The 56,762-nt window shown below is 64.1% G+C and carries 54 protein-coding genes, 1 tRNA gene and 2 pseudogenes (2 of these 57 cut by a window edge); 32 read left to right on the top strand and 25 right to left on the bottom strand.

From position 1 onward, the window contains the following. Positions 1–1,476, bottom strand: partial view of a YjbH domain-containing protein gene (locus SJY40_RS10640; RefSeq protein ID WP_378946074.1) — the 5' portion only. 732 nt of this gene lie to the left of the window's left edge; 1,476 of the gene's 2,208 nt are visible here — the first part of the coding sequence; it begins with the start codon at positions 1,474–1,476; its stop codon lies off the left edge, out of view. Between the two features lie 138 nt (positions 1,477–1,614). After that, on the bottom strand, positions 1,615–2,193 hold the full coding sequence (locus SJY40_RS10635; protein ID WP_378946072.1) for a COG3650 family protein: 579 nt from the start codon (positions 2,191–2,193) through the stop codon (positions 1,615–1,617). A gap of 298 nt (positions 2,194–2,491) precedes the next feature. On the opposite strand from SJY40_RS10635, the gene SJY40_RS10630 reads away from it, so the two are divergent. Continuing rightward, positions 2,492–3,577: a sensor histidine kinase gene (locus SJY40_RS10630; RefSeq protein WP_378946069.1), complete on the top strand. Its 1,086-nt coding sequence runs from the start codon at positions 2,492–2,494 to the stop codon at positions 3,575–3,577. On the opposite strand, the pseudogene SJY40_RS10625 reads toward SJY40_RS10630, so the two are convergent. Then, a pseudogene (locus tag SJY40_RS10625) lies at positions 3,574–4,956 on the bottom strand (L-serine ammonia-lyase). The gene SJY40_RS10630 and the pseudogene SJY40_RS10625 overlap by 4 nt on opposite strands. A 242-nt stretch (positions 4,957–5,198) precedes the next feature. Between SJY40_RS10625 and dusB the strand changes: the two are divergent. The 9 genes from dusB to hflX all read left to right on the top strand — a co-directional run bounded on the left by dusB (position 5,199) and on the right by hflX (position 17,364). Then, positions 5,199–6,215: a tRNA dihydrouridine synthase DusB gene (gene dusB / locus SJY40_RS10620; RefSeq protein ID WP_378946066.1), complete on the top strand. Its 1,017-nt coding sequence runs from the start codon at positions 5,199–5,201 to the stop codon at positions 6,213–6,215. Further along, positions 6,212–7,324 (top strand): nitrogen regulation protein NR(II), encoded by a 1,113-nt coding sequence (locus tag SJY40_RS10615; protein ID WP_378946063.1) that lies wholly within the window; start codon positions 6,212–6,214, stop codon positions 7,322–7,324. The genes dusB and SJY40_RS10615 overlap by 4 nt, the downstream gene beginning before the upstream one ends. An 11-nt stretch (positions 7,325–7,335) precedes the next feature. Further along, positions 7,336–8,784 (top strand): response regulator, encoded by a 1,449-nt coding sequence (locus tag SJY40_RS10610; protein ID WP_378946061.1) that lies wholly within the window; start codon positions 7,336–7,338, stop codon positions 8,782–8,784. A 74-nt stretch (positions 8,785–8,858) separates the two neighbouring features. Further along, complete coding sequence (locus SJY40_RS10605) at positions 8,859–11,117, top strand: ATP-binding protein (RefSeq protein WP_378946058.1); 2,259 nt, start codon at positions 8,859–8,861, stop codon at positions 11,115–11,117. Then, the gene (locus SJY40_RS10600; RefSeq protein WP_378946055.1) at positions 11,114–12,505 is read left to right on the top strand and encodes a sigma-54-dependent transcriptional regulator; all 1,392 of its coding nucleotides are present in this window, start codon (positions 11,114–11,116) and stop codon (positions 12,503–12,505) included. Before SJY40_RS10605 ends, SJY40_RS10600 begins: the two co-directional genes overlap by 4 nt. Before the next feature lie 88 nt (positions 12,506–12,593). Then, on the top strand, positions 12,594–13,970 hold the full coding sequence (gene trkA / locus SJY40_RS10595; RefSeq protein ID WP_378946052.1) for a Trk system potassium transporter TrkA: 1,377 nt from the start codon (positions 12,594–12,596) through the stop codon (positions 13,968–13,970). A 9-nt stretch (positions 13,971–13,979) separates the two neighbouring features. After that, positions 13,980–15,611, top strand: a complete 1,632-nt coding sequence (locus SJY40_RS10590) for a TrkH family potassium uptake protein (RefSeq protein WP_378946049.1) — start codon at positions 13,980–13,982, stop codon at positions 15,609–15,611. A 118-nt stretch (positions 15,612–15,729) separates the two neighbouring features. Beyond that, positions 15,730–15,963 carry an RNA chaperone Hfq gene (hfq, locus tag SJY40_RS10585; RefSeq protein WP_020949330.1) on the top strand — a complete coding sequence of 78 codons (234 nt, stop codon included), beginning with the start codon at positions 15,730–15,732 and terminating at the stop codon, positions 15,961–15,963. Then, on the top strand, positions 15,964–17,364 hold the full coding sequence (gene hflX, locus SJY40_RS10580; protein WP_378946046.1) for a GTPase HflX: 1,401 nt from the start codon (positions 15,964–15,966) through the stop codon (positions 17,362–17,364). A gap of 89 nt (positions 17,365–17,453) precedes the next feature. Here hflX and SJY40_RS10575 read toward each other — a convergent pair whose 3' ends face one another. The 12 genes and pseudogenes from SJY40_RS10575 to SJY40_RS10520 form a co-directional block, all read right to left on the bottom strand. Continuing rightward, a complete protein-coding gene (locus SJY40_RS10575) occupies positions 17,454–18,365 on the bottom strand; it encodes a carbohydrate kinase (RefSeq protein ID WP_378946043.1) in 912 nt (303 codons plus the stop codon). Positions 18,366–18,377: 12 nt separating this feature from the next. Beyond that, on the bottom strand, positions 18,378–19,550 hold the full coding sequence (locus SJY40_RS10570; RefSeq protein ID WP_378946040.1) for a zinc ribbon domain-containing protein: 1,173 nt from the start codon (positions 19,548–19,550) through the stop codon (positions 18,378–18,380). A gap of 4 nt (positions 19,551–19,554) precedes the next feature. After that, on the bottom strand, positions 19,555–20,670 hold the full coding sequence (locus SJY40_RS10565; RefSeq protein ID WP_378946037.1) for an SPFH domain-containing protein: 1,116 nt from the start codon (positions 20,668–20,670) through the stop codon (positions 19,555–19,557). A 33-nt stretch (positions 20,671–20,703) separates the two neighbouring features. Further along, the gene (locus SJY40_RS10560; RefSeq protein ID WP_378948383.1) at positions 20,704–21,198 is read right to left on the bottom strand and encodes a DUF2927 domain-containing protein; all 495 of its coding nucleotides are present in this window, start codon (positions 21,196–21,198) and stop codon (positions 20,704–20,706) included. Further along, positions 21,119–21,742, bottom strand: a complete 624-nt coding sequence (locus tag SJY40_RS10555) for a DUF2927 domain-containing protein (RefSeq protein WP_378946034.1) — start codon at positions 21,740–21,742, stop codon at positions 21,119–21,121. The genes SJY40_RS10560 and SJY40_RS10555 overlap by 80 nt, the downstream gene beginning before the upstream one ends. Next, on the bottom strand, positions 21,739–22,923 hold the full coding sequence (locus SJY40_RS10550) for a toxic anion resistance protein (protein ID WP_378946031.1): 1,185 nt from the start codon (positions 22,921–22,923) through the stop codon (positions 21,739–21,741). Before SJY40_RS10550 ends, SJY40_RS10555 begins: the two co-directional genes overlap by 4 nt. A 166-nt stretch (positions 22,924–23,089) precedes the next feature. Then, a pseudogene (locus SJY40_RS10545) lies at positions 23,090–25,277 on the bottom strand (3-hydroxyacyl-CoA dehydrogenase NAD-binding domain-containing protein). A 10-nt stretch (positions 25,278–25,287) separates the two neighbouring features. Beyond that, positions 25,288–26,499: an acetyl-CoA C-acetyltransferase gene (locus tag SJY40_RS10540; protein ID WP_378946029.1), complete on the bottom strand. Its 1,212-nt coding sequence runs from the start codon at positions 26,497–26,499 to the stop codon at positions 25,288–25,290. Beyond that, on the bottom strand, positions 26,496–27,137 hold the full coding sequence (locus SJY40_RS10535; protein ID WP_378946027.1) for a glutathione S-transferase family protein: 642 nt from the start codon (positions 27,135–27,137) through the stop codon (positions 26,496–26,498). The genes SJY40_RS10540 and SJY40_RS10535 overlap by 4 nt, the downstream gene beginning before the upstream one ends. A 276-nt stretch (positions 27,138–27,413) precedes the next feature. Continuing rightward, on the bottom strand, positions 27,414–29,192 hold the full coding sequence (locus SJY40_RS10530; RefSeq protein WP_378946024.1) for an acyl-CoA dehydrogenase C-terminal domain-containing protein: 1,779 nt from the start codon (positions 29,190–29,192) through the stop codon (positions 27,414–27,416). 4 nt (positions 29,193–29,196) lie between these two features. Beyond that, positions 29,197–29,595: a MerR family DNA-binding transcriptional regulator gene (locus tag SJY40_RS10525; RefSeq protein WP_378946021.1), complete on the bottom strand. Its 399-nt coding sequence runs from the start codon at positions 29,593–29,595 to the stop codon at positions 29,197–29,199. A gap of 113 nt (positions 29,596–29,708) precedes the next feature. Continuing rightward, positions 29,709–30,086: a MerR family DNA-binding transcriptional regulator gene (locus SJY40_RS10520; RefSeq protein ID WP_378946019.1), complete on the bottom strand. Its 378-nt coding sequence runs from the start codon at positions 30,084–30,086 to the stop codon at positions 29,709–29,711. Positions 30,087–30,228: 142 nt separating this feature from the next. Here SJY40_RS10520 and SJY40_RS10515 point away from each other — a divergent pair, with 142 nt between their 5' ends. Genes SJY40_RS10515 through SJY40_RS10505 form a run of 3 tightly spaced genes read left to right on the top strand, consistent with a single transcriptional unit; the run spans position 30,229 to position 32,517 of the window. After that, complete coding sequence (locus SJY40_RS10515; protein ID WP_378946016.1) at positions 30,229–30,669, top strand: PaaI family thioesterase; 441 nt, start codon at positions 30,229–30,231, stop codon at positions 30,667–30,669. 2 nt (positions 30,670–30,671) lie between these two features. Beyond that, positions 30,672–31,172, top strand: a complete 501-nt coding sequence (locus tag SJY40_RS10510; protein WP_378946013.1) for a PaaI family thioesterase — start codon at positions 30,672–30,674, stop codon at positions 31,170–31,172. A 1-nt stretch (position 31,173) separates the two neighbouring features. Beyond that, complete coding sequence (locus SJY40_RS10505; RefSeq protein ID WP_378946010.1) at positions 31,174–32,517, top strand: MATE family efflux transporter; 1,344 nt, start codon at positions 31,174–31,176, stop codon at positions 32,515–32,517. Here the strand turns inward: SJY40_RS10505 and SJY40_RS10500 are convergent, their stop codons facing one another. After that, entirely contained in the window at positions 32,518–32,832 is a 315-nt protein-coding gene (locus tag SJY40_RS10500; protein WP_378946007.1) for a DUF1476 domain-containing protein, read from the bottom strand. Positions 32,833–32,965: 133 nt separating this feature from the next. On the opposite strand from SJY40_RS10500, the gene purC reads away from it, so the two are divergent. The 7 genes from purC (at position 32,966) to SJY40_RS10465 (ending at position 38,725) form a co-directional block, all read left to right on the top strand. Then, positions 32,966–33,727 carry a phosphoribosylaminoimidazolesuccinocarboxamide synthase gene (purC, locus tag SJY40_RS10495; protein WP_378946005.1) on the top strand — a complete coding sequence of 254 codons (762 nt, stop codon included), beginning with the start codon at positions 32,966–32,968 and terminating at the stop codon, positions 33,725–33,727. 14 nt (positions 33,728–33,741) lie between these two features. Then, positions 33,742–33,981, top strand: coding sequence for a phosphoribosylformylglycinamidine synthase subunit PurS (purS, locus tag SJY40_RS10490; protein ID WP_378946002.1), 240 nt, complete (start codon positions 33,742–33,744; stop codon positions 33,979–33,981). Between the two features lie 97 nt (positions 33,982–34,078). Beyond that, positions 34,079–34,876, top strand: coding sequence for an ABC transporter ATP-binding protein (locus tag SJY40_RS10485; RefSeq protein WP_378946000.1), 798 nt, complete (start codon positions 34,079–34,081; stop codon positions 34,874–34,876). Between the two features lie 36 nt (positions 34,877–34,912). Then, the gene (locus tag SJY40_RS10480) at positions 34,913–35,647 is read left to right on the top strand and encodes a transporter substrate-binding domain-containing protein (protein ID WP_378945997.1); all 735 of its coding nucleotides are present in this window, start codon (positions 34,913–34,915) and stop codon (positions 35,645–35,647) included. A gap of 50 nt (positions 35,648–35,697) precedes the next feature. After that, a complete protein-coding gene (locus tag SJY40_RS10475; protein ID WP_378945994.1) occupies positions 35,698–36,564 on the top strand; it encodes an ABC transporter permease in 867 nt (288 codons plus the stop codon). Further along, positions 36,561–37,385 (top strand): ABC transporter permease, encoded by an 825-nt coding sequence (locus SJY40_RS10470; protein WP_378945991.1) that lies wholly within the window; start codon positions 36,561–36,563, stop codon positions 37,383–37,385. The genes SJY40_RS10475 and SJY40_RS10470 overlap by 4 nt, the downstream gene beginning before the upstream one ends. A gap of 5 nt (positions 37,386–37,390) precedes the next feature. Then, positions 37,391–38,725: a glutamine synthetase family protein gene (locus SJY40_RS10465; protein ID WP_378948380.1), complete on the top strand. Its 1,335-nt coding sequence runs from the start codon at positions 37,391–37,393 to the stop codon at positions 38,723–38,725. Between the two features lie 632 nt (positions 38,726–39,357). On the opposite strand, the gene SJY40_RS10460 is transcribed toward SJY40_RS10465, so the two are convergent. The 3 genes from SJY40_RS10460 to SJY40_RS10450 are packed head-to-tail and all read right to left on the bottom strand — an operon-like array spanning position 39,358 to position 41,049. Continuing rightward, on the bottom strand, positions 39,358–40,038 hold the full coding sequence (locus tag SJY40_RS10460; RefSeq protein WP_378945988.1) for a hypothetical protein: 681 nt from the start codon (positions 40,036–40,038) through the stop codon (positions 39,358–39,360). A gap of 38 nt (positions 40,039–40,076) precedes the next feature. Beyond that, positions 40,077–40,607, bottom strand: coding sequence for a hypothetical protein (locus tag SJY40_RS10455; RefSeq protein WP_378945985.1), 531 nt, complete (start codon positions 40,605–40,607; stop codon positions 40,077–40,079). 1 nt (position 40,608) lies between these two features. Continuing rightward, the gene (locus SJY40_RS10450; protein WP_378945982.1) at positions 40,609–41,049 is read right to left on the bottom strand and encodes an SMI1/KNR4 family protein; all 441 of its coding nucleotides are present in this window, start codon (positions 41,047–41,049) and stop codon (positions 40,609–40,611) included. A gap of 313 nt (positions 41,050–41,362) precedes the next feature. Between SJY40_RS10450 and SJY40_RS10445 the strand changes: the two genes are divergently transcribed. The 3 genes from SJY40_RS10445 to SJY40_RS10435 all read left to right on the top strand — a co-directional run bounded on the left by SJY40_RS10445 (position 41,363) and on the right by SJY40_RS10435 (position 44,466). Further along, positions 41,363–41,830, top strand: a complete 468-nt coding sequence (locus tag SJY40_RS10445; RefSeq protein ID WP_378945980.1) for a GNAT family N-acetyltransferase — start codon at positions 41,363–41,365, stop codon at positions 41,828–41,830. A gap of 247 nt (positions 41,831–42,077) precedes the next feature. Further along, positions 42,078–43,970: an OmpA family protein gene (locus SJY40_RS10440; RefSeq protein ID WP_378945977.1), complete on the top strand. Its 1,893-nt coding sequence runs from the start codon at positions 42,078–42,080 to the stop codon at positions 43,968–43,970. A gap of 88 nt (positions 43,971–44,058) precedes the next feature. Then, positions 44,059–44,466: a hypothetical protein gene (locus SJY40_RS10435; RefSeq protein WP_378945974.1), complete on the top strand. Its 408-nt coding sequence runs from the start codon at positions 44,059–44,061 to the stop codon at positions 44,464–44,466. Between the two features lie 86 nt (positions 44,467–44,552). Here SJY40_RS10435 and SJY40_RS10430 read toward each other — a convergent pair whose 3' ends face one another. Further along, complete coding sequence (locus tag SJY40_RS10430; RefSeq protein ID WP_378945971.1) at positions 44,553–45,869, bottom strand: MFS transporter; 1,317 nt, start codon at positions 45,867–45,869, stop codon at positions 44,553–44,555. A 211-nt stretch (positions 45,870–46,080) separates the two neighbouring features. Here SJY40_RS10430 and cyoA point away from each other — a divergent pair, with 211 nt between their 5' ends. The 7 genes from cyoA to SJY40_RS10395 are packed head-to-tail and all read left to right on the top strand — an operon-like array spanning position 46,081 to position 52,841. Further along, complete coding sequence (gene cyoA, locus SJY40_RS10425) at positions 46,081–47,265, top strand: ubiquinol oxidase subunit II (protein WP_378945968.1); 1,185 nt, start codon at positions 46,081–46,083, stop codon at positions 47,263–47,265. Between the two features lie 24 nt (positions 47,266–47,289). Next, complete coding sequence (gene cyoB / locus SJY40_RS10420; RefSeq protein WP_378945965.1) at positions 47,290–49,287, top strand: cytochrome o ubiquinol oxidase subunit I; 1,998 nt, start codon at positions 47,290–47,292, stop codon at positions 49,285–49,287. A 3-nt stretch (positions 49,288–49,290) separates the two neighbouring features. After that, on the top strand, positions 49,291–49,911 hold the full coding sequence (gene cyoC / locus SJY40_RS10415; protein WP_378945962.1) for a cytochrome o ubiquinol oxidase subunit III: 621 nt from the start codon (positions 49,291–49,293) through the stop codon (positions 49,909–49,911). After that, positions 49,911–50,288, top strand: coding sequence for a cytochrome o ubiquinol oxidase subunit IV (cyoD, locus tag SJY40_RS10410; protein WP_378945959.1), 378 nt, complete (start codon positions 49,911–49,913; stop codon positions 50,286–50,288). The genes cyoC and cyoD overlap by 1 nt, the downstream gene beginning before the upstream one ends. Then, positions 50,285–51,022 carry an SURF1 family protein gene (locus SJY40_RS10405; protein ID WP_378945956.1) on the top strand — a complete coding sequence of 246 codons (738 nt, stop codon included), beginning with the start codon at positions 50,285–50,287 and terminating at the stop codon, positions 51,020–51,022. The genes cyoD and SJY40_RS10405 overlap by 4 nt, the downstream gene beginning before the upstream one ends. Next, the gene (locus SJY40_RS10400; RefSeq protein WP_378945954.1) at positions 51,019–52,311 is read left to right on the top strand and encodes an ATP-binding protein; all 1,293 of its coding nucleotides are present in this window, start codon (positions 51,019–51,021) and stop codon (positions 52,309–52,311) included. The genes SJY40_RS10405 and SJY40_RS10400 overlap by 4 nt, the downstream gene beginning before the upstream one ends. Beyond that, positions 52,308–52,841 carry a response regulator transcription factor gene (locus tag SJY40_RS10395; protein WP_378945951.1) on the top strand — a complete coding sequence of 178 codons (534 nt, stop codon included), beginning with the start codon at positions 52,308–52,310 and terminating at the stop codon, positions 52,839–52,841. Before SJY40_RS10400 ends, SJY40_RS10395 begins: the two co-directional genes overlap by 4 nt. 67 nt (positions 52,842–52,908) lie before the next feature. Here SJY40_RS10395 and SJY40_RS10390 read toward each other — a convergent pair. The 3 genes from SJY40_RS10390 to SJY40_RS10380 form a co-directional block, all read right to left on the bottom strand. Beyond that, positions 52,909–52,984: transfer RNA gene (locus SJY40_RS10390), tRNA-Ala, on the bottom strand. Positions 52,985–53,166: 182 nt separating this feature from the next. Then, positions 53,167–53,562, bottom strand: coding sequence for a DoxX family protein (locus SJY40_RS10385; RefSeq protein WP_378945948.1), 396 nt, complete (start codon positions 53,560–53,562; stop codon positions 53,167–53,169). Positions 53,563–53,621: 59 nt separating this feature from the next. Further along, complete coding sequence (locus tag SJY40_RS10380) at positions 53,622–53,939, bottom strand: FYDLN acid domain-containing protein (protein WP_378945945.1); 318 nt, start codon at positions 53,937–53,939, stop codon at positions 53,622–53,624. A gap of 175 nt (positions 53,940–54,114) precedes the next feature. Between SJY40_RS10380 and SJY40_RS10375 the strand changes: the two genes are divergently transcribed. Together SJY40_RS10375 and SJY40_RS10370 are read left to right on the top strand one after the other, a co-directional pair. Beyond that, on the top strand, positions 54,115–54,732 hold the full coding sequence (locus tag SJY40_RS10375; protein WP_378945943.1) for a M48 family metallopeptidase: 618 nt from the start codon (positions 54,115–54,117) through the stop codon (positions 54,730–54,732). 31 nt (positions 54,733–54,763) lie between these two features. Beyond that, positions 54,764–55,408, top strand: coding sequence for a GntR family transcriptional regulator (locus SJY40_RS10370; RefSeq protein WP_378945940.1), 645 nt, complete (start codon positions 54,764–54,766; stop codon positions 55,406–55,408). Between the two features lie 5 nt (positions 55,409–55,413). On the opposite strand, the gene SJY40_RS10365 is transcribed toward SJY40_RS10370, so the two are convergent. Both SJY40_RS10365 and hemB read right to left on the bottom strand, forming a co-directional pair. Next, positions 55,414–56,040 carry a YSC84-related protein gene (locus SJY40_RS10365; RefSeq protein ID WP_378945937.1) on the bottom strand — a complete coding sequence of 209 codons (627 nt, stop codon included), beginning with the start codon at positions 56,038–56,040 and terminating at the stop codon, positions 55,414–55,416. A gap of 73 nt (positions 56,041–56,113) precedes the next feature. Beyond that, positions 56,114–56,762, bottom strand: partial view of a porphobilinogen synthase gene (gene hemB, locus SJY40_RS10360; protein ID WP_378945934.1) — the 3' portion only. The gene runs 347 nt beyond the window's last position; only the last 649 of its 996 coding nucleotides appear in the window; its start codon lies beyond the right edge, outside the window; it ends in the stop codon at positions 56,114–56,116.

Below are 56,762 nucleotides of genomic sequence, written 5' to 3'. Positions count from 1 at the left end.
GGATGCGGGGATACCAGGACCGCGTTGTTCCTTGTCACCGAAGGCGCGCTGCTTGATCGCGCCGGTCAGGACCAGCCCGGGGGTGATTTCATAACTCGCGCGGGCCTCGGCGCCGACTTCGTAACGCAGCGGCTCTTCGGGGTCGAAGAGGCCCAGATCCAGATAGGGTCCGACGCGCCAGCGGAAGCGCGGGAACAGGTCTTCGGTCATGGTCAGATCGCCCTGACGCAGCGGTGCGTCCGATAGGGCGCTGGCCGATGCGATCTTGCCGGCCTCGGTGTTTTCCAGACGTTCGACATCGGACCGCCGCAGCGTGACCGATGACGCCGCGACCCCGTCAGCGGAGGATGTGATGACGAAGGTTTCCACCGAGGGCGGCAGCGCCCGCGTCATCAGGCGCGCGGTGCGGCCGATGGCCTGCGCCTGCTGCACATAGCGCTGGTTGCGGATGCGAACCTCGGCGCGGGTGGGCGACAGGGCCATGCTTTCCAGCAGCTGGCCTTCACCGGCCAGCGCGTCCGACAGCGACTTCTGGATGGCGGGTTGCGCGGTCGGGTCCTGCGCCCATTGGCCGGACCAGCCTTCGGGATCGGCGTCGCGGGCAGGGCGCGGACGCACAGGTGCCGGGGCCTTTTCCAGACCCGAGGGATATGCGGATTCGCGCGGGTTCAGTGCCACGGTGAACTGGGCACCGACGGTCTCTCCACCGATGACATAGGCACCGACTTCGTAATTGCGACCGAACTTGTAGTTGGCGCCGAAGTTCAGGTTACCCGGTTCCTTGTCGCCCTGCTGGAAGGTGTTCAGATTGCCATTCCGCAGGCGATAGCTGCTGCGATAGACGTCGTTGGAATATTCCGCCGTGACGCTCAGCTTGTCGTTGACCTGCATGCTGACCGAGGCGAAGGGCTTGGCCCCGCCGCTGAACCAGTTTTCCACATTGGCCGTGCCGCCTTCCGAGGTGGCATCGATGACCCGCGGCTTGCCCGCCAGCGTTCCCCAGCCAAGGCCCGCGCTTGCACGGATGCGGGGGGTGATGTCGCGGGTGGCGACGATATATTCGCCCGAATAGACGCCGGTGCCCAGGAAATCCTGCACGCCGACCGAAACGGCGGGCCGCCAGCCGTCCTGATCGACCACCTGATAACGCAGGTCGAACGACCGGTCATAGATGAAGCCGTCATCGCGGTAATCGCTGATGCCCTCGACCCGGCTGTAACGCAGGGCGGCGGTCAGCTGCGGCAGCACCTGAAAGACCACGTTGGTGCGCAGCGCATAGTCGGATTTCGAGATGGTCGCCCCGAGGGTGCCCTCGGGCAGGGTCTCGGCGGTGGGGGTGTCGATCCCGCCCGGCATGCCATAGGTGGACATGTTTCGGGCCAGCATCGGATCGGCGATGGCATAGCCTGCACCGACCACAAGGGCCAGGGGCAGGGTGGTGGCCATCAGCTGGCTGGTCAGGCGCGAGCGGCGCATCGGCGTCATCCTTTCGGCGGGCGGGGCTTTCGACAGGTGGGGTGGCAAGTCGTATTGCAGATGTTGTCGGGGGACCGGCCCCCGGCAACGGTCGCGGCGCGCATCGACGCAAGGTTGCGTCATCGCGCCGCGACAGGTTCAGCCCGCAGCGGCGGGGGCGTCGGTCGTCGTTTCGGCAGCAGCTTCGGCAGGTTGCCCGACCGAGGCGCAGCCCTGCTGGGTCTTGCCACTGACCGTCAGGCGGGCCGTCAGCGGGTATTTCTGATCGGCCATCGTATCCTGACATTCGGTCGCCGTCATGTTCACCACGAAGGGCCGGTCGTTCAGAACGCCGACGTATTCCACGCCCCGGTCAAAGACCAGACGGTTGACCGAAATCTTGCGGCCCGACTGGTTTTCCGGCGTGCGATAGGTCGCGGTGTTGCCTGCGATCTCGACGTTCCAGAAGGGCTCGTTTCCGCGGGCGACGAAACTGGTGGCGCGATAGGTCAGCGGCTCGGCGGTGGGGATGGGCTTGCCGGGGGCGCCGGTCTCGATCGGCTGGACCAGCGGGGATACGGCGGGGGCGCGTGGCTTGGCGGGTTCCTCGGGCTCGGGTTCGGGCTGGTCAAGACCGATGTTGCGGCGCAGATCGGTCATGGTCTGCGTGTCGCAGGCCGTCAGGGGAAGGCTGATCAGCGCAAGAAGCGCAAGACGGATGGGCAGTTGGGGGAACATGGGGTTCTGGCCTTCTGGTTCGGTCTGGATCACTGTTCTTCCAGCGATACCAATCACGCGGCTGTGGGGCAAGCGTCACGCCCCCGCGCGGGCGGTCCCCCGCCTTTGCGGCAACACCCCCCGTCAGGCGGAAGGGTCGGTCGGGTTGACCAAACGATAATTCCCGTGCGGGCCATCCCCGAACAATGTGCGAATGCATGCCCAAACGGCCCCTGCGGCGCTGTCAGGCATTGATTTCCAACGAAAAGCGCGAAAGGGTCAAGTTGTTCATCTTGTCTTGCTTCAGGTCTTGCCAGTCATGTCACCATCAGTGGGTCAGGAACCACGCAGCCTTCCGCCGCAGTCCCGTTTCGCATGGGATGACGGCGCGATGGGGCGCGCCATCCGGAATTTCGACTGGTCACGCACCCCCCTTGGTCCGATCGAAGGCTGGTCGGTATCGCTTCTGAGTGCGGTGCGGATCCTGCTGGGGCAGCGACACGCCGCCTGCATGTTCTGGGGCCCCGAGCTGACGATGCTGTACAACGACGCCTATGCCCCCGCCCTGGGCAAGAAGGAATGGCACGCCCTGGGCCAGCCATTCCGCAGCATCTGGGCGGATGTCTGGGACGACGTCAAGCCGCTGGTGGATCAGGCGCTGTCGGGGCAGGGCACCTACAACGAGGAAATGCGTCTGATCATGACCCGCAACGGGTTCGACGAAGAGACGTATTGGACCTTTAGCTACAGCCCGCTGTTCGACGACCACGGCACCATTGCCGGGCTGATCAACATCACCGTCGATGTGACCGAGGTCGTGCAGGCCCGCCGCAACCAGCAGATCATGCAGCAGGAATTGCTGCACCGGATCAAGAACATCCTGTCGGTGACCTCGACCGTGGTATCGGCCAGCCTGCGCAACGCCACCTCGATCCAGGAGGCGCGCGACACGGTCGGCGCGCGCATCATGGCGCTGGCCCGCGCGCAGGGGCTGTTCACCGAACTGGGCGACAGTGCCGCGATCACCGAGGTCATGTCGCGGTCTTTGGGCGCGCATCTGGACGGCAGCGACCGCATCCGGCTGCAGGGGCCGCCGCTGCGGCTCAGTTCGCAGCAGGCGGTGGGGCTGTCGCTGGCGCTTTATGAACTGTCAACCAATGCGGCGAAATACGGGGCGCTGGCGGCCCCGCAGGGCGCGGTCGATCTGACGTGGTCGGTGCAGGGCGATGATTTCGCGCTGGATTGGCTGGAAACGGGCGGCGCCCCTGTTCAGCCCCCCGCGCGTGAGGGTTTCGGTTCGAAACTGGTCAACATGATCGTCCCCGCATACTTCGAGGGCGAGGGCGAGGCCACCTATGACCCCGCCGGCCTGCATTACCGCCTGCGCGGCAAGTTGAGCGCCTAGCAGTTCGGCACGTTCACGGCCAAACCGCCAAGCGAGGTTTCCTTGTACTTGTCGGACATGTCGCGGCCGGTCTGGCGCATCGTCTCTATCGCCACGTCCAGCGACACGATGTGGTGACCGTCGCCTCGCATCGCCAGGCTTGCGGCGCTGACGGCCTTGATGGCGCCCAGCCCGTTCCGTTCGATGCACGGAACCTGCACCAGCCCGGCCACCGGATCGCAGGTCATGCCAAGGTGATGTTCCAGCGCGATTTCAGCGGCATTTTCGATCTGGCGGGGGGTGCCGCCAAGAACGGCAGCCAGACCGGCGGCGGCCATGGCCGATGCCGATCCGACCTCGGCCTGACAGCCGCATTCCGCACCCGAGATCGAGGCGTTGTGCTTGACCAGCCCGCCCACCGCCGCCGCCGTCAGCAGGAAATCGGGCAGTGCGCGTTCGGATGCTCCCGGCACATGGTCCAACCAATAGCGGATGACGGCAGGCATGGTGCCCGCCGCGCCATTGGTGGGCGCAGTGACGACCTGACCACCGGCGGCGTTCTCCTCATTCACCGCCATGGCATAGGTCAACATCCAGTCGTTGATGATATGCGGCGCGGTCATGTTCAGCCCGCGTTCGGCCAGCAGCTTTTCATGGATGGCCTTGGCGCGGCGGCGCACCTTCAGCCCGCCGGGCAGGATGCCATCGGTTGTCAGCCCACGGTCCATGCAATCGCGCATCACCTGCCAGATCCCCATCAAGCCGTCGTGCAGTTCGGGGCGTGACCGGAAGCACAGCTCGTTTTCCTCTTTCATGCGGGCGATGGATTTGCCCGAGGTCTCGGCCATCGTCAGCATCTGATCGGCGGTGGCAAAGGGCCATGGCACGCTGGCGCTGGCGTCGCTGCGGCCTTCGGTGTGGCGACGCTCCAGCTCTTCCTCGGTCATGACGAAGCCGCCGCCGATCGAGTAATAGACGTGGTGGAAGATCACGTCCCCCTGCGCATCGGTCGCCGACAGGGTCATGCCATTGGCATGCCCCGGCAGCACGGTCTCATAGTCGAAGCGCAGGTCGGTGTCGGGATCGAATTCCAGCGCCTCTAGCCGGGGCGGGGTGATCTGTCAACTGTCGCGGATCTGCCGCAGGGTCCTTTCGGCGGCTTCGGGGTCCATGGTTGCGGGGGTAAAGCCCGCCAGCCCCAGAATTGTGGCGCGGTCGGTGGCATGGCCCTTGCCGGTAAAGGCAAGGCTGCCGTGCAGGCTGGCGCGCAGCCCATTTGCCTTGAAGGGTTGCAGTCGCAGCGCGTCCAGAAAGCGCGATGCCGCCACCATCGGCCCCATCGTGTGGGACGATGACGGGCCGACCCCCACCTTCAACAGATCGAACACCGACAGAAACATGAAAGCCCCCTTGCATTTGCCGCCCCATCTAAGCAGGACAGCGCCCAGCCTGCCATGTCTGGACGCGACCTTTTCACGGTCCGGTTGCGACATGCCCGCCCTGTCCCGCATGGCGCGGTATATGGTTAAAATCATAGCAACATGCTAATCAATTAGGCAATAAGGGGCCGCCTGCGAAATGGGCAGGGCAGGGGTCCGCTGCCCTTCTTGCAGGCGGCCCGCCATCGGTAAAGGAACAGGATATGGATTTGCCAGACCCGATCATTCTTGGCGATACGCGCCTTGGGCCCCCGGTTTTTCTGGCCCCGATGGCCGGAATCACCGACGTTCCCTTCCGGCGGGCGGTCGCGCGCTTTGGTGCCGGGCTGCTGGTCAGCGAAATGGTCGCTTCATCCGAGATGGTGACGAAACAGCCGTCGAACCGGGCATCGGTGCGCGCCAAGGCCCTGACCGAGGGCGCGCTGCCCGTCAGCGTGCAGATCGCCGGACGCGAGCCCGGCCCCATGGCCGAAACCGCGCGTATCGTCGAAGGCATGGGTGCGCGTGTCATCGACATCAACATGGGCTGCCCCGCCAAGAAGGTGACGGGTGGTCTGTCGGGCGCGGCATTGATGCGCGATCTGGATCTGGCGTTGTCGCTTATCGACGCGGTGGTGGGCGCGGTCGATGTGCCTGTGACGCTGAAGATGCGGCTGGGCTGGGATGACGACTGCCTGAACGCGGCGGACTTGTCGGCGCGGGCACGCGATGCCGGTGTCGCCATGCTGACGGTGCATGGTCGTACGCGGGCGCAGTTCTACAAGGGTCGCGCCGACTGGACCGCTATCCGCGCCGTGGCCGATCTGCCGGGCCGTCCGTCGCTGGTCGCCAACGGGGATGTGGTCGATGCCGAAACTGCGCGTCAGGCGCTGGCGCAATCGGGGGGCGAGGCTGTGATGGTCGGGCGTGGCGCCCAAGGTGCGCCGTGGCGGCTGGCGCAGATCGCGCATCAGCTGTGGGGTATGCCCGCGCCGGTCATTCCGCGCGGTCAGGATTTGGCTGATCTGGTGCAGGAACATTACGAGGACATGATGGATTTCTATGGCCCCGAACTGGGCCTGCGCGTCGCCCGCAAGCATCTGGGCTGGTATGCCGACGCCAATGATGCACCTCTGCGCGCCCAGATGCTGCGCGCCGAAACCCCCGCCGCCACTATCGCGCTGATCCGGCAGGCCTTTGCCGACGCCCCCGGCGATCTTGCAGGACAGGTGGCCGCATGACCCAACGCCCCAGGGATTTCGTCGATGCGATGACCGGCCCCGGGCTGGATGCGCTGCCGATGCCGGCGCTGATCCTTGATGCGCAGGGCCGCGTGGCGGCCATGAACAACTCGGCGGAAATCTGGCTGAACATGTCGCGCACCTCGACGCTGGGCAAGGCGCTGGACGGCGACGACATGGCAACCCGCCTGCGCATCGCGCCCAGCCTGCGCCCGCTGATGGGCCGCGTGCTGGCCAGCGACGAGGCGCTCTATCAGAACGCCGTCCGCTTCGAGATCGGCGACCGCGCGGGCGGCCATCAGGCCCGCCGCGCTGCCGTTCATGCCGCCCCCGCGCCGGAAACAGGTGGCGCGGTGATCTTCCTGATCGTGCCGCAGGATGACGACAGTCTGCATCAAAGCCGCAGCGTCCGCAGTGCCGCGCGCAGTGCCATCGGCATGTCGGAAATGCTGGCCCATGAGATCAAGAACCCGCTGGCGGGCATCCGCGGTGCCGCACAGTTGATGGCAATGAACGCGACCCCCGAGGACCGCGAGATGGCCGAGATGATTGTCAGTGAATCCCGCCGGATTGTGGCGCTGCTGGAACAGGTGGAGCGCTTCGGCGACACCTCGGCGCCCAAGCTGGCGGCGCTGAATGTCCATGACGTGCTGGAGCAGGTGCGCCGGTCCTCGGCGGTGGGTTTCGGGCGCGAGGTGGCGATCGTGACCGATTACGACCCGTCCTTACCGCCGGCGATGGCGGATGCCGACCAGCTGACGCAGGTGTGCCTGAACCTGGTCAAGAACGCCTCCGAGGCGCTGGCAGGCAAAGCGGGCGGGACGATCAAGCTGCGCAGCTTTTACGACCACACCCTGCGCCTGCCCCCCGATGATGCCGATCCCACGGGCCGCCCGCTGCCCCTGCAGATCGAGATCGAGGATAACGGCCCCGGCTTTCCAGACAATATCGCCGACCAGGTGTTCGAGCCCTTCGTATCGGGCCGTGAAAACGGCACCGGTCTGGGGCTGGCGCTGGTTAGCAAGATCATCACCGACCATGGCGCGCTGATCCGCGTGGACAGCCGCCCCGGTCGCACCGTGTTTCGCATATCACTGCCCAAGGCATAAGGACCGACCCCATGGACGGAACCGTTCTGATCGCTGACGATGACCGCACCATCCGCACCGTGCTGACGCAGGCGCTGACCCGCGCGGGGTGCCGGGTCCACGCAACCGGTAGCCTGGCGCAGCTGGCCAAATGGGTCGAGGAAGGCCGCGGCGATCTGGTCATCACCGACGTGATGATGCCCGACGGCAACGGCATCGACCGCATCCCCGCCATCCGCGAGGCGCGGCCCGATCTGCCGGTCATCGTGATCTCGGCCCAGAACACCATCGTGACGGCCATCCGCGCGACCGAGGCAGAAGCCTTCGAATACCTGCCCAAGCCCTTCGATCTGCCGGATCTGATGAGCAAGGCCAATCAGGCCCTGTCGCGCCGCCCACGCAAATCCGACCCGATCCCCGAGGCGCTCTCGGTCCCGCGCGAGGCTGCCGATCCCGCCATGCCGCTGATCGGGCATGCGCCCTCCATGCAGGCGCTGTTCCGCATGGTGGCGCGGGTTCTGAACGCCGATCTGCCGGTGATCATCGCGGGCGAGGCGGGCGTCGGCAAGACCACCATCGCCCGGTCCTTCCACGATCTGTCGGACCGTCGCGACCGGGGTCTGGCGATCCTGACCTCATCCGACGCCAGCGAGGATGCGATCAACCGCGCCGCCGACAAGGCCCGTGGCGGCACCATCATCATCGAGAACCCCGCGGGCTTCGATCCCGCCGCACAGGCCCGCCTGATCGGCATGATCGAGGTGCTGGAATCCGGTCCCGACCGCGCCAGCGCCCCGCGCATCGTCACCACCACCGGCCCCGATCCGCAGGCGGATGTCAGCAACGGGCGGCTGCGGTCGGACCTCTATTACCGTCTGGCGGGCGTTACGGTCAGTGTGCCGCCGCTGCGGGCGCGGGTGGACGACATCCTGCCGCTGGCGGCGCATCTGCTGGCACGGGCCGCCGCGCAGGGGTTGCCGGAACGCGATCTGGCCGATGACGCTGCGGCGGCGCTGCGGGCGCATCCCTTTCCGGGCAACGTGCGCGAGCTGGAGAACATGATGCGCAGGCTGGCGCTGACCGCCAGCGGCGCAACCATCAGCAATTCGGAAATGCGCGAGGCGCTGTCCCAGCAGTCGGGCAACCGCCAGACCGCTGCGGCCCCCGTCAGCATGGCGGCGCCCATGGCTGCGGAACCCGCCAGCACCGCCCCGACGACCCAAGGCAATTCGCGGCTGTCGGATTCGGTCGAGGCGCATCTGCAGCGTTACTTCGACCTGCATGGCGATGCGCTGCCGCCTCCGGGCCTGTATGACCGCATCCTGCGCGAGGTCGAGCGGCCGCTGCTGCAGGTGGCGCTGGATGCGACCGGTGGCAATCAGCTGCGTTGTGCCGATCTTCTGGGGATCAACCGCAATACGTTGCGCAAGAAACTGACCGAGCTGAATATCGAGGTGACACGGCGCCGCAAACTGATGTAAAACCGCCACAGGGCGCAGCGACAAGGTCACGCGCTGCCCGCCAATGAAAGCCGCGCAGACGGCGAGTGGGGGTTATGACAGGCCTGGCGACAGGGCTCAGCTGGGACAAGCTGGCCCGTATCCGAATGCCGCGACAATGGCGCGGGCTGCTGACCTGGGGCATCGTGCTTTCGGGCGTGGCGCTGGCCGTTGCGACATTCGCGGTCATGGGTCCCTTCGGGCGCGGGATGCAGGGGGAAACCCTGCGGCTGGTGCTGTTGGCGGACCTTGCCTATCTGCTGGTTCTGATCGGTTTCATCGTCGCGCGGATGGCGCGCCTGATCGCCGCACGCCGACGTGCAGGCCCTGCATCCAAGCTGCATGGTCGTCTGGTCCTGATCTTTGGCGGGCTGGCGCTGGTGCCGACGGTGCTGGTCGCGCTGTTCGCCGGGTTTCTGGTCAATATCGGGCTGGAGGGCTGGTTTTCCGACCGGGTCCAGCAGGTCGTCACCACATCGCAGGCCGCAGCCGAGGCCTATCAGGCCGAGCATCGCAGTGACCTGTCCCAGGACGCCCGCGCGCTGGCCAACATCCTGACGCAGGCCGGACGTGCCAATCCGCTGATCGAAGATGGAGAGATGCGCCAGCTGTTGGCCCAAGGTCAGGGCCTGATCCAGCGCGGGTTGCGCGAAGCCTATATCATCAACGGCAACGCCGAGATCCGCGCCCGTGGCGAACGCAGCTATCTGTTCTGGTACGAGGCGCCCACCAGCGATCAGTTGGACCTTGCCCAGACCGAAGGCCTGACCCTGATCGAGGATTGGGACAACGATGAATTCCGCGCGCTGGTGGCGTTGCCGCCGCTGGCCGACCGCTATCTCTATGTGACGCGCGATGTCGATGGCAGCCTTCTGGGCCTGCTGGACGACACCCGCGCCACCGTTGGCGACTATCGCCAGCTGGAGGAGATGCGATCGCAGGTGCTGCTGGAATTTTCGCTGGTTTATCTGGGCTTTGCGCTGTTGTTGGTGGCGGCGGCGATCTGGCTGGGCCTTTGGTTCGCCAGCCGTTTGTCGCGCCCCATCGGGCTGCTGGCACGGGCCAGCGAACAGGTGGGACGGGGCGATCTGGACCTGCAGATCCCCGAACCTAAGACCGGCGACGAAATCCAGACCCTCGGGCGGTCCTTTAACCGCATGACCCGTCAGTTGAAGACCCAACGCGAAGAGCTGATCGAAAGCTATCGCGTCAGCGACGAACAGCGGCGTTTGTTCGACAACGTGCTGACCTCGGTCACCTCGGGGGTCATCGGACTGGATGCGGCGGGGGAAATCGACTTCGTGAACCGGTCCGCCAGCCGGTTGCTGGGTCTGGACGCCAAGGGCGATATCGACGCGCTGCTGTCGCAGGCGGTGCCGGAATTCGCGCCGTTGTTCGAACGCCTGTCGGGATCGGTCGCCGAAACCATTCAGGACGAGGTCCGCATCCTCCGCGAAGGCCGCGCCGAAAGTCTGCTGGTCCGCATGGCCGTGCGCCGCAACGCCGAAGGCGCGCTGGAGGGGTTCGTGGTGGCCTTCGACGACGTGACCGAACTGGTCAGCGCGCAGCGCATGGCCGCATGGGGCGATGTCGCGCGTCGTGTCGCCCATGAAATCAAGAACCCGCTGACCCCCATCCAGCTGTCGGCCGAACGCCTGCGCCGCAAGTTCGGCCCGCTGGCACCCGAATCCGAACGCGCGGCGCTGGAACAATATACCGATGTGATCATCCGTCAGACGGGCGACCTGCGCCGGATCGTCGATGAATTCAGCCGCTTTGCCCGCATGCCCGAACCCGACCGCGCCGAAACCGATATGGCAGCTTTGCTGCGCGACGTGGTCCTGTTGCAGCAGGATGCGCTGAACGACGCGCTGATCGTCGATATCCCGACGGATCCCGTCATCGTGGATTGCGACGGCGGCATGCTGCGCCAGGCGCTGACCAATCTGCTGAAGAACGCGGGCGAAGCGGTCGAGGAACGCGCCGCCTCGGATCAGGACTTCCAGCCGCGCGTCAGCGTCCAGATGGAGGTGCAGCCCGATCTGGTCTGCATCCGCATCACCGATAACGGCTTGGGCCTGCCCGCCGATCGGTCGCGGCTGTTCGAACCCTATGTCACGATGAAAAGTCAGGGCACCGGCCTTGGTCTGCCCATCGTCAAGAAGATCGTCGAGGAGCATGGCGGCAGCCTGTCCCTGACGGATGCGCCCGACAGGCCGGGCGCCATGGCCGAGATCCGGCTGCCACGGGAGCGGCACCCTATGCGCGCGCCCCAACGCAAGAGCAGACAAGAAAAAGACGAGGCGACACTATGAGCGATATTCTGATCGTCGATGACGAACGGGACATCCGCGAGCTGATCGCGGACATCCTGAAGGACGAAGGCTTCGACACCCGTCTGGCCGCCAATTCCGACGACGCGGTGGCGGCGCTGAACGAACGCGAACCCTCGCTGATGATTCTGGACATCTGGCTGAAGGACAGCCGCATGGACGGGATCGACATCCTGAAACAGGTCAAGCGCAACAATCCCGACGTGCCGGTGATCATCATTTCCGGCCATGGCAACATCGAGATCGCGGTCGCTGCCATCAAGCAGGGGGCATATGACTTCATCGAAAAGCCCTTCAACATCGACCAGCTGATGGTGGTCATCAACCGCGCGATGGAAACCAGCCGCTTGCGCCGTGAAAACAGCACCCTGCGGCGTGGTGGCGACAAGGCGACGGAAATGCTGGGCCATTCGGTCGCCTTCAAGCGGCTGCGCGACGGGCTGGACAAGGTCGCGCGGTCCAATGGGCGCGTGATGCTGGCGGGGGAACCCGGCACCGGCAAGGAAATGGCCGCGCGCTATATCCACGCCCACAGCCCGCGGGCGTCGGCACCCTTCATCACCGTCCCCTGCGCCACGATCGAGCCCGAACGCATGGAAGAAGTTTTGTTCGGTCGCGAAACGCCCGAACGCGGCATCGAGCCGGGCCTGTTGGAGCAGGCGCATGGCGGCATCATCTATTTCGACGAAGTGGGCGACATGCCATTGGGCACTCAGCCCAAGATCCTGCGGGTGCTGACCGAACAGCAATTCGTGCGGGCAGGGGGCGCCGACCGCGTGCGTGTCGATCTGCGCGTCCTGTCATCCACCAACCGCGATCTGGTCGCGGAAATTGCCGCGGGCCGTTTCCGTCAGGAATTGTTCGACCGGCTGAACGTGGTGCCGCTGGCCGTGCCATCGCTGGCCGACCGGCGTGATGACATCGCGCTGCTGGCGGAACATTTCATCCAGCATTTCCACAAGACCCAAGGCCTGCCCCCGCGCGAGCTGCCCGAGGACACGGTCGCGGCGCTGCAATCGATGCGCTGGCCGGGCAACATCCGCCAGCTGCGCAACGTCATCGAACGCGTGCTGATCCTGGCCGAGGAAACCGGCCCGATCCAGCCCTCGGAACTGGAACCCCAAGGCGCGACCCCCGACAACGCCGAGGCCCTCAGCCTTGGTCCGCAGGTCACAGCCATGGCCCTGCGCGAGGCGCGCGAGATGTTTGAACGCGAATATCTGGTGGCCCAGATCAACCGTTTTGGCGGCAACATCAGCCGCACCGCCCAATTCGTGGGCATGGAGCGCAGCGCCCTGCATCGCAAGCTGAAATCACTGGGCGTCGTCGGCGGCATGCGCAGCGATGAGGACATGGTGCTGGGCAAGTAAGCGCCGCAGGGCGCTTGCGCGTGTCAGCGCCCCGGCATAGGCAAGGAATGCGTCCACCGGTCGGGCGCGGACGGCAAGAGGGCTGTGGATGAAGATCATCATTTGCGGGGCCGGGCAGGTCGGCTGGCAGATCGCCCGCCATCTGTCGGGGGAACGAAACGATGTCACGGTCATCGACAACAACCCCGACCTGATCCGCCGAGCCACCGATGCGCTGGACGTGCAGGGCGTCACGGGCTTTGGCAGCCATCCCGACGTGCTGGACCGTGCGGGCGCACGCGATGCCGATCTGATCATTGCCGCCACCCATTCCGACGAGGTGAACATGGTCACCTGTCAGGTGGCGCATTCGGTCTTTCAGGTGCCGCGCAAGATCGCGCGCCTGCGGTCGGGGGCCTATCTGGACGCGATCTATTCCGACCTTTACCGCACCGAGCATCTGCCCATCGACGTGGTCATCAGCCCCGAACGAGAGGTCGCGCTGGCTGCGTTGCAGCGCCTGTCCGCGCCCTCGACCTTCGATGTCGAGACTTTCATGGACGACAAGATCCACATGTTGGGGATCGATCTGGAACCGGACTGCCCGGCGCTGAACACGCCATTGCGGCAGCTGACCGAACTATTTTCCAGCCTGCGCGCCATTGTCGCCGGTGTCCGCCGCGAAGGCCGCCTGTTCGCCCCCGAGGCGGGCGACCAGCTGTTCGCGGGCGACCAGATCTATGTCTTCAGCCATGTCGATGACGTGCCGCGCACGCTTGATATCTTCGGCAAGCCTCCGCAGAAACAGGAACGCGTCACCATCATCGGTGCGGGCAACGTCGGTCTGGCCGTGGCGCAGACGCTGGAAAACCGCCCCGACCGCATCCGCGCCAAGCTGATCGAACGCGACCGCGCCCGTGCCGAATTCGCCGCCGACCGGCTGGAACGCACCATCGTGCTGAACGGCGACGGCCTGTCGGCAGAACTGCTGGACGAGGCGGGCGTGCCGCAGGCCGATGCCGTGCTGGCCGTGACCGATGACGACAAGACCAACATCCTGGCATCCGTGCGTGCCAAGCAGGCCGGGGCCAAGATGGCCATCGCGCTGATCAACGACCCGACGCTGGTGCCCCTGATGGGGGCGCTGGACATCGACGCCTATATCAACCCGCGCGCGACGACCGTGTCCACCATCCTGCGCCACATCCGCCACGGGCGGGTGCGCGACATCTATTCCATCGGCGATGCCGAGGCCGAGGTGATGGAGGCGCAGGTCCTCTCCACCAGCCCCATGTCGGGCCGCGCCATCCGCGACATCGAATTCCCCGAAGGTGCCCTGCTGGGTGCCGTGCGCAAGGGCGACAAGGTCATCAAGCCCATGGCCGACACAAGGATCGAGGAAGGCGACATCGTCCTGATCTTCGCCCTGACCAAGGACGTCCACGAGGTCGAGCGTCTGCTGCAAGTCTCGATCGACTTCTTCTAGGGGCGCGCGATGATCCGCATCCTACAACGCCTGCCGCTGCTGGTCCTGCTAAGCGGGATCGTCGCGCTGACGATGCTGGTCCCCGCCTCCTTCGCATCGGTCCGCAACGAGGACGTCATCGCCCGCACGTTCTTTTATGCGGCGCTGTTCATCCTGACCTTCTGCGGGTTGATCGGGCTGGCCACCCATGCGAACCCCCGACCCCAGAGATCGCGCGAAACGCTGCTGACCATGCTGGGGGTCTTTGGCCTGCTGCCTTTGCTGATGGCGCTGCCCTTTGCCGAAAGCCTGCCTGATACCGGCTTTTTCAACGCCTGGTGGGAGATGGTGTCCTCGCTGACGACGACGGGGGCCTCGCTCTATTCGGCCGATCTACTGCCCGCACCCCTGCATCTGTGGCGGTCACTGGTGGGCTGGATGGGCGGGTTCTTCGTGCTGATCTCGGCGGTGGCTATCCTGGCGCCGCTGCGTGTGGGCGGGTTCGAGATCATGTCCAGCCCCTATGGCCGCGACGAACATGTCCAGAAACTGCCGCGATCTGCCGATCCGCGCCAGCCGGTCTCGCATCTGTCCGATCCGCGCCACGACAGTCGCACCTCGGACCCTGGTGTCCGCCTGATGCGGGCGGCAAGGCTGGTGGGGCCGGTCTATGTCGTGCTGACGCTGATCCTGTGGATCGGCTTGCTGCTGCTGGGCGATCCGTCGTTCCTGGCGCTGACGCGGGCGATGGGAACGCTGTCCACATCGGGCATTTCCCCCGTCATCGGCCAGACCGGAGAGATTTCGGGCGTCGCGGGCGAGATGCTGATCTTCGTCTTCCTGATCCCCGCCCTGTCGCGCCGCTTCTGGCCCGGAGGCAGCGAATTGCGCGCCACCGAACGCCTGCGCGAAGACCCCGAGTTGCAGATGGCGGTGGCGATGGTGCTGCTGGTCAGCGCCGTCCTGTTCCTGCGCCACTTCCTGGGGGCGATTGACGTGGCCAGCACCGGTCCCAAGATGCCGCTGATGCTGCGCGATCTGGGCAACGGCCTGTCGGCGCTGTGGGGGGTGATGTTCAACGCGCTCAGCTATCTGACGACGACGGGATGGAATTCCGTCGACTGGCAGGGGGCACGGGCATGGTCGGGACTGGGCGCGCCGGGCCTGATCCTTGCGGGGCTGGCGATGATGGGCGGCGGCATCGCCACCACGGCGGGGGGCGTCAAGCTGCTGCGGGTCTATGCCCTGGCCCGCCACGGAGAGCGCGAGATGGAGCGGATCATCCACCCAAGCAGCGTCTCGGGCGGGGGGCGGATCGCGCGGCGTCTGCGGCGCGAGGGGGCCTATCTGGCCTTCATCTTCTTCATGCTGTTCGCCATGTCGATCGCCGCGGTCGTCACCCTGGTTTCGATCTATGCCATCGAATTCGAGACGGCGACTATCCTTTCAATCGCCGCGCTGACGAACACCGGACCCCTTGCGGGCGCCATTCCCCTGACCCCCGCCTTCGAGGCCAGCGCCGGCATCGCATCCGCCCCGTGGGAGGGTTGGTCGGGCCTGCCGGCCTTCACGAAGGTGGTCCTGGCCTTCGCCATGATCCTTGGCCGCATCGAGACATTGGCCGTCCTTGCGCTGTTTTCCCCGGAATTCTGGCGTCGCTGATCACGGGTGTTGCCTAAATGTTGACCCCATGGGCTGCCGGATGGGCGCGCGCTTGCATGGCCATCGGCAACTCCTTAGATGTTGTCGGGACGGGGAACAGTGAAAAACGGAATAACAAATGGCTGGCGACAAGCAGAACCTGCAGGACGCATTCCTGAACCATGTCCGCAAAGCAAAGGTGCCGGTCACCATATTCCTGATCAATGGCGTCAAACTTCAAGGCGTCATTACCTGGTTCGATAACTTCTGCGTATTGCTGCGTCGTGACGGGCAATCGCAGCTGGTCTACAAGCATGCGATCAGCACGATCATGCCGGGCCAGCCCATAAGCCTGTATGAAGGCGAGGATTGATTGGCGGAACTGACATCTACCGAAATTAAACCGACCCGCGCTTACGTCATCCACCCTGATCTTGGACGCGCCCGCACGCAGCGGCGCGAACCGGAACATTCCCTGGCCGAGGCCGTGGCGCTTGCCCATGCCCTGCCGGGAATCGAACTGGTCGGGCAGGAAGTCGCGAATGTGCGTGAACCCAACCCCGGAAAGCTGTTCGGGAAGGGCAAGCTGGCCGAAATAGGCGAGCGTCTGGAGCAGGTCGAGGCCGAACTGGTCCTGATCGATGGTCCGGTGACCCCCGTGCAGCAGCGGAACCTGGAAAAGGAATGGGGCGTCAAGCTTCTGGACCGGACCGGGCTTATTCTTGAAATCTTTGCCGATCGCGCGCGTACGCGGGAAGGTGTTTTGCAGGTCGAACTGGCCGCGCTGTCCTATCAGCGGACGCGGTTGGTGCGGGCCTGGACCCACCTTGAACGCCAGCGGGGCGGTCTTGGCTTTGTCGGCGGTCCCGGCGAAACCCAGATCGAGGCCGACCGTCGTGCCATTGACGAACAGATGACGCGCCTGCGCCGTCAGCTGGAGCGTGTGGTCAAGACCCGCACCCTGCATCGTGCGGCGCGTGCCAAGGTGCCTTACCCCATCGTCGCACTGGTGGGCTATACCAACGCGGGCAAATCGACCCTGTTCAACCGTCTGACGGGCGCCGAGGTCTTTGCCAAGGACATGTTGTTCGCGACGTTGGATCCGACCATGCGCGCCATCCGTCTGCCGGATGCCGCAGGGGGAAATTCGGGGCGCAAGATCATTCTGTCGGATACGGTGGGCTTCATCAGCGACCTGCCGACCGAACTGGTTGCAGCCTTCCGCGCCACGCTGGAGGAGGTGCTCGAGGCCGATCTGATCCTGCACGTCCGTGACATCAGCCACCCCGAGACCGAAGAACAGGCCTCGGATGTGGCCGAAATTCTGGACAGTCTTGGTGTGGAAGACGATGTCGCCGCCATCGAGGTCTGGAACAAGATCGACGCACTCGGTGCGGACACCCGCGCGGCCCTGCGCCGCACCGATGCCCGCACCGAAGGCGTTCAGGCCGTCAGCGCACTGTCTGGCGAAGGTTTGTCCGATCTGATCGGTGCCATCGATCACAGCCTGGGCGAGGTTCTTGACGAACATCGTTTCGATGAAAGCGTCGTGCTGGAATTTGCCGATGGTCGCAGCCGCGCCTGGCTGCACGAGGCAGGCGTCGTCGAAAGCGAAGAGGCTGGCGAGGACGGGTTGAACCTGAACCTGCGCTGGACCGCCCGTCAGAAGGGCGCCTTCGAAGCGTTCACCGGCACCTCGGTCGAGGTCGAGCCGGAGGATGAGGGCGACGATCAGGACCCGCTACGGTCCGGCGGTTGGCATCCGGCGGACTGACCACCGTTGCGTCCCGCGATGGGGCGGGGGGCCAGCCCCCCGTACCCCCCGCCGGGTGGGGCTGCGCCCCTCCCGGACCCACCTGCGGTTCAGGCGATCATTTCATGCGCCCAAGGCGGGTTTGCGCCGGGGCGGGATACGGTGACGGCAGCGGCCTTGGCGCCAAGCGTCAGGGCGGCGTGGATCTGATCGGCCGTGACCGAGGCAAGCCCCGATTTCGACAGAACACCCTGACGATCGAAGCTGGCCAGAACGCCTGCGTTAAAGGTATCGCCCGCGCCGATGGTGTCCGACACCGTGGTGCGCACGGCCGGGGCGCTGACCGTCGGGCCGTCCCAGATCGCCTTGGCACCAGCCTCGCCGCCGGTCTGCAGGACCATTTTGGGGCCCGTTGCCAGAACCTTGCGGGCGGCCTCTTCGGGGGCCACGCCGGGATAGAGCCACTCCAGATCGTCCGAGGACAGCTTGACGATATCGGCCATCGGCAGCATCCGGTCCAGACGGGCGCGATAGCTGTCGGGATCGGTGATGAAGAACGGGCGGATGTTCGGGTCGATCATCACCGGCAGGCGGTCGTGATGCTGGGCGATCAAGGCCTCGATCGCGGCACCGCAGGGGTTGGGCACCAGGCTGATGCCACCTGCGAACAGCGCGCTGATGCTGGCGGGCAGGGGGGCGATGTCGTCACTGGTCATCATCCGGCCCGCCGAACCTTCGTCATAGAAAGAATAGAGCGCCTCGCCATTGGTCAGCGTCACCAGGGCCAGCGTGGTCAGCCGGTCGGTGCGCGGGCAGAGGTCGATGTTCACGCCGGCTTCGGCCAGCGGGCGCATGATCACGTCGCCGAAGGGGTCGCGGCTGATGGGCCATAGATAGCCGGTGTCCTGACCCATACGGCCAAGCGCGATGGCGGTATTATAAACCGCTCCGCCGGCCAAGGGTCTGAAGGCGCCATTTTCCGGCACCATGTCGATCAGCGATTCTCCTGCGCACAAAATCATGGCGTGCCCCTTTCAGATCTGTCCTGAGTTGGCCAGATACATGAAAACTGCTAACGCTACCAGCGCGACGACCGCGGCGGCGGCGATTTTCCAGACCGACCACGGACGCTGTCCCGTCACCCGCCCAGACTGGCCGTTGACCACGAAACGATAGCTTTTGTTGTTATAGCGATATGCGGCTGTCCAGATCGGCAGCAGGATGTGCTTGAAGGTCTCGGCGGCGAAATCGCTGCTGATGGCATCGACGCGCTGGTGATCGCCACCGATGGCACGGCGTGCGTCACCGGTGATGACCTGCGCCATCTGGTCCCGCGCCGCCTGATGGCCCTGCGCCAAGGGGGTGGTATAGCCCTCGGCCTCGAACCCTGACAGGAAGGCGGGACGGTAATCGGCCAGCTGCGCCAGATCCCACGGCATCAGCGCCTGCGTCATGGCGGCGGGCAGGGCGGTGGATGCAGGCACCAGAACATCGTTAAAATCGCGTGCGACATTGCCGGATACGGGTCGCCAGCGGATCTTGGCGACCTTTTGCGCCACGCGCTGATTGCGACCGTTCACCTGCCGCGTGACATGGACGGTTTCGTAATAGGTATCACCGCGCTGCCCGCGATAGCTGCTGCGGCTGCTGGCATCGAAGGTCCAGAAGGGCGAGTAGATCCCCGTCAGCCGCCGGTCCTTGCGGGCATAAGCCGTCAGCCCCGAGGGCGCGAACCACAGGCTGCCCAGCCAGTCCTTCATCGCTGCGCGCGCCTGTGCCTCGGTCAGCACGAAGGGCAGCACGCCTTGCGGTTTGATCCGCCGCGTCGCGCCGGTATCGGTGACGACCGGCGTGGCGCAGAAGGGGCAGCGGCTGGCGTGGTGGTCGTCGTCCATATCCACCCGTGCCCCGCAATTGGGGCAGGACAGGGTGCGCACGGTCTGGGTGATGTCGGCCGATCCGGCATCGAGGTGCAGGCCCTTCTGCAACGGGATCTCGACCAATTGGGGGGCCTTGTGGCTGGCATCCCACTGCAGGCTCGCGTCCAGCGGGTCTTTCGACGGCTGGCGCCCCGGCGCGCGGGACGGGCCGGGGCCGATGTCTTGCTGGTGACCGCAGTAGTCGCAGACCAGCACCTGCTGGCCCGGCTGAAAGCGCAGGCTGGCCCCGCATTGCGCGCAGGGAAAGCGGTGTTCCATCTGGGGCATCCGCTCAGCCCGGCAAGGGGGGCGGCATCATGGTGAACAGCTGCGCCAGTTCGGGAACTTCTTCGGCAGGCAGCCAGCCGTCCTGACCCGGCGTCCAGACCAGCGTCTCGCGGTTAAAGCTGCCGTCGGCCACCAGACGGCCCAGATGACCGCGACCGTAAGGACCCTGCGCCTGTCCCCCGATAGCGACATGCCAGACGGTTTCGACCGCGCGACCGGGCAAGGGCGGCGGGGCTGGTTGCGAGGCCGCTTGGGCGGGCTGGGGGACCGCACCCCAAGGGCCACTGCGCGCCATGCCCATCGCGGCCCCCATCGCGGCACCGAAGCCGGCGCCTGCACCGCCTTGGTTCTGGGCCGCGTTCATCATCGCTTCCGATGCGGCGTATTGCCCGAAACGGTCCAGATCGCCGATGATCCCCATCGAAGTGCGCTTATCCAGCATCTTCTCGACCTCGGCGGGCAGGCTGACGTTCTCGATATAGAATTCGGGCAGGGTCAGGCCATAGGTCTCGATCACCGGGGCGATGGCCTTGGCGACCAGCGTGGCCAACTGGTCGGTGTTGGCCGCCATGTCCAGCACGGGGATATTGGCCGAGGCGATGGCGCGGGAAAATTCCTGCACGATCACGTTGCGGATCTGCAGTGTGATCTCGTCCTTGGTGAAATCGCCGTCGGTGCCGACAATTTCGGACATGAACCGTGCGGGATCGGTCACGCGCATGGAATAGGTGCCGAAGGCGCGCAGCCGGACGGGGCCGAATTCCGGATCGCGGGCGATGATCGGGTTGCGCGTGCCCCATTTCAGATCGTTGAAGCGGGTCTTGTTGACGAAATAGATTTCAGACTTGAAGGGGCTGCGGAAGCCGTGGTCCCAATGCTGCAGTCGCGTCAGGATCGGCAGGTTGTTCGTTTCCAGCAGGTAAAGCCCCGGCCCAAAGACATCGGCCAGCTGTCCTTCGTGCACAAAGACCGCGGCCTGACCTTCACGAACGGTCAGCTTGGCGCCGTATTTGATGGCATGGCCGACGGTATCGAAACGCCAGACCATCGTATCGCGGTCGTCTGCGGTCCATTCGATGACGTCGATGAATTCGCCGCCAAGGATGTCGAAGATGGACATGGGCATTTTCCTTTCTGATGCCTGCGGGCCGGCTCAGGCGGCCTCGCCCAGCAGTTCGGACGCGATCTGGCGGACGATGGGGGCAGCTTGCGTTTCGGACATGCCGGGGCGCAGGCGCGGGTCGTAAAGGATTTGCAGCAGCAATTCGTCATGCCGCGTCAACAGGGCGAATTCCTCATCATCATTGAAGATCGAGGGGCGCGCATCCGGGCTGTCGTTGGCCAGACCCATGCCTTGGGCGATCTCTTCGTGGATGCAGGACGTGCGCAGCAGGTCGGGCAATTCGGCGCGGATCACGGCAATGGCATGTGCATATTCGCTGGCATTCCCCTTGGAGTAGGCAAAAACCGTGCAACTGATCGCAGGGGGCAGGTTTTCCAGCATGGCAGCGTCCTGCGACGGGATGCCAGGGACCAGCTCGGACAGACGGGGGCCGATGTTGCGGCGTTCATCCTCGGACAGGATCAGCACGGCGAAATTGCCGCCGCTGCCGGTCAGGGCGACGGGATGGCCGGTGGCGCTGGACAGGCGGTTGCCAAAGCTTGCGACCTCGGACCGCCAGGCGGCGCGGCCGGCGATCTGAGTTGAACGGGCCGAACTCCAGCTGCAGGCGCACCGGCTGTTCCCACCGGCGCAGCGGTGCGCTGCGCGATTGCGATACCAGCGCATCGCCGCTGCGGGTGTATTCGTCGCGCAGGGCGATGGCCATGAAATCGCGAGTCAGCGTTTCGGCGGTGATGGGTGCATCCTGCGGGACGCGGTCGCGGCGCATCTTGCCCTGTGCGATCAGGCGGCGTTGCGTGGCGGCATAGTAATCACGCTGCGACTGGCTGGCAGCACTGGCCGAGGTCTGAACCGCATTGGCCGCGCGGTTGCGTTCGGCGCGGGCCTTGCGCAATTCGGCTTGCGTGGGGGTTGCGGGTTCCTGCACTGCCGGACGCGGATCGGGCCGGTCCGAGGTCAGCGGTGCAGGTGCCGCATCGTCGCGACCGCATGCACTCATCAGCAGCGCCGCCAGAAGAACGGCACCCGACGCGATCGGCACGCGTCGGGACAGGGCGGATCGGATCATCGACGCCCCCCGGTTGGCGCGACCTTGTCCAGTCGCGGAGCCGATGCGGCGGCCAGCGTGTCGCGCAGTTCGGCCTCCATCTGCGTCAGGTCGCTTTCGGCGGCGGCGCGGCGGGCGCGACCTTCATCGGCGATGCGCAGGCTGTCTTCGATGGTGGCGATCAGCTGGGCATTGGCGGTCTTGACGGATTCGATGTCGAAGACGCCGCGTTCGGTCTCCGCACGGATGGTGGCATTGGCCTGACGCAGGTTGTCTGCGTTGCGGGTCAGCAATTCGTTTGTCAGATCGCTGGCCTCGCGCACGGCGCGGGCGGCCTCGGCGCTGCGTTGGATGGTGACAGCCTGCGCCAGCTGGGTTTCCCACAGCGGCACGGTGTTCACCAAGGTCGAGTTGATCTTGGTCACCAGCGACTTGTCGTTTTCCTGCACCAGCCGGATCGAGGGCAGGGACTGCATCGTCACCTGACGGGTCAGCTTCAGGTCGTGGACGCGGCGTTCCAGATCGTCGCGAAGCGCGCGCAGATCGCGCAACTCCTGCGCCTCGATCACCTGATCGGCTTCGGGTTTGGCGGCGACCTCGGCTTCCTTGGCGGGGATGACGTCGCTGTCCAACTCGTGCAGCTTTTCGGTGCCTGCAGCGATGTAAAGCGCCAGTTCGTCATAGAAGGTCAGCGTGCGATCATAGAGCAGATCCAGCGACTTGATGTCCTTCAGCAGGGTCTGTTCATGCGCCTCCAGTTCGACCGAAATGCGGTCGATCTGGGTCTGCACCCCTTCGTAATTCGCCACGAATTTGGCAAAAGGCGCCGAACGCCCCAGCAGCTTTTCCCACCAGCTGCGGGTGCGGCGCACGTCCAGTTCCGACGTCGAGAAACCCCGGATGGTGGTCACGACCTCGCGCAGGCTGTCGCCGGCGGGGCCTGCCTCTTTGGATTTCACGTCGGCCAGCATCTGCTGGCTGATCTGTTGCAGCCCCGATTGGGCGCGCGTGCCGAACCGCAGGATCGAGCCGCTGTCGCCCAGATCGATCTCGGCCATGCGGGTGCGGATCGCCTGCGCGGTGGCTGCATCGGCCTCGGCCAGTGCGACGGGGGGCTGGGCCGGTTGGGCAGGAAGATCCGAGGCAAGCGTCTCGATCTCTTTCTGGGTCGCTTCGGCGCGGCGGCGGGTGTCGTCGGTCATCAGAATGTCCCCTTGTCAGCGATCCGGTCGGTCAGGCTGTTTCTGCACAGCAGCATATGTCGGAATCGCTGCACTTCAACGACATAGCACAGGGAAAGTTTCCCGTCATTCACACCGTATCGGGGGAAAAGGGGGCCGCGGATCACCGCAGCCCCCGGTCTTGGGATCAGGCGGCCTTCTTGCCCGCACCAAAGCGGCCATAGAAGCTGTCGCCCTTGTCGGCCATGTCACGCAGCAGGGCGGGGGCGGCAAAGCGGTCGCCGTGTTCCGCCGTCAGACGGTCGCAGATTTCGACCGCGCGCGCCGCGCCCAGCATGTCCAGCCAGCCGAACGGCCCGCCCGACCACGGCGCAAAGCCCCAGCCAAGGATCGCGCCGACATCGCCTTCGCGGATGTCTTCCAGCACGCCTTCTTCCAGCGCACGCACAGCCTCAAGCGTCTGTGCGAACATCAGGCGATGCTGGACGTCGTGCAGTTCAGGCTGATCGGGGCTGCGCGGATATTGCGGGTCCAGACCGTCCCACAGGCCCTGACGTTTGCCGTCGTCGCCATAGGCATAGAAGCCCGACTTGGACTTGCGGCCCATGCGGCCCTGATCGGCCATCCAGAACAGCACGTCATCGACCGCGCCATCGGGATAATCCTCGCCCATCGCCGCACGGGTGGCCTTGGCGATCTTCACGCCCAGATCGATCGAGGTTTCATCGACCAACTGCAGCGGCCCAAGCGGCATGCCCATCAGCTTGGCGGCATTTTCGATCAGCGTCGGGTTCACGCCCTCGCCGACCATGCGGATGCCTTCGTTGATATAGGGAATGATGCAGCGGTTGGCATAGAAGAACCGCGCATCGTTCACCACGATCGGCGTCTTGCGGATCTGGCGCACGAAATCCAGCGCCTTGGCCACGGCGACGGGACCGGTCTGTTTGCCCTTGATGATCTCCACCAGCAGCATCTTGTTCAACGGGGCTAAAGAAGTGGATGCCGATATATTGTTCCGGCCGCGCACTGGCCTTGGCCAATTCGCTGATCGGCAGTGTCGAGGTGTTGGTCGCAAAGATCGCATCCTGCGGGATCACCGCTTCGGCCTTCTTGGTGACCTCGGCCTTGACCGAAGGGTCCTCGAACACGGCCTCGACGATCAGGTCGCAGCCTTCCAGCGCGGCGTAATCGGTGGTGGCGGTGATGCGGGACAGAACCTCGGCCTTCTTGTCTTCGGTCGATTTCTTGCGGCTGATGGCCTTGTCCAGCAGGGTCTCGGAATAGGCTTTGCCCTTGTCCGCGCTGTCCTGTGCCGCGTCGATCAGCACGACCTGAATGCCCGCCATGGCGCTGACATAGGCGATGCCCGCGCCCATCATGCCCGCACCAAGGATGCCGACCTTCTTGACCTTTTGGTCGGGCGCCTCGGGGCGGTTCGCGCCTTTTTCCAAGGCTTCCTTGTTGATGAACAGGCTGCGGATCATCGCGCTGCTGCTGGGGTTCATCAGGACGTTGGTGAACCAGCGTGCCTCGATCTTCAGGGCGGTATCGAAGGGCACCATCGACCCTTCGTAGACTGCCGACAGCAGTGCCTTGGCCGCCGGATAGACACCCATCGTCTTGCCATGCACCATCGCGGACGCACCGACGAAGGTCATGAAACCGGCCGGATGGAAGGGCTCGCCGCCGGGCATCTTGTAGCCTTTGGCATCCCACGGCTTGACCAAGTCTGCGTCCGATGCGTTCAGCACCCAGTCCCGCGCTGCGGCGACGGGGTCGGCCACGACCTCATCGATCAGGCCTGCTGACTTGGCCTTTTTGGGGTCCGACAGCTTGCCCTCCAACAGGAAGGGGGCGGCCATCATCGCGCCCAGCTTGCGCACCAGCCGCGTCGTTCCGCCCGAGCCGGGGAAGATGCCGACCATGATTTCTGGCAGGCCGATCTTGGCCTTGGGATTGTCGGCGGCAAAGATGCGATGCGTGGCAAGCGGCAGTTCCAGCCCGATGCCAAGCGCCGTGCCGGGCAGAGCCGCCGCGATGGGCTTGCCACCCTTCTTTGTCTTGCGGTCCATGCCTGCCAGTTCGATCTTGCGCAGCATGTGGTGCAGGCCCATCACGCCGTCAAAGACGCCCTGCGCGCCGCCCGCTTCCTTCATGCCGGCAATGACGTTCAGGTCCATGCCACCGGCAAAATCCTTCTTGCCGCTGGTGATGACGATGCCCTTCACGGCATCATCGGCCAGCGCGCTGTCGATCAGCCCGTCCAGCGTGGTCGCGCCGTCCATCGACAGCACGTTCATGGATTTGCCCTGAACGTCCCAGGTGATGATCGCGACGCCGTCGGCGTCTGTCTGCATCGTGAAATCGGTCATGCTTGGCTCCTCACACGCGCTCGATGATGGTGGCTGCGCCCATGCCGGACGCGATGCACAGGGTGGCAAGGCCGAACTGCTTGTCCTGACGTTCCAACTCGTCCAGCAGCGTGCCGATGATGATCGCGCCGGTCGCGCCAAGCGGGTGGCCCATGGCGATGGAGCCGCCGTTCACGTTGACCTTGGAATGGTCCACGTCGAAGGCCTGCATGAACCGCAGCACGACCGAGGCGAAGGCTTCGTTCACTTCGAACAGGTCGATATCGCTGATCGACATGCCGCTGTCCTTCAGGATCTTTTCGGTGACGGGCACGGGGCCGGTCAGCATGATCGTGGGATCGGTGCCGATCTTGGCGGTGGCGCGGATGCGGGCACGGGGCTTCAGCCCATGCGCCTCGCCGAATTCCGCATTGCCGATCAGAACGGCGGCGGCGCCATCGACGATGCCGCTGGAATTGCCCGCATGGTGGATATGGTCGACATGGGTCAGATGCGGGTATTTCAGCATCGCGACCTTGTCGAAGCCGGGCATCACCTCGCCCATTTCCTTGAAGGCAGGCTTCAGCTTGGCCAGATCGTCAAAGCTGGTGCCGGGGCGCATGTATTCGTCGCGATCAAGGATCGTCAGGCCGTTCTGGTCCAGAACCGGAACGATGGATTTGCTGAAACGACCCTCGGACCATGCCTGCGCGGCACGGCGCTGGCTTTCCAACGCCAACTTGTCGGCATCTTCACGGCTGAATCCGTATTCGGTGGCGATGATGTCGGCGCTGATGCCTTGCGGCACGAAATAGGACCGCATGGCCAAGCCCGGATCGACCGCGATGGCGGCGCCGTCGCTGCCCATGGCGACGCGGCCCATCATCTCGACCCCGCCGGCGATATAGGCCTGACCCGCGCCACCCTTGATCTGGTTGGCGGCAAGGTTCACGGCCTCCATCCCGCTGGCGCAAAAGCGGTTGATCGACAGCCCGGGGATGCTTTCATCCAGATCGGACGCCAGCACGGCGGATCGTGCCAGACAGCCGCCCTGTTCCTTGACTTGGGTGACATTGCCCCAGATCACATCCTCGACCGCGTGGCCTTGCAGGTTGTTGCGTTCCTTGACGGCGTTCAGCAAGCGGGCTGAAAGCGCCAGCGAGGTGACCTCGTGCAGGCTGCCGTCGGGGCGGCCCTTGCCGCGCGGCGTGCGGGCGGCGTCATAGATATAAGCGTCGGTCATATGTCCTCCTTGGGTGCCCGGTCGGACGGTTTGCCGGGCATCAGATCATAGGGGTGTTTCCAGCCGGGCAGGCCTTGGATGGCCTGCAGCCAGCGGTCGATATGGGGCCAGTCCTTGCGGTCGAAACCGTAGGGCTCGGGGTAATAGAGATAACCGCAGAGGGCAAAATCGGCGATGGTGGGGTCGGTATCGGCGACCCATTCACGGTTGGTCAGATGGGCCTCCAACACCTGCAATGCGCCCCTCAGGCGCCCTTGCAGGAATTCGGCGGCACCTACGGGACGCTTGTCGGCGGGCAGAAAGTTCAACAGGAAGCGCGCGGGTCCGGCCTGGGCCGAGACCTTGTGGTTGTCAAACATCAGCCAGCGCAGGGTTTCATTGCGATCGCGGCCCATGAAACGGCCGGTCTTTTCAGCGACATGCATCTGGATGACCGCCGATTGCGTCAAAGTCAGGTCGCCATCGCGGAACACCGGCACCTCTGCCATTTCGTTCAGAGCTTTGAATTCAGCACTGCGGGCTTCGCCGTTGAAGAAATCGACAAAGACCGGCGACCAGTCATAGCCAGCAAGTTCCAAGGTCAGCGCCGCCTTGTAGGCATTGCCGGATTCACCGAAGCACCAGAGTTGAGCGGTCATTCTTCCTCCTCACCGCCGGGGGCTTCGCGCCCCCGGACCCCCGCGGGGTATTTTCACAACCAAGAAAAGGCGGGTTCACCTTTTCTTAACCGGCCGGGCCTAAGGCTGGTCCTGCGGTACAGGCCGGGGGGCCGATGACCGCCAACCGAGAAGTCGCCCCGGTCCTTGGGCCGTTAACGTCTGACCTGCCGGAAGGCGGGAGGGGCCGGGGCGCAACCTCGAATTTCTCGGTTGCGCAAATACCCATATCCCCCTCTTTCGGCATCGGGCGCCGGATCAGAAGGCTTCCTGATCCAGTTCCATCACCGTTTCGGCGCCCGTTTGGATCCGTGCCAGATGCGTCGCGGTCATCGGTAGCTGACGCTTCATGTAGTAGCGCCCGGTGGCCAGCTTGGTCTTCAGGAATTCGGCGTCGCCGGTTCCGGCATCCAGTCCTGCCTGCGCTGCGACCGCCATCCGGGCCCACATGAAACCGAGGGTCACATGGCCGAAGAGGTGCATGAAGTCGTAGGACCCCGAGAGCGCGTCATTGGGGTTCTTCATGCCGCGTTCCATGAAGAACATGGCAGCCGATTGCAGATCCTTCGATGCTGCCTTCAGGGGGGCGATGAAGTCAGCCGCGATGGCCTGATTCTCGGCGTTGTCCTTGCAGAAGGTCTTGATCATCTCGAAGAAGGCCATGACGTGCTTGCCGCCGTCCTGCGCCAGCTTGCGACCGACCAGATCCAGTGCCTGCACGCCATTCGCACCTTCATAGATCATGGTGATGCGGGCGTCGCGGACGAACTGGCTCATGCCCCATTCCTCGACATAGCCGTGGCCGCCGAAGACCTGCTGGGCCAGCACGGTCGTCTCGAAGCCCTTGTCGGTCAGGAAACCCTTGATGACCGGTGTCATCAGCGAGATCAGGCCCTCGGCTTCGGCATCATTGGCCAAATGGCTGCGGTCGATCAGATGTGCGCCCCACAGCGACAACGCCCGTGCGCCTTCCAGGAAGGACTTCTGATCCATCAGGCTGCGGCGGATGTCGGGATGCACGATCAGCGGATCGGCCGGCCCCGAGGGGTTCTTGACGCCCGTCACCGAACGGCCCTGCAGGCGGTCCTTGGCATAGGCGACGGCGTTCTGATAGGCGGGGACGGCTCCGGCATAGCCCTGCAGGCCAACGCCGATGCGGGCTTCGTTCATCATGGTGAACATGGCGCGCATGCCCTTGTGCAGGTCGCCCAGCAACCAGCCCTTGGCACCGTCATAGTTCATCACGCAGGTCGAGTTCGCGTGGATGCCCATCTTGTGTTCCAGCGCACCGACCGACACACCGTTGCGGTCGCCCAACGAACCATCTTCATTGACCAGAATTTTCGGGACGATGAACAGGCTGATGCCTTTGGTGCCTTCGCCGCCGCCCGGTGCCTTGGCCAGCACCAGATGGATGACGTTATCGGCCAGATCGTGATCGCCGGCTGAAATGAAGATCTTCTGACCGGTGATCAGATAGCTGCCGTCATCCTGAGGTTCGGCCTTGGTGCGCAACATGCCCAGATCGGTGCCGCAATGCGGTTCCGTCAGGTTCATGGTGCCGGTCCAGTCGCAGCTGACCATCTTGGGCAGATAGGTCTGCTTCTGTTCGTCGGTGCCATGGGCATGGATGGCCGAATAGGCGCCATGCGTCAGGCCCTGATACATGTTGAAGGCCATATTCGCCGAGACGAACATCTCTCCGGTGGCGACGCCCATGGTATAGGGCATGCCCTGACCGCCGTATTCGGGGTCGCAGTCCAGCGCGGTCCAGCCGCCTTCCTTGACGGCCTTGAAGGCCTTGTCGAACCCGTCCGGCGTGCGGACGATGCCGTTTTCCAGCACGCAGCCCTGCTGGTCGCCGGGCAGGTTCAGCGGTGCCAGCACCTCGGAGGACAGCTTGCCTGCAGCCTCAAGGATGGCCTCGGTGAATTCGGGGTCCAGATCGTCATGGCCCGGAAGATCGGATTGCGACAGCTTGAGCACGTCGTGCAGCACGAATTGCAGGTCGCGGATCGGCGGATTGTAGATCGGCATGGCGTTATCCTGTGGGCTGTTCGTGGGACGCGGCGGCAAGCCGGATTTGGGCGTCGGAGAGCTGCTGTCTGAGATCGGCGATCGCCTCGCTCAGTTCCGCATATTGCTGTTCCATGTCAGCCAGCCGTTCCCGCCCCACCTGGATCGTCGCAGCGATCTGGGTGCGGTTGGTGCTGCCGGGGGCATAAAGCTCCAGCAGCTGGCGGATCTGTTCCAGGCTGAAACCAAAGCGCTTGCCCCGCAGGATCAGCGTCAGCCTTGCCCGGTCGCGCCGGTCGTAAAGGCGGTGCTGGCCCCTGCGCTGGGGAAAGATCAGCTCGCGCGCCTCGTAGAAGCGCAACGTGCGGGGCGTGACGTCGAATGCGTCGCACATCTGGCGAATGGTCATCAGCTCATCGGACATGGTAGGCGGCTCCTCCTCCTGAAACCTGGCGTTCCGTCCTTGGCTTGAAGATAGGATCAAGTTGACGCGAACGTAAGCAAGACGCGGCGTCACGACAGTCCCCTGCCGTGGCGTCATTCCATGCGAGCCAGCTCGTCCTCTCCGGTCTGGCGCAGCTGGGCAAGGTCGGCACGGGCCGCCTGCATGTCGGCGATCTGCTGGTCCAACACGTCCAGCTGCCGTTGGGCCATCTCGATCCAGACCTGATACTGTTCCCGTGAACCCTTCTTGTCATAGATCAACAGCCACTGGCGGATATCCTCCAGCGAAAACCCGAAGCGGCGGCCGCGCAGGATCAGCGTCATGCGGGCAACCTCGCGCGGGCCATAGAAGCGTGCGCGGCCTTCCTTGAAGGGCTTCAGCAGTTCGATATATTCGTAATAGCGCAGCGTGCGCGGCGTCACATCGAAGCGCGCGCACATTTCCTTGAAGCTGATCCGGTCTTCGGTCATTGGCGCCTCCTCTCCGAGTTCCCTTTGCGTAAACTTAGGTGGTGTCGCTCATATTCTCAACCGAATCGCGCAACCGTGGTTCATTGGGGTTGAGCCTACGCCCCGCCGGCGGCTAAGCATCAATAAAGACAAGGAGACGCGGATGTCCGACCAGACCTCAGGCCCGCAGGATGATCGCACCCGCATCGCCCAGCAGTTCATCGAAGCCATCCCCCACGCCCGCGCCCTTGGGATGCGGGTGGACGAATTGGGCAAGGGCCGCGCGGTCATCAGCATGCCCTGGGCCGAGCATCTGGTGGGTGATCCCCGCACGGGCGTCATCCATGGCGGCGTCGTTTCGGCACTGATGGACACCTGCTGCGGAGCGGCGGTGATGGTCCATCCCAGCAACCCGTCGTCGACCGCGACCATCGATCTGCGCATCGACTATATGCGGGCGGCGACACCGGGGCAGCGCATCACCGCGCGCGCCGAATGCTATCACATGACCCGCAGCGTGGCCTTCCTTCGGGCCGTCGCGCTGGATGAGGATGGCGACAACCCCGTGGCGACCGCGACCGGCGCCTTTACGGCCGAGAGGTAATCATGGGCGACCGCAACGAACCGCTGCACCAGATCAAATCGCGTCGCGATTCCGCCCTCGAGGCGCTGGTGACCGGCGTACCCTACATGAGCTGGCTGGGCATCACTTTCGACAGGCGGGGGGACGAGCTGACGGCCATCCTGCCCTATGACGACAAGCTGATCGGCAATCCGCGCCTGCCCGCCATCCACGGCGGCGTGACGGCAGCCTTCCTTGAGGTGACCGCCATCATCGAACTGTCCTGGTCCGTCATGTGGGAGGATCTGGAATCGGGGCGCATCGCCCCCGACGCCGCCGTGCCGGACAGCCTGCCGCGCCTGCCCAAGACCATCGATTTCACGGTCGATTACCTGCGGTCCGGCCTGCCACGCGATGTCTATGCCCGCGCACGGGTGGTGCGGTCAGGGCGGCGTTATGCATCGGTCCACGTCGAGGCGTGGCAGGACAACCGCGCCCGTCTGATCGCGCAGGCGACCGGCCATTTCCTGATGCCGCAGCCATAAGATGCAAGGCCCCGTGCTGACCCATCGACGCGTGCTGAACATCGCGCTGCCCATCGTGCTGTCGAACCTGACCGTGCCACTGCTGGGGCTGGTCGATACCGGCGTGGTGGGTCAGCTGGGCCTGCCCGAGGCGATCGGTGCGGTGGGCATCGGCGCGGTCATCCTGACATCCATCTATTGGGTCTTCGGGTTCCTGCGCATGGGGACATCGGGGCTGGTGGCGCAAAGCCACGGTGCCGGTGATCAGGCCGAGGTCGGCGCCCATCTGCTACGCGCGCTTGCGATTGCCGCGGTGGCGGGGTTCGTCTTCATCGCGCTGCAGGTGCCGATCTTCTGGGCCGCCTTCCAGCTGGCCCCGGCATCGGATGCGGTCGAAGCGCTGGCCCGCGATTATCTGTCGATCCGCATCTGGGGCGCACCCGCGACGATCGGGCTTTATGCCATCACCGGCTGGCTGATCGCGGTCGAACGCACCCGCGCGGTGCTGGCGCTGCAATTACTGCAAAACGGGCTGAACGTGGGTTTGGATATCTGGTTCGTGCTGGGCTTGGGGCTTGGGGTCAGCGGTGTGGCCTGGGCCACCCTGGCGGCGGAACTGGCGGGGCTGAGTGTGGGTCTGTGGCTGGCTCGGCATGTGCTGACCCGTGCCGTCACCGCGGCCCGCGACACGGCCAGTCTGTTTGCGCGGGCCAAGATCGACCGTTTGGCACGGGTCAACACCGATATCATGATCCGGTCGGTGCTGCTGCAGGGCTGCATGACCAGCTTTCTGTTTCTGGGGGCGGGGCAGGGTGATGTGCCTCTGGCCTCCAATCAGGTGCTGTTGCAATTCGTGGCACTGACGGCCTTTGCTCTGGACGGGTTCGCTTTTGCCGCCGAAAGTCTTGTGGGGCAGGCGGTGGGCGCGCATCGGCCCGACCGTGTGCGGCGGGCATCGATTCTGACATCGCAATGGGGTCTGGGGGGCGCCGTCGTCCTGGGCCTGATCTTCATCATCGCGGGCGGGCTGATCATCGACATCCTGACCACATCCCCGCAGGTCCGGGCCGAGGCGCGGGTCTATCTGCCCTGGCTGGGGCTTGCGCCGCTGATCGGCGTGGCGGGATGGATGCTGGACGGCATCTTCATCGGCGCGACCCTGACGCGGGACATGCGCAATGCGATGATCCGCTCGGTCGCGGTTTTCGTGGTGGCGGTGCTGATCCTGCCGCCGTTCTGGGGCAATCACGGGCTGTGGGCGGCACTGATGGCGCTGAACACTGCGCGCGCCATCACCATGCTGCGCCGCTATCGCCACGCCGAGGATGCCGCGACGCCCCCGCGGAGTGACGCGGCAGTGGCGTGATCAGCTTTCGTCGACCACCTGACGACGGGCCTCGTCCATCAGTTCGGCCATCTTGGCCCGGATGGTCGCGTCGTCGGCGACACCCTGCAGGTCGGTGCTGACCTTGCGGAAGACGTCCTCCTCGCCCGGTTCCTCGAAGTCCGAGGTGACAACGGTCATCGCATAGGTGCGGGCATCGTCGCCGGTCTTGCCCAGCAGTTCCGCCGCCCATTCGCCCAGAAGACGGTTGCGGCGGGCCTCGGCCTTGAAGCGCAGATCGGCGTCATGGGCGAATTTTGCCTCATAGGCGCGCTCTCGGTCGTCAAATGTGGTCATGTGTCCACCTCCTGCTGTGACTTAGGCAAGATAAGAGCCTTTCGCGCGACTTGTCGCAAGCCTCGTATTGCCCCCCGATGCCATTCTGCGCTAAGCCGCCTCTTTGAGAGACATCCGAAAGGACGGTGGGGCCATGGCACCGCGGCGCAAGAAGGTTTACGAAGGCAAAGCCAAGATTCTGTACGAAGGTACGGAACCTGGAACGCTGGTCCAGTACTTCAAGGACGATGCGACGGCGTTCAATGCCCAGAAGAAGGCGACGATCGAAGGCAAGGGTGTCCTGAACAACCGCCTGTCGGAATTCTTCATGCAGGGCCTGACCAATGTCGGCGTGCCCAATCACTTCATCCGTCGCATCAACATGCGCGAACAGCTGATCCGCCAGGTCGAGATCATTCCGCTGGAAGTGATCGTGCGCAACTTTGCCGCCGGGTCGCTGTCCAAGCGCCTTGGTCTGGAGGAAGGCACGCTGCTGCCCCGTCCGATCGTCGAATACAGCTATAAGAACGACGAGCTGGGCGATCCGATGGTGTCGGAAGAATATGTCATCGCCTTCGGCTGGGCCAGCCAGCAAGATCTGGACGACATCGTGTCGCTGGCCCTGCGCGTCAACGACTTCCTGTCGGGCGTGTTCTATGGCGCAGGCATCAAGCTGATCGATTTCAAGATCGAGATCGGCCGCGTTTGGGACAACGACTTCATGCGCCTGATCGTGGCTGACGAAATCAGCCCCGACAGCTGCCGCCTGTGGGACGTCAAGACCGGCCAGAAGCTGGACAAGGACGTGTTCCGTCGCGATCTGGGCAACCTGACCGACGCCTATACCGAAGTGGCGCGCAGGCTGGGCCTGATGCCCGCCAACACGACCAGCCTGAAACCGACCGCGATCAACTGAGAAGGAAGCCCGCGATGAAAGCCCGTGTCACCATCATGCTGAAGGACGGTGTTCTGGACCCGCAGGGCGAGGCGATCCGCCACGCGCTTGGCGGTCTGGGCCATGACGGCGTTTCCGGCGTCCGTCAGGGCAAGCTGATCGAACTGGACCTGAACGCCACCGACGCCGAAGCCGCCCGTGCCGAAGTGGCGAAGATGTGCGAAGGCCTGCTGGCCAATACCGTGATCGAGAAATACTCGATCGAGATTGCCTGACAGGCTGCGATGACGTTGCGGCAGCTTGGCCTTATGGTCAGGTTGCCCGCAAGTCCCCGTTGCAAATTCGTGGCGTTTGACGCCCAATGCGCGGATGATGAACAAGACCTCGACCCCCTCCGATACGACCACGCCGGTCATCCAGATCAACGGGCTGCACAAGTCCTATGGCCAGCTTGATGTGCTGAAGGGCGTGTCAATGACCGCCCCGCGCGGTCATGTCATCAGCCTGATCGGATCCTCCGGTTCCGGCAAATCCACCCTGCTGCGCTGCTGCAACCTGCTGGAAAACAGTCAGGCGGGCGACATCCTGTTCGACGGGGAAGCCGTGCGCTGGAAAGGCCGCGGTCAGGACCGTGCGCCCGCCGATCGTGCGCAGGTCACGCGGTTCCGCACCAACCTGTCGATGGTCTTCCAGCAGTTCAACCTGTGGGCCCATATGACGATCCTGCAGAACGTCATGGAAGCGCCGCTGACCGTCTTGGGCGAGGATCGCGCTGTTGTGGAAACCCGCGCCCGCGCCCTGCTGGACAAGGTCGGCATCGGCGACAAATGCGACGCTTGGCCTGCCCAGCTTTCGGGCGGCCAGCAACAGCGCGCCGCCATTGCCCGTGCTTTGTGCATGCAGCCGACCGCGCTGTTGTTCGACGAACCAACCAGCGCGCTGGACCCGGAATTGCAGCAAGAGGTCGTCAAGGTCATCAAGGATCTGGCCGGTGAACATCGCACGATGATCATGGTCACCCATGACATGCGGTTGGCCGCCGATGTCAGCGATCACGTTGTCTTCCTGCATCAGGGCGTGATCTGCGAAGAAGGCCCGCCCTCGCAGCTGTTCGGGAACCCGCAGACGGACCGTCTGCGCCAGTTCCTGTCGGCCACGATGGCCCATTAAACAAAAAAACGAACACCAACAGGAGACTATGTCAGCATGAAGACCCTGATGATTGCCGCCGCCGCCATGGCGCTGACCGCCGGTCTGGCGAATGCCGAAACCATCCGCATGGGCACCGAGGGCGCCTATGCCCCCTATAATTTCATCGACGACGCGACGGGCGAAGTCACCGGCTTCGAGATCGAGCTGGGCAATGAACTCTGCACCCGCGCCGAGCTGGACTGCACCTGGGTCCGCAACGATTGGGATTCGATCATTCCGAACCTGGTGTCGTCGAACTATGACACGATCATGGCCGGCATGAACATCAACGAGGAACGCAAGGCGGTCATCCAGTTCACCCAGCCCTATACCCCCGCGATGCCTTCGGCCTATGCGGCGCTTTCGGCTGACGTTGACGTCGAAGGTGGCATCGTCGCGGCCCAGACCAGCACGATTCAGGCAGGCCATGTGGCCGAGACCGGCGCGACCCTGCTGGAATATCCCAACCCCGACCAGACCGTCGCCGCCGTCCGCAACGGCGAGGCTGACGCTGTCTTCGCCGACCGCGACTTCCTGGCCCCCATCGTCGAGGAATCGGGCGGCGAACTGGTCTGGGTCAACGGCAAGGATGCCGTTCCCCTAGGCGAAGGCATCGGCATGGGCCTGCGCCAGTCCGACACCGAGTTGAAGGACAAGTTCGACACCGCCATCACCGCGATGAAGGAAGACGGCAGCCTGAACGAGCTGATCGTCAAGTGGTTCGGCGACGACGCCATGACCTTCGAGTGACATGACCCGCCGCCGCGGTCACGGGCCGCGGCGGCCATCCGGGATATCCGATGTTTTCCTATTGCACCGATCCGTCCACGCTTGAGGGGCTTGCCTGGCTGTCATGCTATCTGACGTCAGGCACGCATCTGCTGTTCTATGGCAGCTTTGGAACGGTGCTGCTGCTGCTGGCCATCACCGCGCCGGTGGCGTTGCTGTTCGGTTTCGGCGGGGCCATGGCCTCTCGGTCGCGGATCGCCCCGCTGCGCTGGTTCGGCAAGATCTATACCTCGATGGTGCGGGGCATTCCCGACATCCTGTTCTTCCTGTTCGTGCCGATCGCGCTGGACCAGGGCTTCGAATGGTTGCGCGCCAAGATGCTGTGCGAGGGTGACGAACCGATCCGCCAGGGCAATGATTTCGTCGTCTGCGCCGCCGCCAAGCTGCCGCTCAGCACCAGCCCCCCTTGGGTGCATGACACCTATGGCATCTTCCTGGCCGTCATCGCCTTTTCGGTGGTCTTCGGGGCTTTTGCCGCGAACGTGCTTTACGGCGCGATGCAGGCCGTCCCGCATGCCCAGCTGGAAACGGCCGAAGCCTATGGCATGACGCAGCGCCAGGTAACGCGCCGGGTGCTGATCCCGCAGATGTGGACCTATGCCCTGCCGGGTCTGTCGAACCTGTGGATGATCCTGATCAAGGCCACGCCGCTGCTGTTCCTTCTGGGGGTCGAGGACATCGTCTATTGGGCGCGTGAACTTGGCGGGTCAAAGACCAGCGCCTTCAGCTATCCCCATCCCGACTGGCGGCTGTATTATTTCCTGGCGATCCTGGTCTTCTATCTGCTGATGACCTTCGTTTCCGAACGTGTGCTGGCGCGGGTCACGCGCCGTCTGTCGCGCGGACAGGCCACGATGGGCGCGGGGGGCATCGCATGAGCTGCGCGCAGACGATCACCGATTACGCGCTGCGTTCCATCGGCATGGGCGAACGCCTGCTGCCACGGGCCGATTACACGCTGTGCCAGCAATTCACGCTGATCGGGTCGGGGCTGATCTGGAACCTCTATTTCGCGTTCCTGGCGCTGGCTTTCGGTTTCGTGCTGGCCAATGGGCTGGCAGTGGCCAAGGCCAGCCGGCATGCTTGGGCGCGCGGTCCCGCCAACGCCTTCATCTTCGTCTTCCGCGGCAGCCCGCTGTTCATCCAGTTCTTCATCGCCTACGAGGCGCTGGTCCTGCTGCCCCGTGCGGGCGTTGACATTTTCGGCATCACGGTCCAGACCAGCTGGATGACGCGGGCCTGGGCGGGGGGGCTGTTCGTCCTGATCCTGAACACCGCCGCCTATTCCGCGCAGATCTTCCACGGCGCGCTGATGTCGGTCCCCAAGGGCGATGTCGAGGCTGCGGATGCCTATGGCATGACCGGCTGGACGCGGTTCCGGCGCATCATCTGGCCGACGATGATGCGGCTGGCATGGCCGTCCTATACGAACGAAGCGATCTTCCTGTTCCATGCTACCACGCTGGTCTATTTCAGCGGCTTTCCCGCGTTCCAGCAACGTGGCGACGCGCTGTATTACGCCAGCTATTTCGCGGATAAGACGTTCAACCCCTTCGTCGCCTATCCCATTGCCGCCTTCTATTTCATCGCGGCCACCTTGCTGCTGATCTGGCTGTTTGGCAGGGTGAACCGGCGTCTGAACCGACACCTTCCGGGGCAGGTCCGGCGCGTCAAATACCGCCCTCAGATAGTGAGATGAATCAGATGGAATGGCTGCGCGAACACCCCGAGGTCCGGACCATCCGCGTTGCGGCCGCCGACCTGAACGGCGTGGCACGGGGCAAGCGTTTGCCCGCGAAATACGCCAGCAAGCTGGTGGATGAGGGGACCAAGTTTCCCTATTCGGTCCTGAATCTGGACATCTGGGGCGAAGATGTCGAGGACAGCCCGCTGGTCTTCGAATCCGGCGACCCCGACGGGCTGCTGCTGCCGACCGAACGCGGTTTCGTCCCCATGCCGTGGCTGGAGGCATCGCCAACCGCCCTGATGCCGCTGTGGATGTTCCATCCCGACGGCACCCCCTATGATGGCGACCCGCGTCAGGCCTTGGCCCGCGTGGTCGAGCGCTATGACGCCGCGGGGCTGGTCCCCGTCGTCGCGACCGAGCTGGAGTTCTTCCTGATCGACGACAGCGGACGCCAGCTGCGCGTGCCCCCCAGCCCGCGTTCCGGCAAGCGCCGCACCGGCGGCGAGGTTCTGTCGCTGCGCGCGCTGGACACGTTCGACCAGTTCTTCACCACGCTTTACGACGCCTGCGAATTGATGGACATCCCCGCCGATACCGCCATTTCCGAAGCAGGCCCCGGCCAGTTCGAGATCAACCTGATGCATCAGGCCGATCCCTTGAAGGCGGCCGATGACACATGGCTGTTCAAGACCTTGGTCAAGGGCGTCGCCCGCAATTACGGCTTTGCCGCCAGCTTCATGGCCAAACCCTATGAACAGTTTTCCGGCAACGGACTGCACATGCATTTCTCGATCCTGACCAAGGACGGGCGCAACATTTTTGACAATGGCGGCGATGAGGGCACCGAAGAATTGCGTCAGGCCGTCGCCGGTTGCCTGCGCGCCATGCCCGGTTCGACGCTGCTGTTCGCGCCGCATGAAAACAGCTATGACCGTCTGGTGCCGAACGCCCACGCGCCGACCGGCATCGGTTGGGCCTATGAAAACCGCACGGCGGCAATCCGCATTCCGTCGTCGGGGCCCAAGGCGCGGCGGATCGAACACCGTGTCGCGGGCGGCGATGTGAACCCCTATCTGACGGTCGCGGCCATCCTCGGCGCCGCCCTGAACGGCATCGAGGACAAGCTGGAGGCACCCGCACCCTTCAAGGGCAACGCCTATGACCAGAACCTTGCGCAGCTGCCCGGTGATTGGGGCGCAGCCATCGAGGCTTTCGACAAATGCCCCGAAATCCGTCGCATCCTGCCCGCCCATCTGGTCGAGAACTTCCTGATGACCAAGCGGCAGGAGCTTCACTATATGGCCGAACTTTCAGACGAAGAAACCGTCGAACTGTATTTGGATACGGTCTGATTGTACCGACCCCCGTGAAACTGCCTTTCTACGGGGGTTTCTGCCATTCAGACACGCGTAAAACTGCCACTGCGAAGGTGTTAAGTAGTGGTATCGTTTTGCTTCAGCCGTTTAGCCACGTTTGAACTCTGTTTGTCGAGGGCACACGCCTCAGGGTGGCGTTTCCCGACGCCTGCGTAACGGCGGCTCTTCCGAAATTCATGATTTATTCCCGACCCGGGTCCTTCTGAAACCAGCGTTCGTGCCCATTGAATGAACGTCTTCAGCCGCGAATGTGCGGCTAGTTCACGCAAGGACCAGCCATGAGTGGTTTTCCGAGGTAATGTTCCCCGATTACGACATGCCTTCCGCGAAATGGGCAGGCGCCTAGCCCTGCATCTCTTGCGGCTGCGCGCCGCCTGTGCCGGTGTCGATCTGCCAGAGTATGACAACAAGACGCTCCACGACATAACCCGCCAGAACAGGGCGAGGGGCATGGAGTTGGTACAGGTGGACCACAAACGGGCGAACTTGCGGGCCAACCATCGCCACCCTGGCATTCTGAGTGTGGCTGGCAAGGGCCACGCCTTCGGAATGGCCGAGGGTCTGCTGCCGCTTTCGGAGACTACCTCCGCAGCAGACTGGACCTGCCCCTACTTTCGCGTGCGCCCTGACATGTCATCGGTCAACTGACCGACGCCGACGAAGAGGTCGCAACAGAAACCGGGGCCCAGCTGCCGCACGATCTTGTGCCTGAAGGATGTGAATCCTTCCCACCCGATCGCCTTTGAAAAGCTGGAAGGTCGGGCCCGGGCGCTGTTGAGGGCTTCAATCTGTTCCCTCGTGGATGCCTTTGCAGCTGACGCGCCCAGGGCACCGGCGCGCTTGCTCACGGTCCTTAGGATGCCGGGCCGAGCGACGGACCTGAAAAGCACCGTCGCGAGCCCAAACTCCGTGGCACGCTGCGCCGGCAAATTCTGAGCGGCGTGGAAATGATGGATGAGGCTGAGGTCCACCAGTTGCTCTGCGCTGCGTTTACGGATGCGGCGTGGTGCTCTCTGCAGCTTCAAGACCAGATCCTGCGCTTCCGCATTGCTGGCAAGGGGAATTATCCCGCCTTCCAGTTCGACAGGACGAGCCGATGGCCCCATCCCGGTCTCGTCCAAATTGTCGCTGCATCCAAGGCCGCCGGGTGAAGCAACTTCCGGCTGCTGAACTGGATGATGCGTCCGCATCTGGATGTCAACGGGGCGCGGGCCGACCCGTTGCAAGACCCGGGCGGTGCTTGATGCATTCCTCCGGCACAGCACGCCCGAATGCCATGTGATATGCATGCGACTGGCGGGCATGAAACATCGCACAGGGTTGCCGATCAGGGCAGTTGGACGTCGGCACCATCGGGTGCGCGGATATCGTAGGTCAGGCGTCGCCCGGCACGAAGCTGTTCCAATGCCTGCGGACCGATCTTGGTGCCTTTGATATTGGTGAAGGTCCGGCGCATGGTGCGGAACAGGATGTTCTCGAGGCGGATGATCTCTGGCGCCGTGCCGCACAGCCAGAACTGCGAACGCAACAGCGGGCCGTCCGGATGCTCTCCGGTCAGCTGCACGACGACGGCGGATGACACCTGCCGGGGCGTCAGCCGGTATCTGGTGCCCGCAATATGCCCGTAGGGTTCGGGTTCGGGGCGCGCGTCCGGGGCCATCAGGTACAGCGGATGGGTGAAATGGCCGGGGAACATCCGCATCAGGTCGGGGATCTGGCGCGCCGTATCGTACAGGGTGACATGACGCGCGCTGACATCGGGATGTTCGGCATAGACAAAGCAGGCCTGTGCCTCGACCTGCTGCAACAGGGCATGCATATCCTTGGGTGTGGCATGGAAATAGGTGGATCTGCGCATGTCAGTCAGGGCGCAGCCCGGCAATGAAATCGTCGAAGCTGTTGGCGATCAGGTGCAGGGCCGTGTCGAAGGGAAGCTCGTGGTCGCAGAAGAAGACCTTGCCGTGATCTGGGCCTTTCAGCGCTAGAAGGAACTGGTTGCCGAAATCATCACCACCGATACTAAGATACCAGTGACGGTAAACTGCGCCGTATCTGGAGTGATAGGTCCAGAGATCGTTGAAGCTTTCGCTGGAATTGACGGCATAGAGATAGTGCAGATGGGTCTCGGACTGCCGCCCGTTTGCCATAAAGGTGACGTATCGGTCCTTGGGCAGTTGCCCGTTGCGATGGGCCAGCCATGCGCGATAGGGCGCAGGCAGCCGCGCCCCCAGTACATGTTCCAACAGGTCGAGGGTATCCGGCGCAAGTGTCGCGGGGGTGGACTGACGTTTTGATTTCATGGGCGGCGACCCTGCCTGGCCCGCGAGCTGGCGCGGAAGAGTTGGATGCTGGCGGGGACATGCTTAGACGCGCAGGCCTTTGGTGCTGGTTCGGCGTTGCCGTGAATGTTCCTGTGCTGCATCGGGTTCGGCCAACTTGCATGACGTCTGATCGGCGCATGTTTCGTGCGAACATCGAAACCGTCAAGTGGGATTGCCGGCAGGGAAGGGAGGGCGCGATGGTTGACTTGCAGGGGGCATTTATGTGAGGCACCCGGCTTTCAAGATTTTCGAACCGGAAACGCCACGCCCAGATTGACCAAAGGAAGGACCCATGCCGCTTACCCTGCGCCGGAACCGCGACCGCGATCTTGGACCGCTGGCAGCGATGCTGCCCCCCAATGAGATCCCGTTGATCAACCCGAACGCCAAGGTGCCATTCGATGAAATGGAATGGCATCGCAAATGGCTGGGGGATCTGGATGATGTCTCCTTCTATCTTCAGGATGAAACCGGGCAGGATGTCGGGTTCTTTGCCTTGCGGGTCGGGGTCGGTCCCGAGGTGCGGCATCTGACCTATGCCTTTCTGATCGAGGAAGCGCGTGGCGGTGCGGGGGCCGAACTGACCGAATGCGTCGAGCAGGCTGCGCGCGATCTGGGGGCGCTGACCCTGACATTGAAGGTCGAGGTGGACAATGCGCCGGCGGTGAACGCCTATCGCTCGGCCGGATATGAGGAACTGTCGCGTCGTCAGGGCATGGCGACCATGCGCCTTGATCTGGAGGAGAGGCGCGCCGCCTAGGTGGCAGGGCAGTCGAAATCTGCGGCGTGATCAGGGCGACGGGACGAATTTCCCGTCGTTTGGCTTGGCGTTGATGGAATGGCGGCATGCACCTTGATGGGCCGTTTCGGCCATGGCCATGATCGTCGCTTTTCACGGCTGCGATCGGGCGATCAATCTTACGTGCATGGCATGCGCATTCGGGAACCGGACGATACGGGCCAAGTTGTCTGCCCAAGATGATCGCAATTGTTTTCGAGGAGCAAACATGCGTCGTATATTCAAGAATACCACTGCCATCGCCGCCTGCCTTGCCTTGCTTGCGCCGCAGATGGTTGCGGCTCAGGCCGCAGCAGATGCCGAAGGCAATGTCGTGCCGCCCGCTGCTGAGGCGACCCCCGAAGTGACGCCGCCCGAAGCCGATGCCTCGACCGAGGCGCCTGTGGCCGAGGTTGTGCCCGAAGCTGGTGCTGAAGCAGAGGCCGCGACCGAGCAACCGGCTGCCGAGGCCGAAGCCATGACCGCCGAACCCACGGCCACGGAAGCGGAGACAACCACCGACGCGCCCGCTGCCGAGGACGATACCGCATTGCAGGATGCCATGGAGGCGGAAGCTGAACCCGTTGCGACGCCCGAGAAAACCGCAACGCCCGAGGCCAGCGATCTCGAGGCGGCCATGGAGGCAGAGCAGACCGATGCCGTCGATCCGGCAGCGGCCGAGGCCCCCGAGGCCGAAGCTGAACCCGCGACCGACGCTCAGGCAACCGAAGCCCCTGCGGACGCCCCTGTGGAACCCGCAGCTGAAGCCGACATGACCGCCGAGCCTGTCGAGGATGCGACCTCCGAGGCAGAAGCCGCGCCGGCAGAAGCCGAAGCCGAGACCGAAGCCACGGATCTGGATGCCGCGATGGCGGCTGAGCAGGACGCGGAGGCCGATACGACGACCGAAGCTCCGGCGGCTGGTGCCGATGCTGCAGCGGACAACGAAGCTGCTGCGACCGAAGAAGCCCCTGCCACCGATGCCCCCGCAGCAGACGCTGCAGCGACGGATGCACCTGCTGCAGACGCGCAGGCACAGCCCGCTGCCGCGGAAGATGCTGCCAAAGCCACTCAGGTCCCGAATGTCGCCGCCTTGGACGACAATGCCACCTCCGAGGTGACGGAAGAGGAAGTGACCGAGGAAAACAGCCGCTCGTCCAGCGAAGATTTCGCCACGACGATGCAAGAGGCGACCTCGACCGAAAAGCAGGATGCCGACAAGGATGATTCGGATGATGGTAACGACCTGACCAAGGCCGTGCTGCTGGGTCTGGGCGGCGTTGCCGTCGGTGCGATGCTGAACAACAACCGTCAGGTGCAGTTGTCAACCCCCGACCGTGTCGTCGTGACGCGTCCGGACGGCACGCAGGAACTGATCAAGGATGATGTGGCTCTGCTTCGTCAGCCCGGCTCGACCGTCGCCACCGAGAACTTCGATGACGGCTCGTCGCGCACGGTCGTGACCCGTCAGGATGGCAGCCGCGTGGTGACCATCCGCGACGCCGATCTGCGCGTGCTGCGCCGGACCTTGGTTTCGGCAGATGGCACGCAGACCTTGCTGATCGATGAAACCAGCGCCGTCGATCCGGTCGATATCGCCAGCCTGCCCGCCGCAGCGCCCGCAATCGAAAATGCCGGTGGCGATATGGACGAGGAATCGCTGCGCGAGGCGCTGATGCGCGAAGCAGATGTTGACCGTCGCTTTAGCCTGGCCCAGATCCGCGATATTTCGCAGGTGCGGTCCTTGGTTGCGCCGATCGACGTCAACGGCATCACATTTGAAACCAACTCGGCCGCCATTGACGCCGATCAGGCCAAGAAGCTGACGGCCCTTGGCAATGTCATCCGCGGTGCCATCGAAGAGAACCCGAACGAGATCTTCCTGATCGAAGGTCATACCGATACCGTCGGTGAAGACGCCGCAAACCTTGCGCTGTCGGATCGTCGTGCGGAATTGGTGGCCTTGGCACTGACCGAGTATTTCCAGGTCGCACCGGAAAATATGGTCGTTCAGGGCTATGGCGAGCAATCGCCCAAGGTCGCGCAGGAAGGTGACGTTCGCGAAAACCGCCGCGTCGCCGTGCGTCGCATCACCGGGCTGCTGCAGACCGCAGCAAACTGATCGACAGGACCAAGCAGCGGGGGCGGCCTTCATCACGAAGGCCGCCCTTTGCGTTACAGGGCAGCGCCCCTTGGAAAGGATCAGCACGATGAAATCCGCATTCGGCAAGACCGTGGCCATGGGGCTTTGCCTTGGCTTCATGTCGCTGGCGAACCCGGCGCTGGCAAATCCCGGCAAGGGTGACGGCAACGGGCATGGGCAGGCATCGGGCAAGCACCACAATGCAGCGTCGCAGCAGCATAAGGGTTGCCCGCCGGGTCTGGCCAAGAAGACGCCCTCCTGCGTTCCGCCGGGGCAGGCCGCGAAATATGGCACGCGGGTCGGGGACCGGCTGCGCAGTCAGGACTATGTGCTGGTGCGCGACTATGACCGCTATGACATCGAGCGTCGGGATGATTGGCGCTATTACCGCGACGGCGACCGGCTGATCCGCGTGGACGCCAAGACCCAGCAGATCCTGTCGATCATCAATCTGGCGCGTGTTCTGCTGAACTGAACCCGCCACATATCGATGACATGAAAAACGGCGGAGCGTTGGACGCTCCGCCGTTTTCAGATGGCGATGACCGCAAGGCAGTCGGATCAGGATTGGAAGTCCAACTGCTTGGTCAGGCGCAGGGCCACGAAGGTGCAGATGGCGCCCGACAGCAGATATGCGCCGCCGCTCCACAGGCCGAAGGTGCTGGACAGCAGCAGGGCGACCACCGGGGCGAAGCCCGCACCGATCAGCCACGCGATGTCCGAGGTCAGCGCCGAGCCGGTATAGCGGAACCGCTTGGAGAAGCGTGCCGCAACCGCACCCGAGCTTTGACCGAAGGACAGGCCCAGCAGGGTGAAGCCCACGACCATATAGATCACCTCGCCCACGGCACCGCCGTTCAGCAGCATCGGCGCAAAGAGGGCGAAGACGCCGATCGCGATGGAACACATCGACAGCAGGCGCAGGCGGCCGATGCGGTCGGCGACGATGCCCGACATCATCACGGCCAGCAGGCCGATGACGGCGCCGACGATCTCGATGATCAGGAAGCCGGCGGGGGATTCGTTCGTGAACAGGAACACCCAGGACAGCGGATAGACCGTCACCATGTGGAACAGCGCAAAGCTGGCCAGCGGCGTGAAGGCGCCCAGCAGCAGGTGACGACCCTCGGCCTTGATGGTCTCGCTGGCGCGGACGGGGGTCAGCTCCAGGTTGTCGAACTGCTTTTCGTATTCCGGCGTCGCGATGATGCGCAGGCGGGCGAACAGCGCCACCACATTGATCGCGAAGGCCACGAAGAAGGGATAGCGCCAGCCGAAATCAAGGAAATCACGCGCGCTCAGGCTGGTGACCAGAAAGACGAACAGCCCGCTGGCCACGATCAGGCCAAGCGGTGCGCCCATCTGCGGGATCATCGCGTACCAGCCTTGGCGTCCCTTGGGGGCGTTCATCGCCAGCAGCGACGCCAGACCGTCCCATGCGCCGCCCAGTGCCATGCCCTGACCGATGCGCAGGATCGCAAGGAACAGGATGGCATAGCCGCCGACCTGTTCATAGCTGGGGATGAAGGCCAGTGCGGCCGTCGATGCGCCCAGCAGGAACAGCGCCGAGGTCAGCTTGGCCCCGCGACCATAGTTCTTGTCGATCAGCGTGAAGATCGCCGTGCCGATGGGACGCGCGATAAAGGCCAATGCGAAGATGGCAAAGGAATAGATCGTCCCGCGCAGCGGATCGGTGAAGGAAAAGATCAGGTCGGGAAAGACCAGAACCGATGCGATGGCATAGACGAAGAAGTCGAAGAATTCGGATGTGCGTCCGATGACGACCCCGATGGAAATCTCACTCGGTTCCAGCGGGACCGGCGCGTCGTTATGCGCGCGGGCGTCCTTTTCGGCGATGGTCGAGGCTTTGCTGGTCATGCCGCTGTTGCTCCGTTCGCGATTGTCATGAATTTACCGGCGTTCCTGCGCTTGTTTGACGGTCATGTGCATTGGGCAAATTGTCCAATGTCGGGCCGGGTTCATTGGGCGTATCGCTGCCACCTGGCGCGGCCCCGGGCTGCCCATAACCCGTCATTTCATGGACCATCGGACTGGAAACGCCTTGAAACGTTTACACCTTACCGCCCTGTTGACCATCCCGGCCCTTCTGTCCGCATGCGATGCGGTGGTGCTGTCGCCGTCGGGCGACGTGGCAGCGCGGCAGAGGGACGTCCTGGTCACCTCGACCCTGCTGATGCTGCTGATCATCGTTCCGGTGATCTGCCTCGTGGTCTTCTTCGCGTGGAAATACCGCGCCTCGAACACCGATGCGACCTATGCCCCGGACTGGGCGCATTCGACCAAGCTGGAGGTGGTGATCTGGGCTGCGCCCCTGCTGATCATCATCTGCCTTGGCGGCCTGACCTGGGTCGGCACGCATCTTCTGGACCCCTACCGCAAGCTGGACCGCATTTCCCGCGACGTGGTGGTGACCGATGACCACGAACCGCTGCAGGTTCAGGTCGTGTCGCTGGACTGGAAGTGGCTGTTCATCTATCCGCAATACGGCATCGCGACGGTCAATGAACTGGCCGCCCCCGTCGATCGCCCCATCGAATTCAAGCTGACCTCGTCTTCGGTGATGAACGCCTTCTATATCCCGACGCTGGCCGGCATGATCTATACCATGCCCGGCATGGAGACCGCCCTCCACGGCGTCATCAACGAAGAAGGCGTCTATGACGGTTTCTCGTCGAATTATTCCGGCGCGGGTTTCTCGGGGATGCGCTTCAAGTTCCACGGCATGGATGAGGCCGGCTTCGACGAATGGATCGCCAAGGCGCAGGATCAGGACGCCGCGCTAGACCGCGACACCTATCTTGAACTGACGCAGCCTTCCGAAAACGTCGCGCCGATGCATTTCGCGGGCGTCGGGGAAGAACTCTACCACGACATCCTGAACATGTGCGTCGAACCGGGCCAGACCTGCATGGACGACATGATGATGCAGGACATGCACACGAAATCCGGCGGCATGGATATGGCCCACGGCCAAGATGCGGATCACGGCAGCATGGCGCATGACGGCCACCAGCAAGATGGCCACCAGCAAGATGGCCACGCGCATGAAGGGCACGGGTCCGAAGGCACCGACGTCAGCCGCAACGGCGGCGAGGACGAGATGCAGTCCGACACCCCCGAGGCCGACAAGACCGCCACCGAGGCCGACAAGCGCATGCTGCGCGGTCACGGGCTGGGGCGCGACTTCATGCCTTTGTTCCTGCCCGACGCTGCCCAATCTGGTGCTGCCAAGTCCAATCCCGCCAACAAGTAATCGGACCGAACCATGACATCGCCCATGCAAGATCCGAACACCTCTTTCCTGTTCGGTCGCCTGACATTCGCCTCTCTGCCCCTGCACGAGCCCATCCTGGTCGCCACCTTCGCGATGGTGGCCCTGGGCGGGATTGCCGCGGTGGCGGCCCTGACCTATTTCCGCCTCTGGGGCTATCTGTGGTCCCAGTGGTTCACTTCGGTCGATCACAAGAAGATCGGCATCATGTACATGATTCTGGGTGTCATCATGCTGCTGCGCGGCTTTGCCGACGCCATCATGATGCGCCTGCAGCAGGCCATGGCGTTCGGCGGGTCCGAAGGCTATCTGCCCGCCCACCATTATGACCAGGTCTTCACCGCGCACGGGGTGATCATGATCTTCTTCGTCGCCATGCCGATGGTGACGGGTCTGATGAACTATGTCGTGCCGCTGCAGATCGGTGCGCGCGACGTGTCCTTCCCCTTCCTGAACAACTTCTCGTTCTGGATGACGGTCGGCGGCGCGGTGATCGTCATGCTGTCGCTGTTCATCGGCGAGTTCGCCATGACCGGCTGGCTGGCCATGCCGCCCCTGTCGGGCGCCGAGGCAAGCCCGGGCGTGGGGGTCGATTATTACATCTGGGGTCTGCAGATCGCGGGCGTGGGCACGACATTGTCGGGCATCAACCTGCTGGTCACCATCATCAAGATGCGCGCGCCGGGCATGACCATGATGAAGATGCCGATCTTCACCTGGACCTCGCTTTGCACCAACGTGCTGATCGTGGCCTCCTTCCCGGTGCTGACGGCCGTTCTGGTGCTGATGACGCTGGACCGCTATGTCGGCACGCATTTCTTCACCAACGACATGGGCGGCAACCCCATGATGTACGTGAACCTGATCTGGATCTGGGGCCACCCCGAGGTCTATATCCTGATCCTGCCCGCCTTCGGCATCTTTTCCGAAGTCACCTCGGCGTTTTCGGGCAAGCGGCTCTTCGGCTATACCTCGATGGTCTATGCCACGGTCTGCATCACGATCCTGTCCTACCTGGTCTGGTTGCACCACTTCTTCACGATGGGGTCGGGCGCCTCGGTGAACTCGTTCTTCGGGATCACCACGATGATCATCTCGATCCCGACAGGGGCCAAGCTGTTCAACTGGCTGTTCACCATGTATCGCGGCCGCGTTCGCTTCGACCTGCCGATGCTGTGGACCATCGCCTTCATGATCACCTTTACCGTGGGGGGGATGACGGGCGTCCTGCTGGCCGTGCCGCCCGCCGACTTCGTGCTGCACAACTCGCTGTTCCTGATCGCCCACTTCCACAACGTCATCATCGGCGGCGTGCTGTTCGGGCTGTTCGCGGGCATGAACTACTGGTTCCCCAAGGCCTTCGGCTTCAAGCTGGATGAATTCTGGGGCAAGATCTCGTTCTGGTTCTGGCTGGCCGGTTACTGGTTCGCCTTCACGCCGCTTTATGTCCTGGGCCTGATGGGCGTGACGCGCCGGATGCGGGTCTTCGACGACCCCAGCCTGCAGATCTGGTTCATCATCGCGGCCTTCGGCGCGGCACTGATCGCGGTGGGCATCGCAGCCTTCCTGATCCAGATCGGCGTGTCCGTTCGCGACCGCAAGAAGAACCGCGACGTCACGGGCGATCCCTGGCAGGGGCGGACGCTGGAATGGGCGACCTCGTCGCCGCCGGCCGACTACAACTTCGCCTTCACGCCGGTGGTCTATGACATCGACGCATGGCACGACATGAAGACCAACGGCTATGAACGTCCGCTGTCGGGATACGAGGCGATCCACATGCCCAAGAACACGGGTGCGGGCATCATCATCGCCGGTCTCAGCGTCGCCTGCGGCTTTGCCCTGATCTGGTACATCTGGTGGCTGGCCGTGCTGAGCTTCATCGGTATCCTGGCCGTGGCCATCGGCCATACCTTCAACACCAAGCGCGACTTCTACATCCCGGTGCAGACCGTGGTGGATACCGAAGCACGGCGCAGCAAGCTGATCGAAAGCGGGGCATAAGCCATGTCATCCACCGTCACACCTACCGGTCCGCGCAAGTTCCACCTGGATCACGAACCCCATCTGCCGGAAGGCGACAGCACCATGCTGGGGTTCTGGATCTATTTGATGAGCGACTGCCTGATCTTCGCGGTCCTCTTTGCCGTCTATGCCGTTCTGGGCCACAATTACGCCGGCGGCCCCGGACCCAAGGAACTGTTCGACCTGGAACTGGTCGCGCTGAACACCGCGATGCTGCTGCTGTCGTCGATCACCTACGGCTTTGCGATGCTGGAAATGGCACGCAAGCGGCAGACGATGATGCTGGTCTGGCTGGCTATCACCGGCATCTTCGGCGCGGCATTCCTGTCAATCGAGCTGTATGAATTCAGCCACCTGATCCACGAGGGCGCGACGCCCGGCCGCTCGGCCTTCCTGTCGTCCTTCTTCACGCTGGTGGGGACCCACGGGCTGCACGTCACCTTCGGCATCATCTGGCTGATCACGCTGATCGTTCAGGTGCTGCGCACGGGGCTGACGGCGTCGAACATGCGCCGGTTGATGTGCCTGTCGCTGTTCTGGCACTTCCTTGACGTCATTTGGATCGGAGTCTTCACCTTCGTCTATCTCATGGGGATGATCTGATGAGCACGCACGACACGCATAATCACGCAGATGGTCACGCAGACGGCCATGATCACGGCAGCGTCCGCTCCTATGTCACGGGCTTTGTCCTGTCGGTGATCCTGACGGCCATCCCCTTCGGGCTGGTCATGGCGGGCGGGCTGTCCAGCCGCATGCTGACGGTGATGATCGTCCTTGGCATGGCGGTCGCCCAGATCGTCGTCCACATGATCTACTTCCTGCATATGAACAGCAAATCCGAGAAGGGCTGGACGATGATCTCGTTGGTCTTCACCATCGTCGTTCTGGTCATCATGCTGTCTGGGTCGGTCTGGGTCATGTATCACATGAACGCCAACATGATGCCGATGCCTCAAGGGATGACGGGGCAATCGTGACCGCCCCCGCCCGCCATCGCCTTTCGACCGTCGCCCTTGCCATTCTGGCAGGGGCGACGTTTCTTTTGCTGACCCTCTTCGTCTCGCTTGGCGCATGGCAGGTGCAGCGCCTGCATTGGAAGCAGGATCTGATCGCCCGCGTCGATGCCCGCCTTGCCGCAGATCCGGTCCCCGCGCCGTTGCCTGCCGCATGGGACACCCTGTCCGAGGCCACCGATGAGTACCGCAAGGTCACCCTGCGCGGGGTCTTCGACCATGACGACGAAACGCTGGTCAAGGCCGTCACCGAACTGGGCGGCGGCTTCTGGGTCATGACGCCCCTGGAAACGTCCGATGCGACCTATCTGGTGAACCGCGGTTACGTGTCGCCCGAAGAACGCGACCCCGCCGCGCGTCCCGATGGACAAGTGGCGGGGCCGGTGACCGTGACCGGCCTGTTGCGCATGTCCCAGCCCGATGGCGCCTTCCTGCGCGACAACGACCCTGCCGCCGGTCGCTGGTATTCGCGCGACGTCGGCGCGATCATGGCCGACAGGGACGGACCTCTGCCGCCCTTCTTCGTCGATTCCGATGCCACGCCCAATCCGGGCGGTGCGCCCGTAGGCGGGCTGACGGTGGTCAGCTTCCGCAATTCGCATCTGTCCTATGCGCTGACGTGGTTCGCCCTTGCGGCGGGGACGCTTGGCGCGGCATTCTTGGTCTGGCGATACGGACGAAGACAGGACGACAGGTGATCGGAAGCGACACGATCCCCGGGCCGGCCCTTAACGGGGCCGACACCGATCTGAAGAACCTGCGTCTGCTGGTGCAGCTGCGCTGGCTGGCGATCGCGGGCCAGCTGATCACCATCCTCTTCGTCGAGCTGGTGCTGAACATCGACCTGCCGCTGTCCGTCATGGCGATGACACTGGGGGCGCTGCTGGCGCTGAACCTTGTCAGCATCCACTGGCTGCGTCGCAAGCGGGCGCCGAACCTGGCCTGGGTGCTGCTGATCGACATCCTGCTGCTGACCGTTCAGCTGGGTCTCAGCGGCGGCGGCCGCAACCCGTTCATCGCCATCTATCTGCTGCAGATCACGCTGGCTGCGGTCCTGCTGCGACCCAGCCAATGCTGGCGTTTCGTTGCGCTGACCGGGCTGCTTTGCGCGCTGCTGACGCGGGTGCATCTGCCCCTGCGGTTGCCCGAATACGAACCGTTCTTCATCACCTATCTGGCGGGGATGCTGGTCGCGTTGCTGATCAACGCCGTGCTGATCGTCACCTTCGTCACCCGCATCAACCGTAACCTGCGCGACCGCGACGCCCGACTGGCCCAGCTGCGCCAGCATGCCGCCGAAGAGGATCACATCGTCCGCATGGGCCTGCTGGCATCGGGGGCGGCGCATGAACTGGGCACCCCGCTGGCCTCGATCTCGGTGATCCTCAGCGACTGGCGGGCGATCCCGGCAACCGCCGGCGACCCTGAACTGCAGCATGACATCGCCCAGATGCAAAAGGCCGTGGACCGCTGCAAATCCATCGTCAGCGGCATTCTGGCGTCATCAGGCGAATTGCGCGGCGAAGACCCCGTGCCCACCACAGTGGGCGATTTTCTTGACGACATCCTGGCGGAATGGTCGGAAAACCACGATCAGGCCAAACTGACCCTGCGCAATCAGGTGATCCCCGACATCAGGATCCTGGCCGATGCCGCGCTGTCCCAACTGGTCAGCACTGTGCTTGAGAACGCCTATGAGGTGTCGCCGCATTGGGTAGAGCTGACCGCTTCGGTGCGGGGCGAACATCTTGTCTTTCGGGTGGGTGATCGCGGTCCGGGGTTCCGCCCCGATGTTCTGGCCAATCTCGGCAAGCCCTACAACTCCAGCAAGCCCGGGCAGGGCAGGGGGCTGGGCCTCTTCCTGGTCGTCAACGCCGTCCGCAAGCTGGGAGGAGATGTCACAGCCTCGAACCTGGCGGGGGGCGGCGCGTTGGTCACCCTGAAGCTGCCCTTGGACAAGCTGTCCGTCACCGGAGACCGCAGATGACCCCCGATGCCCATATCCTGATCGTGGAGGATGACGACGACCTTGCCCTGACCCTCAAGCGGTCGCTCGAGCGGCGCGGCTTTTCCGTCACCCGCTTTCCCTCGGCCGAGGAGATGCGCAAGTCGCGGATGCCGGTGATGCCTACCCATGCCGTCGTCGATCTGAAGCTGTCGGGGGAATCGGGGCTGACCTGCGTCGATTATCTGCACCGCATGAATCCCGACATGCGCATCGTCGTGCTGACGGGCTTTGCCAGCATCGCCACCGCGGTCGAGGCGATCAAGCTGGGCGCATCGCATTATCTGACCAAGCCTTCGGGCACGGACGATATTCTGGCGGCCTTTGAACGCACCGAGGGCGACGCCGAGGTCCAGCCCGCCAATCGCCCGACGACCATCAAGACGCTGGAGTGGGAGAAGATCCACGAAACGCTGCTGGCGACCGATTTCAACATCTCGGAAACGGCACGCCGTCTTGGCATGCACCGCCGCACATTGGCGCGAAAACTTGCCAAATGGCAGGTGCGCTAACGCCGCTTGCGCGATTGGAACCGTCGCCGCTCACGCGATTAAAACCGTCAATGTCCGGGAGGAGGCGTGGTGGAGCCAAGGGGAGTCGAACCCCTGACCTCTTGCATGCCATGCAAGCGCTCTACCAACTGAGCTATGGCCCCACGTCTTGTCTGCTTCGGCGCTTGGCGCCTTGGCTGTGAGGGGTCTATAAGGGTGGGTGCGGTGGGGTGCAAGCAGAAAAAACGCGACCGGCGGCGATTTTTTCCAAGTGGCCCGAATTGACGGGCGGCGGCAGCTAAGACGTTGGGAAGACAAGGCCCGCAGGCCTTGTCGGGGGCGCGGCTCAGGCCTCGCGGTGGGTGGCGCGGTCGATGCTGAAGGCACCGGGACCGGCAAAGACGAAATACAGGAACACGAAGCAGTAAAGGATCGCGGCATCGCCGCCGTTCAGCGCCGGGAAGGGGCTTTGGGGCGCATGGGCCAGCCAATAGGCGCAGGCCATCAGGCCCGACAGCACGAAGGCCACGGGGCGGGTGAATAGCCCAAGGATCAGCATCGCACCGCCGACCAGTTCCAGCACGCCGGCGATCCAGCCCATCGACATCACCGCAGGGTTCATGTCGCTGGCGGGGAAGCCCAATAGTTTCTGGGTGCCATGGGCAAAGAAGATCAATGCGGACACGATGCGCAGCACGCCCAGCATCTGGGATTGATAGGCGCCAAGACCTTTGAACGGCATTCTCTTAGTCTCCAAACTGAAAGAAAAAGGGCCGCGCTGCGTCGCGCGGCCCTTGGGGATCAATCTTCGTCGTCGCTGGCAACATCGGCGATTTCGTCCAGCGACACGTCGCCGTCGTCATCGTCGTCTTCCAGCAGATCATCGTCCAGATCGTTGGAATCGTCGCTGATATCCTCGTCGTCGTCCGAGGTCGTCTGGTTGTTGCCGCGCGCCTGGTTCTTTTCGGGCGTCACGGATTTGCCGCGGCTGTCCGTCAGGCTGTCCAGCGTGAACTGGTTGTTGCAGGCCGGGCAGACCATCGGATCGGCCTTGAGATCGTAAAAGCGCGTTGCGCAATGCGGGCACAGGCGTTTGGTGCCCCATTCCTCTTTGGGCATGGTATTCTCCTTCAGCCGCGATTAGGGGAAATCGGGATGGCCCCTGCCACAGAGGCCGGGACGTGTCAAAGGCTTTATCTGGCAGGACGGGGCAGGCAAGGCAAGCATGGATCAACGGATCACCCTTTCGGATGGATCACAGTTGCGCTTGCGCCGATCGGCGCGGGCGCGGCGAATGACCCTGAGGGTGCCCCGCGATGGCAGCGGTGCGATCCTGACGCTGCCGGTGAAGGTGCCCTTGGAGCAGGGCCGTGATTTCGCGGAATCGCGCGCGGGCTGGCTGCAGCAGGCAGCACTGCGGGTTCCGGCCTGGCAGACGGCCCAGCCCGGCGCGCAGATCCCGGTCGAGGGCAGGGCGCTGACCATCACCCCCGCCGAGGTCCGGCAGGTTCAGGTTCAGGGTGACGCGCTGCTGGTGCCGCAGGGACGTCCGACGGGCGTGATCGTGGCGACCTGGCTGCGGCAGGTGGCGCTGGCGCGTCTGCGACCGGCCTGCGACGGGTTTGCCGCCTCGCTTGGCCGACCCTATCGCGCCATCGCCTTGCGCGACACGCGATCGCGGTGGGGCAGCTGCACCCACGACGGGCGACTAATGTTTTCTTGGCGGCTGGCGATGGCCCCTGCGCCTGTCCTGACCTATGTCGCCGCGCATGAGGTCGCGCATCTGGCGCATATGGATCACTCCGCACGGTTCTGGTCACAGGTTCACGACCTGATGCCTGATCACGGGCCGCATCGCGCCTGGCTGCGGGCGCATGGCGGCGATCTGATGTTGTGGCAATTCCGCGATTGACGCGCGTCCTGGATGTGATCACAAACGGAGTATGACGACACCCCGCCCTACCGAAATCGCCGCCCATGAACGGCTGTACCGCGCGCTGCGCAGCCAGATCATGCTGGGTGAGCTGCCACCCGGCAAGGCGCTGACCCTGCGCGGGCTGGCGGCGGAACATCATCTGTCGATGACCCCCGCGCGCGAGGCCGTGCGCCGTCTGGTGGCGGAAGGGGCGCTGACGCTGTCGGGATCCGGCCGCGTCGCCACGCCAGCCTTGTCGGACGAACGGATCGAGGAACTGGCCGCCCTGCGCGCCCTGATCGAGCCGGAACTGGCCGCCCGCGCGCTGCCACGCGCGCATTTCGCGCTGATCGACAGGTTGGCCTCAATGAACGGGCGGATTGCCGACGCGGTCGATCGCCATGATGCGGTCGGCTATATCCGCTGCAATCTGGATTTCCACCGGATGCTGTATCTGCGCGCGCAGGCCCCGGCGATGCTGGCGATGCTGGAAACCATCTGGCTGCAATTGGGGCCGACGATGCGGGCGCTTTACGGGCGGGTCAAGCGCAATGAACCGCCGCGTCATCACCGGATGATCCTGTCGGCGCTGCGGGCGGGGGATGAACCCGCCCTGAGGCTGGCCGTGCGCGCGGATGTCACGCACGGCTTGCGGCATCTGACCTCGGCCTGAGGCGATCAGCCGGGCTGGCCGATGGGCGGCAGGCCTATGTTGCCGAACCGCAGTTCCGGCAGGGTCGAGGGGATGATGCGGTTGTATTTCGTACCTTCGATGGCGGCACCGGCGATCAGGCCCGACTGGCCGAAGATCATTGCAACCACAGGGAACTGGGCGCTGAAGGTATCCGCCCCGACCGCCATGCCACCCGCGGGCACCGCATAGAAGGCGCCTGCGCCAGCCACCCAACCGGGCGCCGCGCGGAAGGCCGCCAGCGCCTGATCGGTCTGGAAGATCAGCACATGGGCATATTGCTGGGCACCGGCCTGAAAGCCGACCGTGGCGCGTGTCGCACTGTAGTAATCGACCGTCTGGCCGCCGATACGCAGCGCCCCCTGACCATAGGCACCACCGACGCCCAATGCGGCCTCGGTCATCAGCGGCATGTAAAGAACGCCGCGCGCATTCTGGATCAGCGGCGCGGATGCCGGATAGGTCGAGACCAGATATTGATGCGTCTGATCGACCCGCCCGTCCAGCTGTGCCGGACCGTTGGTGCCGACCGCATTGGTGCATCCTGCGGCCAGCAGTGCCGCACCACCCGACGCCAGCAGGGTCCGGCGGGACAGCTTTGTGGTATTGGTCATGTGTCGCCCTCGTTAAGCAATGCTGGGACTTGTTCCGCCCCGATTGCCCGCGACGATACGCGACGGGGCTGGGTCACGCCAGCATCTCGGCCACGGTGGGCGCGAAATAGCTTAACACGCCGTCACAGCCCGCCCGACGGAAGGCAAGCAGGCTTTCCACCATGACATCCTGCGACAGCCAGCCGTTGCGGATGGCACCCTCGATCATCGCGTATTCGCCGCTGACCTGATAGGCAAAGGTCGGTGCGCCGAATTCGTCTTTGACCGCGCGGCAGATGTCCAGATAGGGCATGCCCGGCTTGACCATGACCATATCGGCACCTTCCGACAGGTCGCGGGCGACACAGCGGATCGCCTCGCCCTTGTTGGCGGGGTTGATCTGATAGGTCTTCTTGTCGCCGACCAGCCGCCCCGAGGCGCCCACGGCATCGCGGAACGGCCCGTAATAGGCGCTGGCGAATTTCGCGGCATAGGAGAGGATGGCGGTGTTCTTGTGGCCCGCCTGTTCCAAGGCCCCGCGCAGGGCGGCGATGCGTCCGTCCATCATATCCGACGGCCCAAGGATGTCGGCCCCGCTTTCGGCCTGCACCAGCGCCATGCGGACCAGCGCCTCGACGGTTTCGTCGTTCAGGATCTCGCCGTTGACGACCAGCCCGTCGTGGCCATTGGCGTTATAGGGGTCCAGCGCGATGTCGGTCATCACGACCAGATCCGGCACGGTC

The sequence above is a fragment of the Paracoccus sp. R86501 genome (genome assembly GCF_042466435.1).
Lineage (GTDB): Bacteria > Pseudomonadota > Alphaproteobacteria > Rhodobacterales > Rhodobacteraceae > Paracoccus.
Note: the sequence above shows the minus strand (reverse complement) of the source record. Positions and strands in the feature narration are given on the sequence as shown.

Coding starts and splice junctions, on each gene's coding strand:
- SJY40_RS10635 (WP_378946072.1), bottom strand. CDS start 2,193: ATGTTCCCCCAACTGCCCATCCGTCTTGCGCTTCTTGCGCTGATCAGC.
- SJY40_RS10630 (WP_378946069.1), top strand. CDS start 2,492: ATGTCACCATCAGTGGGTCAGGAACCACGCAGCCTTCCGCCGCAGTCC.
- dusB (WP_378946066.1), top strand. CDS start 5,199: ATGGATTTGCCAGACCCGATCATTCTTGGCGATACGCGCCTTGGGCCC.
- SJY40_RS10615 (WP_378946063.1), top strand. CDS start 6,212: ATGACCCAACGCCCCAGGGATTTCGTCGATGCGATGACCGGCCCCGGG.
- SJY40_RS10610 (WP_378946061.1), top strand. CDS start 7,336: ATGGACGGAACCGTTCTGATCGCTGACGATGACCGCACCATCCGCACC.
- SJY40_RS10605 (WP_378946058.1), top strand. CDS start 8,859: ATGACAGGCCTGGCGACAGGGCTCAGCTGGGACAAGCTGGCCCGTATC.
- SJY40_RS10600 (WP_378946055.1), top strand. CDS start 11,114: ATGAGCGATATTCTGATCGTCGATGACGAACGGGACATCCGCGAGCTG.
- trkA (WP_378946052.1), top strand. CDS start 12,594: ATGAAGATCATCATTTGCGGGGCCGGGCAGGTCGGCTGGCAGATCGCC.
- SJY40_RS10590 (WP_378946049.1), top strand. CDS start 13,980: ATGATCCGCATCCTACAACGCCTGCCGCTGCTGGTCCTGCTAAGCGGG.
- hfq (WP_020949330.1), top strand. CDS start 15,730: ATGGCTGGCGACAAGCAGAACCTGCAGGACGCATTCCTGAACCATGTC.
- SJY40_RS10575 (WP_378946043.1), bottom strand. CDS start 18,365: ATGATTTTGTGCGCAGGAGAATCGCTGATCGACATGGTGCCGGAAAAT.
- SJY40_RS10570 (WP_378946040.1), bottom strand. CDS start 19,550: ATGCCCCAGATGGAACACCGCTTTCCCTGCGCGCAATGCGGGGCCAGC.
- SJY40_RS10565 (WP_378946037.1), bottom strand. CDS start 20,670: ATGTCCATCTTCGACATCCTTGGCGGCGAATTCATCGACGTCATCGAA.
- SJY40_RS10555 (WP_378946034.1), bottom strand. CDS start 21,742: ATGATCCGATCCGCCCTGTCCCGACGCGTGCCGATCGCGTCGGGTGCC.
- SJY40_RS10550 (WP_378946031.1), bottom strand. CDS start 22,923: ATGACCGACGACACCCGCCGCCGCGCCGAAGCGACCCAGAAAGAGATC.
- SJY40_RS10540 (WP_378946029.1), bottom strand. CDS start 26,499: ATGACCGACGCTTATATCTATGACGCCGCCCGCACGCCGCGCGGCAAG.
- SJY40_RS10535 (WP_378946027.1), bottom strand. CDS start 27,137: ATGACCGCTCAACTCTGGTGCTTCGGTGAATCCGGCAATGCCTACAAG.
- SJY40_RS10530 (WP_378946024.1), bottom strand. CDS start 29,192: ATGCCGATCTACAATCCGCCGATCCGCGACCTGCAATTCGTGCTGCAC.
- SJY40_RS10525 (WP_378946021.1), bottom strand. CDS start 29,595: ATGTCCGATGAGCTGATGACCATTCGCCAGATGTGCGACGCATTCGAC.
- SJY40_RS10520 (WP_378946019.1), bottom strand. CDS start 30,086: ATGACCGAAGACCGGATCAGCTTCAAGGAAATGTGCGCGCGCTTCGAT.
- SJY40_RS10515 (WP_378946016.1), top strand. CDS start 30,229: ATGTCCGACCAGACCTCAGGCCCGCAGGATGATCGCACCCGCATCGCC.
- SJY40_RS10510 (WP_378946013.1), top strand. CDS start 30,672: ATGGGCGACCGCAACGAACCGCTGCACCAGATCAAATCGCGTCGCGAT.
- SJY40_RS10505 (WP_378946010.1), top strand. CDS start 31,174: ATGCAAGGCCCCGTGCTGACCCATCGACGCGTGCTGAACATCGCGCTG.
- SJY40_RS10500 (WP_378946007.1), bottom strand. CDS start 32,832: ATGACCACATTTGACGACCGAGAGCGCGCCTATGAGGCAAAATTCGCC.
- purC (WP_378946005.1), top strand. CDS start 32,966: ATGGCACCGCGGCGCAAGAAGGTTTACGAAGGCAAAGCCAAGATTCTG.
- purS (WP_378946002.1), top strand. CDS start 33,742: ATGAAAGCCCGTGTCACCATCATGCTGAAGGACGGTGTTCTGGACCCG.
- SJY40_RS10485 (WP_378946000.1), top strand. CDS start 34,079: ATGAACAAGACCTCGACCCCCTCCGATACGACCACGCCGGTCATCCAG.
- SJY40_RS10480 (WP_378945997.1), top strand. CDS start 34,913: ATGAAGACCCTGATGATTGCCGCCGCCGCCATGGCGCTGACCGCCGGT.
- SJY40_RS10475 (WP_378945994.1), top strand. CDS start 35,698: ATGTTTTCCTATTGCACCGATCCGTCCACGCTTGAGGGGCTTGCCTGG.
- SJY40_RS10470 (WP_378945991.1), top strand. CDS start 36,561: ATGAGCTGCGCGCAGACGATCACCGATTACGCGCTGCGTTCCATCGGC.
- SJY40_RS10465 (WP_378948380.1), top strand. CDS start 37,391: ATGGAATGGCTGCGCGAACACCCCGAGGTCCGGACCATCCGCGTTGCG.
- SJY40_RS10460 (WP_378945988.1), bottom strand. CDS start 40,038: ATGCATATCACATGGCATTCGGGCGTGCTGTGCCGGAGGAATGCATCA.
- SJY40_RS10455 (WP_378945985.1), bottom strand. CDS start 40,607: ATGCGCAGATCCACCTATTTCCATGCCACACCCAAGGATATGCATGCC.
- SJY40_RS10450 (WP_378945982.1), bottom strand. CDS start 41,049: ATGAAATCAAAACGTCAGTCCACCCCCGCGACACTTGCGCCGGATACC.
- SJY40_RS10445 (WP_378945980.1), top strand. CDS start 41,363: ATGCCGCTTACCCTGCGCCGGAACCGCGACCGCGATCTTGGACCGCTG.
- SJY40_RS10440 (WP_378945977.1), top strand. CDS start 42,078: ATGCGTCGTATATTCAAGAATACCACTGCCATCGCCGCCTGCCTTGCC.
- SJY40_RS10435 (WP_378945974.1), top strand. CDS start 44,059: ATGAAATCCGCATTCGGCAAGACCGTGGCCATGGGGCTTTGCCTTGGC.
- SJY40_RS10430 (WP_378945971.1), bottom strand. CDS start 45,869: ATGACCAGCAAAGCCTCGACCATCGCCGAAAAGGACGCCCGCGCGCAT.
- cyoB (WP_378945965.1), top strand. CDS start 47,290: ATGCAAGATCCGAACACCTCTTTCCTGTTCGGTCGCCTGACATTCGCC.
- cyoC (WP_378945962.1), top strand. CDS start 49,291: ATGTCATCCACCGTCACACCTACCGGTCCGCGCAAGTTCCACCTGGAT.
- cyoD (WP_378945959.1), top strand. CDS start 49,911: ATGAGCACGCACGACACGCATAATCACGCAGATGGTCACGCAGACGGC.
- SJY40_RS10395 (WP_378945951.1), top strand. CDS start 52,308: ATGACCCCCGATGCCCATATCCTGATCGTGGAGGATGACGACGACCTT.
- SJY40_RS10385 (WP_378945948.1), bottom strand. CDS start 53,562: ATGCCGTTCAAAGGTCTTGGCGCCTATCAATCCCAGATGCTGGGCGTG.
- SJY40_RS10380 (WP_378945945.1), bottom strand. CDS start 53,939: ATGCCCAAAGAGGAATGGGGCACCAAACGCCTGTGCCCGCATTGCGCA.
- SJY40_RS10375 (WP_378945943.1), top strand. CDS start 54,115: ATGACCCTGAGGGTGCCCCGCGATGGCAGCGGTGCGATCCTGACGCTG.
- SJY40_RS10370 (WP_378945940.1), top strand. CDS start 54,764: ATGACGACACCCCGCCCTACCGAAATCGCCGCCCATGAACGGCTGTAC.
- SJY40_RS10365 (WP_378945937.1), bottom strand. CDS start 56,040: ATGACCAATACCACAAAGCTGTCCCGCCGGACCCTGCTGGCGTCGGGT.